This window comes from Terrihalobacillus insolitus (assembly GCF_028416575.1).
Lineage (GTDB): Bacteria > Bacillota > Bacilli > Bacillales > Amphibacillaceae > Terrihalobacillus > Terrihalobacillus insolitus.
In genome coordinates, this window is the sequence record NZ_JAMQKB010000003.1 from 1 (window position 1) to 57,671 (window position 57,671).

Genomic DNA, 57,671 nt, shown 5'->3' on the forward strand with positions numbered 1-57,671 from the left:
CCAAGAAAACAAATCAGCATAATTAACTACAATAATGTTCCATAAATTTTTAAAATGAACAATTTCATTTAAGGGGGGTGCTTTTTTGCGCCAAAATTCAGCATAACCCCCATTTTCGTATAAAAAGTCGGCAAATTAGAAGCAAGCAGGTCGAGGCGGCGCTGTTTTGAGTAACGGAGCGTATACTTTTAATACGTGAGTAACGGAAAAACAGCCATTTAAGGAATACAGGCTAAGACCGCCACGTCCTGTGGCAACGCCTGCATGACCCACATCGTGTGGGCCTGAGATGCGCCACTTATCATTTGGTGACTTTTTGAACAACCTCACAAAGGGGAAAATAAATGATGAATAATAAACCGTTAGCCTTTCGCATGAGACCAAAAGATATAGATGACATTATTGGGCAAGCCCACCTTATTGGACAAGGGAAAATGATCAGAAGAATGATAAATGCCAATCGACTTGCTTCCATGATTTTATTTGGCCCCCCTGGAACAGGGAAAACTTCAATGGCAATTGCTTTAGCAAAAAGCTTGAACCTACCATTTAAGTTGCTAAACGCTGTTGTTGACAAGAAAAAGGAAATGGAAATTGCTGTTGAAGAGGCTAAGTTTTCTGGCCAGCTCGTTTTAATAATGGATGAAGTGCACCGTCTTGACAAGGCCAAACAAGACTTTTTGCTTCCACACATTGAAAGCAATCAAGTTACGCTGATCGGCTGTACTACAAGTAATCCTTACCATTCGATAAACCCAGCAATACGGAGTAGATGTCACTTATTTGAGCTTTATTCTTTGACGCCAAAAGATGTAAAAGATGCCTTAAAACGAGCACTGGATGATAATCAAGATGGACTAGGTAACATGACGATCACATTAACAGATGAAGCACTTGAACATTTTTCGAGTTCTGCTAACGGTGATCTACGTGCTGCACTAAACGGATTAGAACTTGCTGCCTTTTCCACACCTGATACAGAAGGAGAAATTGTTATACCATTGGAAATTGCTGAGGAATGTATGCAGAAAAAAAGTTTTTCCCATGATCATAATGGGGATGCACATTATGACGTGCTCTCCGCATTTCAAAAATCAATTCGTGGTAGTGATGTTAATGCAGCATTACATTACTTAGGAAGATTAATGGAAGCTGGAGATTTAGATAGTATTGCAAGAAGGATGGTCGTTTGTGCCTATGAAGATATAGGACTTGCAAATCCACAGGCTGGGCCTAGGGCGTTAGCGGCAGTAGAAGCAGCAGAACGTGTCGGCTTCCCAGAAGCACGCATCCCACTTGCTGTTGCAATTGTTGAATTGTGCTTGTCTCCTAAATCAAACACGGCTTACACAGCTCTTGATGAAGCATTGTCAGACATAAGAAAAGGAAAATCAGGGGAAATTCCGCTTCATTTAAAAGATGCACACTATCAAGGAGCAAAGCACTTAGGAAGAGGTGTCGAGTATAAATATCCCCATCATTACAAGAATGGTTGGGTAAAACAACAATACCTGCCTGATTCTATCAAGAATAGAATGTATTATAAACCTAAAGATACGGGTAAATTCGAGAAATCACTTAAATTCGTTTATGAAAACATGTACAAAAAGAACGAAAATGATTTGTAATACGTATATTTCTTTTTCTATGAGGCAATACTAGGTGAAAATACCAAACTAGTTCTATGAAATTAGATTTAATAAAAAAAACGTTCATGGACAGACCTCAATCAGAAAAGGAGTGTAGCACTTTGGTTAAAATAAGACAGGATGCATGGTCACACGAAGATGACCTGTTATTGGCTGAAACAGTACTACGACATATTAGGGAAGGAAGTACGCAATTAAATGCTTTTGAGGAAGTTGGTGATAAACTAAACCGAACCTCTGCGGCATGTGGGTTTCGTTGGAATGCTGAAGTAAGAAGACGTTACGACCAAGCAGTTGCGATTGCAAAAAGACAAAGAAAAGAGAAAAAACGAGCCATGGCAGCAGAACAGAAATCCAACGAAAAGGTTTCGATTCCTGCTGCTCCAACTGCTTACACGGTTCCAGATTCAACGAATATAGTAGACCAAAAACCCGCTTCAACTACTAGTAGTACAAGCGATCACTCAGAAGGAAGCAATCAGTCTATCACATTAGATTCTGTTATTTACTATCTCACTACATTGAAGCAAGACTATCAAGACGCAAACGACCGAAAAAATAGTTTAGATTATTATCAAAGAGAAACCGAGAACTTACAAAAAGAAAATGAAGAATTAAAGAAAAAATTATCACTCGTACAAGAACAGCTAAATACCATCCAAGAAGACTACCAAGTTCTCATACAAATTATGGACAGAGCAAGAAAAATGATCGTATTTGATGAGGACGAGAGTATGTCTGCAAAAGCATTTCGAATGGAGAAAAACGGTAACTTAGAGCAAGTTGCACGATGATATTTCAAACAAAAAAAGCAAAGTTTTAAACTTTGCTTTTTTTATCTGATTTTATATGTAGTCCAATCCCGATTGTGCCGTCCTTTGTGAGTTTTGAACCCGCTCTCGGCAGGTGGGTGCCCTGTTCCATATTTTATGCTTCCTCTCATAAGTAAAATGAGGCTTGCACGCCATATAGAAACTTTCAGGCTCCCGTATTCATTAATGTTCGGTCAAAACGTAATGATAAGACGAACACATCAGGATTGGTATTGCAAGCAACTTTGGATAAGAAGCCTCCAATTGATTCTAAACAAATAATAGCATATTAAGGATCGTTTATCAAGGAGCTTACAATATCCAAAATATGAAAATTGTATTACGAACCTATTTCAATTTAATTACAAATTTAAGAGGATGTTCAAAAAGTCACCAAATGAAATTTACCGACTTTTTGTACACACACTTTAACCCTTTTTTTGTTTGTTAATTTGTAAATTTAGTTCCTCTAGCTGTGCTTCACCTACTTTGCCAGGAGCTTCAGTTAGTAAGCAAGATGCCGAAGCAGTTTTAGGGAAAAGAATCGTATCTCTAAGATTACTTCTACCCGATAGAAGCATAACGAAACGATCCACTCCAAGCGCAATTCCCCCATGTGGTGGTGCACCATACTCTAATGCTTCTAGAAGGAAACCGAACTGATCCTCTGCTTCTTCCTTGGAAAAGCCCAAAACTTTAAACATTTTATCTTGAATTTCTTTTTTATATATACGAAGGGAACCACCACCAAGCTCATATCCATTTAACACAAGGTCATAGGCTTGGGCTCGAACTTCTCCTGGATTTTCGTCCAGTTTATCAATGTCTTCCTCAACTGGCATCGTGAACGGGTGATGTGCTGCAGAATAGTCATTTAATTGTTCGTCGTATTCAAACAGAGGCCAATCGGTAATCCACAGAAAATCAAACTTTTCATTGTCAATCATACCGAGTTCCTTTCCAAGCTTAAGTCGTAACGCTCCTAAGCTCTCATGGACAACCTTTATCTTGTCTGCAACAAACAGTAATACATCGCCATCCTCTGCATGAAGGCGACTCTTTAATGAAGAAGAAACTTGTTCATTAAAGAATTTTGCTATTGGTCCTTTTAATTCACCATCTTCTACCTTTAACCATGCTAGACCTTTTGCACCGTATACCTTTGTAAAATCTGTTAATGTATCCAAGTCTTTACGCGAGAATTGTGAAGCCTTACCCTTTACGTTTATTGCACTTACTTTTCCACCATTCGAAATCGCATCACGGAACACTTTAAAGTCGGATTCATTTACAACGTCAGATACGGTCACCAACTCTAATCCAAATCTTGTATCTGGTTTATCAGAACCAAATCGTTCCATTGCCTCATCATATCGCATTCGTCTGAACGGTAGCTCGATTTTCATCCCTTTTACGTCTTTCATAACCTTTTGCATCATTTCTTCTGTCATTTCTATTATATCATCACTCGTCATAAAAGAAGTTTCGATATCAATTTGGGTAAATTCAGGCTGGCGATCGGCACGTAAATCCTCATCCCTAAAGCAACGAGCAAATTGATAGTACTTTTCAAAACCAGAGATCATTAACAGCTGCTTAAACAATTGTGGTGATTGTGGTAATGCATAAAATTCACCAGGGTGAACACGACTTGGAACTAAATAATCTCTTGCACCTTCAGGCGTGCTTTTTGTAAGCATTGGTGTTTCCATTTCTAAAAACTCTTCTTCATTTAGATAGTTTCGAATGGCTTGGGTTGTTTGATGGCGAAGTTTAAACGTTTGTTGTAACGGCTCCCTCCGCAAATCTAGGTAGCGATACTTTAACCGAATATCTTCGGCAACATCCGTATCGTCTTGAATCAAAAAAGGAGGATTTTTTGCTTCATTTAATATGTCAACCCTATCTACCTGTATTTCAATTTCACCTGTTTGCATGTTCGGATTTGTCGTGGATTTGTCTCTTTCCACAACCTCCCCTTCAATGTGAAGCACATACTCACTCCGTACCGATTCCGCAACTTTTAACGATTCTTCAGAAACTTTAGGGTTAAAAACAATTTGCACCACTCCAGAACGATCTCTTAAATCGATGAAGATTAAGCCACCTAGGTCACGGCGCCTTTGAACCCATCCCTTCAGTTCCACACGATGTTGGGCGTGCTCTTTATTTAACGCACCTATTTTCTGTCTCTTTCTAGTCATGTTCGTTTCCTCCCTGAAGCTCTTTGTTTAAGTAATCAACGAGCTGATTTACTGGAACTTCCTTTTGAATTCCTGATTTCATATGTTTTACATTTACAATTTTATCCTGAAGCTCCTCTTCTCCAAGTACGATGACATATTTAGCGTGTAATCTGTCCGCTGCTTTAAATTGTGCCTTGAATTTCCGATCCATATAGTCTTTGTCAACTTGGATACCCGCTTTTCTTAATTGATAGGTTAATCTTACAGCTTCTTTTTGAGCTTCCTCACCTAGAGCGACAAGGTAACAATCCAATTTCTGATCGATTGGTAATGTAATTCCCTCTGCTTCAAGGGCCATTAACAGTCGTTCTACACTCAGCGCAAATCCAATTCCTGGGGTTTCAGGTCCACCCAAGTCCGCTACAAGTCCATTATAGCGACCACCCCCAGAGAGTGTGGTAATAGCTCCGAATCCCTCTGCATCACTCATAATTTCGAATGCTGTGTGATTATAGTAATCCAAGCCTCTTACTAGATTTTTGTCGATAACATACGGTATGCCCATTTGATCTAAATAACCCTTCACTTCTTCAAAATAAGTACTAGAATAATCGTTCAGATAATCTAAGATTGACGGCGCATTTTTCATTGCAGGATGATTTCGATCGTCTTTGCAATCCAATACACGGAGTGGATTTTGGTTCAATCGAATTTGGCAATCGTTACAAAGCGCTGTTCGATATGGTTCAAAATGTTCCATTAGTGCATTACGATGTGCCTCCCTACTTGCATCATCACCCAAACTATTAATAACAAGCTTTAATGATTGTAAACCAAGTTGTTGATAACTGTTCATTGCAAGGGCCATCACCTCTGCATCAATAGCGGGGTCTGCACTACCCAATGCCTCTACACCAAATTGGACAAACTGTCTCATACGTCCTTGCTGTGGGCGTTCATAGCGAAACATCGGTCCAAAATAAAATAACTTTGATGGTTGCGTTGGCAAACCGTACAATTTGTTTTGCACATACGCCCGAACAACTGAAGCGGTTCCTTCAGGGCGCAAAGTTATACTCCTATCCCCTTTGTCTTTGAAGGTGTACATTTCCTTTTGGACGATATCTGTTGTATCACCAACACCTCTTTGGAAAAGCTCCGTATGTTCAAAAATCGGCGTGCGTATCTCCTTATAGTTAAATGTCCTACACAAATTGGTTAATACTTTCTCCACGTATTGCCATTTCTCCGATTCACTAGGCAGTATATCCTGTGTACCTCTAGGCGCTTTTACGTCCACTAAAATAACCCCCTTATTCATTTTTTTGCACAAAAAAAACCCTGTCCCCATGAAAAAGGGACGAGAGTTAACCCGCGTTGCCACCCTAGTTGAAGCCAAAATAATTGCTTCCACTTTAACAGTTAACGCCTGTATAACGTTTACACCTACTCGATTCAGTGTTAAACCTCCAGAATGTCTTTCAAAAGGGCACATGTTGAACTGCTCTCAGCCTCGGCACTTCTTCTCTTTACATGTGTGAACCTTCCTACTTTTCCCATCATCAGTCAATCTATATTCAAATTATTTCCATCCCTACACCAAGTCCATTATACCAGTTATTTTTAGAATTGTTTATTATCATAAGGTCTGATTACTAACTTGTCAAGCACGATCTAATTTATCTTTTAATTTTTTCACTTCACCGAGTGAGATTCCAAATTCTTGCGCAAGTTCCATTTGATTCGCATTCCCTTCCGCTTCCATGAATTTATGAAAATCTACCCCAAATTGATTTTGTAAGGTATGTGCATATTGCTGTCTTTCGTTATATCTCACCAATTGTTGCCTCCTCCTATTCTTGACGTATATGAATGTTATTTATTATTATTTAGTAGTAGAGATGAAAGATCATGAACACCTTTTTGAACACAAAAAGGAAGAACGATACTGATGGGGGAGTTATTGTGAAAAGAAAACAAATAAGCTTTTTCCTCGTTCTTGTTTTTTTTCTAGTATTGACCATAACAACAGTTGTCTATGCAAAAGATGCAATAATTAATGTTGATAATTTAAATGTTCGAAGCGGTCCTGGTCTTTCCTATGAAGTAATCGGACAAGTCAATCAGGATGAAACATATCCGATACTGGATCAGTACGAAGGGTGGGTACAAATTGAAACCGATGACTTCACTGGTTGGGTAACGAAAGAATTCCTCACTATACCTGAGGGAAAAAAGGAGGAAAACGAAACAACTATTACTTTACTATATAACAAGACAAATGTTAGAAGTGGTCCAACGACAGCCGATGAAATCATTGGATATGCTGATAAGGGAAGTCAATTTGAAGTTGTACGTGAAATTAGTGGATGGTATCAAATTAAATGGGAGGGAAAAACTGGCTACATTGCAGGGTGGTTAGTAGAAAAAGATGCTGAGACATTCCCGTATGAAGAGACCAGTCTAACTAAGAAAACGATTGTGATTGATGTTGGACACGGCGGGAGGGATGTTGGGGCAATAAATTTAAACAATGCTGTTGAAAAGGATTTTACAATGCGAACAGCAAAGGAATTGCAAAACCAGCTTCAATTGCTTGGGGTCGAGGTAATCATGACACGTAACACAGATACATACATATCGCTAAGCGGGAGAGCAAGTTTGTCTAACGTCGTACAACCCGATGCTTTTATCAGTATCCATTATAACAGTGCACCAGCATATCCGAGCGCCTCTGGTATAAGTACGTTTTATTTAAATCCAACGAATGAAACGTTAGCAAATGACATCCAGTCAGAATTAATCAAAGCTACTGGTAAAGACGATCGTGGCGTGCAACAAGAAGATTTTCAAGTATTACGTCAAACACACCAACCAGCTGTATTATTAGAGCTAGGTTTCATTTCAAATGAAGCATCAGAAAGAGATTTCCTTTCAAGGGGTTACCAAGAAAAACTCGCAAAAGGGGTCATTAACGGCCTAATGCGTTACTTTTCTAATTAACAATCGTGGTCAGGATTGTTTATCCAATCGGAAGGAATGTTGAAAAGGGCTAGCTTAAAAAATAGAAGTAATCACTATTCAGTACTTGAAATCAATAGAGGGACAAAAACCTTGGTCTTTGTCCCCCCTGTCAGCCTCTATTTTACTTGTAAGGTATATCCAGTTTGTTTCAAGATATGATCGCGAACTTCTGCAAGTTCAGCTTCTGTAAATTCATTGGTCACTTTGATCGAAACCTCAGCCTTATCCATATGAACGGATGGGTTTCCTTTCATACCCCAAGCTGGTGGTATGGATGCATTTGTGATCCGAATAATTTCATTTTGTTTGGGTTGTTTTGCAAATTGAACGGCTATTCCAATCTCCTTACTTAAGTTCAAAAGCATGTCTTGATACTGAACAGCAATCTCTGGAGAAATAAAATGTAACTCCATCAAAGGTTGTCCGTTTACCTTTTTCATGCTCGTTTTATAAATTTTAACGTTGTTTTTCTCGCCATATTGTTTCGCGATCGCAATGGCCTGATTATTTTCCATTGGTTCTTGATCAGAATTGGCCATAAAAGTCTCTGTGCTACTACTATTCAACCCAACTGAATCATGATCTTCAGCAAAACGCAGCGCGAATCCGGTAGTTTCATTAAATTTTCTGGAGATTTCCAAGCTGTTTTCTGGTTTCGGTTCTTTGGTCACCACAAGTGATTGGTTAATGTGAACGGACGGCATGTCAACATCACTCCCCAGTAATGAGGATAGCACCGGCTGGAAGGCCTCGTGTCTGACCGAATCAGAAAATACTGTGTCCCAGCCCGTCCGTTTTTTTATGTCTTTTATTACTCGCTTCCGTTCCGTATTGGTTATGCTTTGCGGAAAATCAAATGATAACAGAATATGCGGATTATCTGTCCCATTTTGTTGCACACCGCAACGCAAAAAATGCGAATGATCGGTAAAGTACGAACGAACATGATCCATCGCATGATTTGGATTCATCTTTATCGCCTGAATAGGCAAATCTAGATTGCTTAATTTAAATTTTACCTTTTTATCTAGTCTATATCCGACTCTTCCCTCCAAATCAACGTGCCGACATTCTTTAGGGATACTTTGTAGTGCTATGGCAATGGCAAACTGCTGTGCTTCATCTGTTACCTGCAGTGTTTGAAAGATCTCCTGCAAGGAAACGATATATTCCGGCAATAAGTCCCAATTTATTCCTTCTAAATATGGTCGACTAAACGTTAATACTTCAAATGCTACTGCTGTATATCGTTCAATCGATAAATTCCACGGACCAAGCGTTTCTGCTACACTGCTTGCTTCAACCTTGTCCACCTTTCCTTTAGGTGTTTCACAATAAAGGGTCGCTATTTTAGGATGCACTTTTTGGCATAGACCGAATTTGTAATTCTGATCCCCTTCTTTTTTATACAGAAGAACAGATCCAATATAATTTCTGAGCAGTTCCTGTTCCCGATTACGCTTATATCTTCTTCCAACGATCCCCTTTTTCTCTTTACGTTTTTCAAATGGATAGGTCTCTCCGTTCTCGGTGAGTACAGGCTGAAATCGCGGGTGGATTTTCTCTATAAGGCCAATCCTTGCTTCATCATCCCCATGTACCAGAAGTGTATAGGTTGGCTCAAGCGTTTCAATAAATCTGGTCATTTCACTAGCATCTGCATGTGCTGATAGTCCAAATTTATCAACACGGCACTTCACCTGATAGGTCGTGCCATCAATATCCAGCGTATTTTCTGTTCCTTCTGCAAGTGCGAGTAGCTTTTTGCCTGGACTTTCTTCATCCTGATAACCAGTTAGATAAACTGCATTCTTTTCATCTGTAACGAGATGCCTTGCATACCAAGCACTTGCTCCTCCTGTCAACATCCCAGATGAAGCAACAATACAGGCTGGGTTTCCTTGTACGATTGCATTCCTGTTTTTAGAGTCGACAGCGATACACCGTCCCTCCGTTAAAAAGGCATCGCCATTCGTACGAATACGATGGGCAACAGGGCCTTTTAAGTAATGTGGGTAATTTTTATAAACTCGACAAACTGGAGTAACAAGTCCATCCACATAGATTGGAAATGTCGGAATCAAACCTTTTTCCATATAAGCCTGTAGAATCAGCAGTATCTCCTGTGCTCGGCCAATCGCGAAGGCTGGAATTAAAGCAAATCCACCATTTTCAATTGTTGCCGCAACATTCTCTGCTAAACGTTTTTCTTCTGTATTACGATCCGTATGCAGGCGATTTCCGTATGTCGATTCCATGACGACAACATCTGGTCGGATATCGTCCGCAACCTTTGCACCAGGTATGGTTCTTCCACCGTTGAATGAAAGATCACCCGTAACCAAAATACGCTCACCGTTCCCCTCAATCAGAAACATAACAGCTCCGACAATATGCCCCGCACGATATGAGGTGATTTTGACACCAGCAATTTCTAAGACACCATTTGCTGGAAACACACGAATCTGCTGAAGGAAATTGTTCATTTGCTCTTCTGTATAAGGCACAAGCGATTCCGTCAAACGGCTTTGTTCAGTCAAAATTTTATAGGAATCCTTCATCATGATTTGCATTAAATCTGCTGTTGGTGGTGTCGAATAGACTGGCACATCTGGATACATTGCATGAATAACAGGCAATGCACCAATATGGTCAGCATGGGCATGCGTAATAATAACGATATCTGGTTTTGACAATTCGTCAAGCATCCCAAACATAGGCAAACTATTTTCTCCATGCATCCGCATCCCTGCATCGATTAAAATACTCACTTCTTCAAATTGAATATGTAAGCAAGAGGCACCAATTTCGTTTCCCCCACCTAATACAGTAACTTTCAAAAAGAAGCTCCTCTCTAATAAACGATTCATTTTCTCATAGTAAATAGTTCACGGCAACCACTTATTTCCCATTATCTCTTTTCTTTCTACTATCGATCATTAGTGTAACTGGGCCATCATTTGTTAGCTGTACGTCCATCATTTCGCCAAACACTCCAGTTTCAACATGAATGCCTTCTTGTTCTACAAAATGATTAAATGTTTCATACAATTGTTTTGCAGTATCGGCTTTAGCCGCTTCCATAAAATTAGGTCTTCTACCTTTAGTGCAATCACCATAAAGCGTAAACTGAGAAATGGAAAGGACGTCTCCACCAACATTTTTGACAGAAAAATTCATTTTCCCGTTCTCATCTTCAAAAATTCGGATATTTCCTATTTTATTTGCAAGATAAGATGCATCCTGGGGCGTATCATCATGCGTAACACCCAAGAGCACGACTAATCCACTATCTATTTTCCCTGTGACCTTTCCATTGACAGAAACATTCGCACTTCTAGCTCGTTGAATCACTGCCTTCACAGCAATGCGCTCCTTCACGTAGGTATTGTTTACTGCAGCATTCTAGTTACAGTGTATACATCCTTTATTTGTTTGATCCGATCCACAATTTTTCGCAAATGACTAATGTTATGAATTAGGATCGTAATGTGAATCAACGCCATCCTATTGCGATCCGATTTACCATTTACAGCTGTAATATTTGTTTTTGTTTCATTTACAGCCTGCAGAACTTCATTCAACAGACCACGGCGGTCATACCCTGATATTTCAAGATCTACATGGTATTGTTTACTTTGTGTAACTGAGTTTTCCCAATCCACCTGTAAAATGCGTTTTTTTGCTTCTTCCGTCTGAACATTCGGGCAGTCAACCCGATGCACAGACACCCCCCGACCTTTTGTTATATAACCGGTTATATTGTCACCAGGCACAGGGTTACAGCATTTAGATAGCCTTACAAGTAAGTTATCCACTCCTTCAACACGTACACCGGAGTCCTTTTTATAGGAGGGAGATGGTTTTTTTTCCGTTTTAATTCCTTCTAATGTTTGTTCTAAATGTTGTTCGTTATTTTGTTTTCGAATTTTCTCGGTTAGTCTTGTCGCAATTTGTGCAGCAGTAATTCCTTGGTATCCAACAGCAGCGAACATATCCTCTTCATTTGAAAAATTAAACTTTTCTGCTACACGTTTTAAATTTTCAGTTGTAAATACTTCCTTTAAATCAATATCTGCTGCTTTTACCTCTTTCTCAACTAAATCTCTGCCTTTCGCAACATTTTCATCCTTGCGTTGTTTTTTGAAAAACTGCTTTATTTTGTTCTTCGCTTGCGAAGTTTGTGTTAATTTAATCCAATCCTGTGAAGGGCCATAAGAGTGTTTAGAAGTCATAACTTCTACAATATCGCCTGTTTTAAGTACATAATCAAGTGGCTCCATCTTCCCATTAATCTTTGCTCCAATAGTATGATTGCCAACTTCTGTATGGATTCGATAAGCAAAATCAAGTGGTACAGAACCAGATGGAAGTTCGATTACGTCCCCTTTTGGTGTAAACACATATACCATGTCAGAAAACAAATCTACTTTTAACGATTCCATAAATTCTTCTGCATCATGTGTCTCATTTTGCCATTCTAAAATCTCTCTAAACCATGTTAACTTATCTTCAAATGAATTCTTTTGGTTGTTTAATTGTTTACCTTCTTTATACGCCCAATGTGCTGCAATCCCGAATTCAGCAATTTGATGCATTTCGTGTGTTCTGATTTGAACTTCTAGTGGATCTCCTTTTGGCCCAATGACTGTCGTATGCAAAGACTGATATAAATTCGGCTTTGGCATTGCAATATAATCTTTAAATCTTCCTGGCATCGGCTTCCAGCATGTATGAATGATTCCTAATACAGCATAACAATCCTTAATACTATTGACGACAATTCGAACAGCTAGCAAATCATAAATTTCGTTGAATTGCTTGTTTTGCAACACCATTTTTCGATAAATACTGTACAAATGCTTTGGTCTTCCAGACATCTCTGCTTTTATATTGACTTCTTTAAGCTGGGATTGCACTTCCGACATTACATCTTCTATATAAAATTCTCTTTCTTCCCGTTTTTGTTTCATAAGATGGACAATGCGATAATATTGCTGTGGATTCAAATACCTTAACGCCGTATCCTCTAACTCCCACTTTATCGTTGAAATACCAAGGCGATGTGCTAATGGTGAAAAAATCTCTAACGTCTCATTTGAGATTCTACGTTGCTTGTCAGGCGGAAGATGCTTTAGTGTACGCATATTGTGTAATCGATCGGCGAGCTTAATCAGAATTACACGAATATCCTTGGCCATGGCAACAAACATTTTACGGTGATTTGCCGCCTGTTGTGCTTCTTTTGATTTATATTTAATTTTGCCTAGCTTTGTTACACCATCCACTAGCATCGCAACTTCATGGCCAAACTCTGTTTCTAGTTTTTCGATCGTCACATTTGTATCCTCAACAACATCATGTAAGAAACCGCCCGCAACTGTCTCCGGATCTAATTCCAAGTGTACCAATATACTGGCAACTTGAACTGGATGAATGATATAGGCTTCTCCAGACTTCCTAAATTGTCCTTCATGAGCAGAATGTGCATACTCATATGCACGCCGAATAAAGGCTGTATCATCACTTGAGAGATATTTGCCAGCTTGTTCCATTACATCATCTGCTGTCAAAATTTGATCTTTCGACATTTCATCACCTTAATTTCTATTACTACCTCCACGAACGAACATGGTGGTTGTATTGTTATGCTCAGACGCTTGTCCAGATTAAAAAACTCGGGCATCCATTTCATTTAACATGAATCCCGCTACTTATTTCTTTATATTATCAAAAAATTCGTCAAAAATGTAAAGTAATACAACAATGATGTGTCCGAACAAAACTTTCTTTTTATAGAGGATGAGGAGTACTTACAAACAAGCACTCCTCACTCCGTTTAATATTCTGTTAATGTAAGTACATTATAACCATCTAGTTTTTCTCTGCCATTCAAGTAAGTGAGTTCAACTAAGAAAGCACAACCAACTACAATACCGCCAAGCTGTTCGACTAATTGAATTGTTGCTTCGATCGTCCCACCTGTTGCAAGTAAGTCATCTGTAATGAGCACACGTTGCCCAGGCTTAATCGCATCTTTATGGATGGTTAACACATTTTTACCATATTCAAGGCCGTATTCCACCTTTATTACTTCCCGTGGCAATTTGCCTTCTTTTCGAACCGGGGCAAAACCAACCTCTAGGGCATAGGATACTGGACAGCCTATGATAAACCCACGAGCTTCTGGTCCAACTACTAAATCAATGTCTTTTTCCTTTGAAAATTCTACAATTTCGTCGACCGCAGATTTAAATGCTTTTCCATCATCCATTAATGTCGTAATGTCTTTAAACTTGATTCCCTGCTTCGGCCAATCTTCAACTACTGTAATATATTTTTTATAATCCACTCATTACTTCCTCCTTCAATGATGCAGGTGCTTTCATGTTCTCTTGCAGCCAATTTTTTAATTGCGTATAGTTTGAATAGTAAAGGATTTCTTCCAAATCTAATTGTTGCAGTCTTTGTTGATATAATTCAGATTCGGTCAAATCCTTTTTTGTCGGTTTCGATATAGGATATAAAATACCATCTTCTATTTTAACAAACTCCAATTCAAAAAACACTTTTGAGATGAACTTTATTTTATCAACAGACCAACCTTTAAAAGCAGCCAGCTTGTCCAACTCTTTTTCAAAGTGAAACTGTTTTCTTTTTAACATCATTGCATAAAACCATTTAAATTCTTCCCTGGTTGGGATACCTTTTAAATAGGAACCTCCATCTAATTGATAACATGCAAATATTCTTTCTGGACGTATGTCTGCAACTATTTCGGATAGATCGTCTAATGTAGCAGGCATTTCTAATAAAATGAGATCCTTTACATGTGCGTTATTGATCCCTTGGTTCATCACTTCCTGATAGGACAGAACGGGAACACTTAGTTCGTGTAACCTAGGTGGATGTTCTTTAAGTTGAATAGCTAGTGCTGTTTCAGGTAATACATGTGCTACCTGCTTTTCGATAGAACGTACGCCGCGATAATCAAATAGTTGCCATTCTGGTATTTCAAAATCTTTTAACATGATTTGTACCTTTTGACGACCATTCCATTCATTAATTCCTAGTTCCCCAACTGCATGAATCATCGAACTTTTTGAAATTTGGTGGTACAGGTTACCCATACCAAAACCAACACCATCAAGCAGTGCTTGTCCATTGGCCATGGTGAGCTTTAAATGATTCTGTCTACTGCCGATTTGTCTTATTTCCTTTACGGATCCCTTTACAAAGAATAAAGGCTTTGGATTACCCATACCAAATGGTGCTAGTTTTTCTATTTCCGCAATACCCGAAATAGAAAGCGCATCTATATCTGTCGTTGCATCAATAGAAAGAACTGGTTTAAAATCCTCAGGAGACAGCTGTCGATCAGCAATAGCATGTAATTTGTTTCGTACGATATCAATACGATCGATCGGAAGGGTCATTCCCGCAGCCTGAGCATGACCTCCGAAACGGGTAAAATGTTCTCTTATTTCCATACAGCTTGAAAAAAGGTCAAAAGCATCAATACTGCGTGCAGATCCTTTAGCTTCCCCTTTTTGCGGGTGAATAGATAGAACGATTGCTGGGCGATCGAATTTCTTTACAAGCTTTGATGCGACAATTCCTAAAACGCCCTCATTCCATCCTTCTTTTGCGACAATAATGACATCTGCATCTCCTGCTGTTTCGTTTACCATTTGTTCTGCTTCTTTTGCAATTTCAGATACAATCACTTGACGCTCCTGGTTCACATCTTGTACAAAGGCGGCTAGTTCCACTGCTTGGTCCATATCTTTTGTCAGTAATAAATCAACGGCAGGATTTGCTTCTTGTAGACGACCAACTGCATTCATTCTCGGACCAATCATAAACCCTATCTGTTCTTCTGTGATCGGACCTTCTATGTTGCATACCTTTTTTAGAGCCTTAATACCTGGCCTGTTTGAATTCGAAATTGCTTTTAAACCAAAATGAGCAAGAACCCTATTCTCAGCAACCAAAGGAACCAAATCAGCAATCGTTCCAATCACTACTAAATCGAGTAACTGGGAAGGAAAATAACCTAATAGATGTTGTGCGAATTTAAAAGCAACTCCAACACCAGCTAGTTCTTTAAAAGGATACTCCTTTGAACACTTTGGATGTATGATTGCAAATGCTGTCGGGATGTCTTTCTGTGCCTCATGGTGATCTGTAATAATCAAATCAATCCCTAACTGTTTCGCAACTTCCGCCTCCTGAACCGCTGCAATTCCATTGTCAACAGTAATAATGAGCTGGAACCCTTGTTCTTTCGCTTCTTTAAATGCAACTTCATTCGGGCCATAGCCTTCTGTAAAACGATTTGGAATATAAAATTCACATATAGCACCAAGTTCTAAAAGCGCCTCCATCATCACCGCAGTGGAGCTCACCCCATCTGCATCATAATCACCATAAACAAGAATGTGTTCTTTGTTAGCAATTGCTTCTTTCACACGTAAACAAGCCTTATCTATATCATGCAATAAGCCTGGATCATGTAAGTGATTTAGATCAGGATGTAAAAAACGGGCTGCCTGATCTGCCGTTGTGATACCACGTTGCCACAACAATTGCTTCGTGAGGTCCGAATCGATCATTTGATCTAGTGGGCTTACATCGGCTTTTGTTTCATTATATGTATAATTCCAATTTGCTTGGCTTCGTAACATAAATTCACCCCTAACTCACTCATTATACTAGAGTGCGTTAGGGGGAAGCAAATAGATTCTTTCGTTTATCTTACTCTTGATCTCCTTGTGCTTGATCATTCTCCATTGGTTTTTGTTTGTCCTCTGCATCGGTCTCGGTAGGATTACCCTCTAATGTTTCCTTTAATCGTTTGTTTTCCTGCGTTAACGTTTTTATCTCACGCTGGAGCCGAATCAATTTCACTGCACCAACAGCTGCTGTAATCACTCCACCCATTAATACGGATATTAAAATAACGAGAACAAGAGGTGCCTCTCCATTGCCAAATAAATAGTTAACTTGCACTGGATCTACATTTATCACCGCAAAAATAGCGACAAACACAGCAAATACTAAGGCTAAAATAATATTCGTTTGTCCTCTCAAATGAATCCCTCCTCTTACACTTGGGGTCTATCCGTGTTTTTTTTCTGTCCATACACAATTGGCTTTTCTTTTATCTTTTTCCCGCGCCATACAAGCCATAATTGAGCTGCAATGAATAGTGAACTATAGGTTCCAGCAAACAACCCAATGACCAATGCAAGAGAAAACGTAAAGATCGATGTTGCACCAAATAACAAAAGTGCTAACGCTGCGATGATCGTTGTAATGGTCGTATTAATACTTCTTGTTAACGTCTGCATTAAACTTTTGTTTACAATTGCTGCGAGCTCTTTGAATGATTTAACACGTTTTTTCAGTTTTAGATTTTCCCTAATTCGATCAAACGTTACAATCGTATCGTTAATCGAATACCCGACGATCGTCAATACGGCGGCGATAATGGTAATGTCAAATTCCATTCTTGTAATACTAAATAACGCAAGAATGAAAAAGGCATCGTGTAATAGTGCAATAATTGCCGTTAATGCAAAATAAAACTCAAATCGAAGCGTAACATAAATAATAATTCCAATTGAAGCATAGATAACAGCCATGACGGCATTTTTCGCAAGCTCTTGGCCGACAATTGGTGATACGGTGCTTACGTTTGGTTCATTTCCATATTTATTGTCAAACGCTTCTTTTATTTCGGCGATTTTTCCCTTTGATAAAACCGTATCAAATCTAGCAACTGCTATTTCCTGTTCATCACCAGAAATAACTACTTTATTTGGAGTTGCTTCAAGAGCATCAAATTCTTGTTCGATCTCTTCACTCGTTAAGCTGTTTCCTGCCAACACTTCTACTCTTGATCCACTTGTAAAGTCAATTCCAGGATTCAATTGAAAAATAAGCATGGATAGGATTCCTGCTAGGATTAAAAAGCCAGAAACTGCAAAATATTTTTTTCGATTTTTTACAATATCAAACTGGCGCCCAAATACTTTTGGTTCAACTTCTGACTTATCGGCTATGTCCTGTATTTGATCTTGTTTTACACCAAACCAGCCTGGACGTTTATTTAGAAATTTACTTTTTATCCATAATCCAATAAAAAGTCTTGTCGCATACACTGACGTTAAAAAGCTAACTAAAATACTAATAATTAACATGGTAGCAAAACCTTTAACAGAGCTTGTCCCAAATACGAACAAGACAGCAGCAGCGAGCAATGTCGTTATATTTGCGTCTAGTATTGTCGCCAAAGAACGACTGTTTCCCGCTTTAAAGGCAGAGATCATTGTTTTTCCAGATTTTAATTCTTCCTTTATTCGTTCATATGTAATGATATTTGCATCAACAGCCATCCCTACACCTAAAATGAGAGCAGCTATTCCAGGGAGAGTGAGTACACCATTTAACAATTCAAACACAAGAAGAATAAGGTAAATATAAATGGCTAACGTAACAACAGAAATCGCACCTGGAAGTCGATAGTATCCAATCATGAATAGGAAGACAAGAATAATTCCAACAAATCCTGCAAACACTGTTTTATCCATTGCCTGAAGCCCAAACTGTGCACCTACAGATGTCGAATACATTTCCGTTAAGTTGACTGGCAACGAGCCAGCGTTAATAATATCAGCTAAACGTTGTGCTGATTCTACTGAAAAGTTTCCAGTAATCATGACATTAGACGTGTACAATGTCTCCGAAACACTAGGTGCCGAAATGTACTTCGGATCTTCTTTCGTTACTTCTTGTGCAAACGCATCCTCTTTTTCGTAATCCATCCAAATGACAAGTTTGTTATCAGCATATGGGGTTTCACTGTTACTCATTTTCGAAATAGTTTTCGTAACATCCGCAAATTTAGAAGCATCTTTTACTTTTAGCGTTACCATTGGTTCTTTCGTTGTAGGATGAAAGTCTTGTTTTGCACTCCCTTCTACTATGTCCGTACCATTTAAATATTCCTTATCATTTACATCTCTAAAAGATAGCCTGGCAGAAGTTGATAATAGTTCCCTTGCTTCGGTTTGATCTTGAATTCCAGCAAGCTGAACGCGGATCCGATTTTCCCCTTCTATGTCAATATTTGTTTCACTAATACCAAGCACATTTACACGTTCACTTAATGCTTGTGTGGTCGCTTCTAACATTTGTTGATTTAACTCTTGGTTTTCATCAACTGGTTCTACCTCATAGAGAATCTCAAATCCACCTTGCAAATCCAACCCTAAATTGATGTCTTTTGTAATTCCAGTAATCGTTGTTCCAATCGTTCCGGCAAACAATAATACGATTAGAAAAAAGGCAACGATTCTCCCTCTCTTTGTCATGTTGTATGTGCCTCCTTCTCTCCTGTTCCAATATATTCCTATGTATAACGTGATGAATACGCACTATTATAGAAAAAATTTACATCCTATGTCAATGATCACCCATTTTCATTCCAATCATCATTTTCTGTGAGTGCAGCGATCGAAGCTAATAAATCATCATCTTGGTAAGCTTCAACTGTTAAATAGCTCAAATAAATAGTTGACCCTAAATGTAAGATGTCCTCTGCTATTTGATGAAGACGTTTTTGTGGATCGCCTTTCCAAACTTTTTTCACCAAACATTTCCACACTTCTTCTTGTGAAGTACGGGAATAGCCCATTTGTTTCAATTCATCTACCTTACTGGAAAGGACAGGCTCCATCTGGTTCTTCCATTCACTTACACGTTTTATTTCCATTTACACTTTCCTCCTTATGTACCCGAAACTCCACTTCAAAAGAAATTTGTGAAAGCATGTCATGCTTGGCCCATCTATTCGCATATACATTCATTGTATATGAAAATTACTTTTTTGAGAAGGCAGGTCGTCATTATGACCAAGCAAAGTTTTTTACATGGTACCCTTATCCTAATTTTAGCTGGATTAATCACACGATTTTTAGGGTTCATAAATAGAATTGTAGTTGCAAGGCTAATGGGAGAAGAGGGAGTAGGACTATACATGATGGCACTCCCTACTTTATTTTTAATTATTACGTTGACCCAATTTGGACTACCTGTTGCTATTTCAAAACGTGTGGCAGAAGCAGAGGCCTATGGGAATATAAAAAAAATAAAACAAATTCTCGTCATTTCATTAATTATTACTGGGACGTTAAGTATTATTTTTACAATTGGCATGATACTTTTAGCCCCTTTTGTTGCAACTACCTTACTGACCGACGAAAGAACCCTATACCCGCTAATTGCGATAAGTCCGATCGTGCCGATTGTTGCGATTACATCCGTATTAAGAGGATATTTTCAAGGGCGACAAAACATGAAACCGCAAAGTATTGCGCTCGTTATTGAGCAAGTAGTACGGATATCTTGTGTTGCATTATTTGTTAAAATTTTTCTGCCATACGGTGTTGAATTTGCAGCAGCTGGTGCAATGTTTTCCGTTATTCTCGGAGAATTGTTTTCCTTATTATTCTTAATTTGGATGTTTCGTAATAGTAAGCGCATGAAATTAAGAAGATATTTTTTCAGCTATATGAAGTCTGGAAAGAGTACATTACAGGAATTAATGTCCATTGCATTGCCGAGTACAGGGAGTAGAATGGTCGGCTCTTTGTCTCATTTTTTTGAACCCATTCTCGTTTCCCAAAGCCTTGCAATTGCAGGTATTCAAACCGCAGTTGCTACCAAGCAATATGGAGAGTTAACTGGTTATGCAATGCCACTTCTCTTTTTACCGACATTTATTACAAATTCTCTATCGATTGCACTTGTTCCTTCTATTAGTGAAGCAGGTGCAAGAAATAATCCAAATCTTATTCATTATCGGATCCATCAGGCAATCCGGATTTCCTTTGCATCTGGTGCTCTTGCAACGATTGTCTTAACCCTTTATTCTGTTCCAATTCTTTCATTTATGTATGGGTCAACAAATGCAAATAAATTTCTCGTTCTAATGGCGCCTTTTTTTATTTTACTATATTTCCAAGCACCATTAAATGCTGCACTGCAAGCACTTGATTTGGCAAAACCGGCAATGTGGAATAGTTTAATTGGAGCTGTTGTGAAATTCATCGTATTAATTGCATTAGCCTCAAATGCTACATTTGGAATTATGGGGGTTGCCTTAGCTATAATTGTTGGAGTCGTTCTTGTCACCTTTCTTCATCTAGCAACACTGATTAAAGCTATTTCTTTCCGCATTCCCATGATAGACATCATGAAAATGGTGTTATTAATGGGGTCAACATGGTGGGCTGGAGATATGCTTAAGACGATTCTCCCTGGGTTTGAATCGTCCGTACTTACACTTGGCTTTTCCTTGACGATCCTAACTAGTTTATATATCATCTTGCTCTTTGTTTTCCAATTTATTACAAAAGAAGAACTGAAACAAATCCCTTATTTAAATCATTTACTATCCTAACACGCACTGTAAAAGCGCTTATCGATACATTGTCGATAAGCGTTTTATTACTTTTTTTCATTTTTTTCATCTATATACCAATTGTTGTTTTCGTCAATTGAACAAAACGATATGTCCTCGATGGATGGATAACCTTTTGCTTGCAATTGACTTGCAAGCCACTTTTTAGAGTGATTTATTTTATTCAATGCGTCTGTTTGTATTTTACCGTCCAAAATCAAGGGTACAACAAACCCTTTCGCATCCGAACTCGTGTCACTGGACTTTGTCGCCTTTTCAAAAATAGAAAGCTTTCCCGAAGGTTCCAGTATGGCAAATTCAACATCTTGTACACTCTTTGTACCGTTTTGTCGTAACTGCATTAGTAGATCATCGAAATTATACCGCTGTTTTTTCATCTCGTGCTCATCAATTTTACCTCTAGATACTATGATAGATGGTTTTCCTTCAAACCATTTTCTAAACAATTTACTTTTTAGTGAAATCCATGCGGTAAGCCGTTGTATTGCTAATAACACTAACATTGGTACGACAGATCGCATTACCGACTCTTTAGGATCCTCAATCGAAAATACTGCCATCTCTGCTACCATAATGAACACAACAAGATCAAGAATCCCTAATTCTCCTATTTCTCTCTTCCCCATCAATCGAAAAATGATAACAATCAAGATATATGTTCCGATCGTTCGTAAAATAATTTTACCTATCTCTAAATCCAAATGCTGCCCACTTCCCTTATTTCTTTTACGGTCATTATTCCCTTTTTTAAATGAAATATGTGATCATGTAAATGATTGGGAAAATGGTAATAAATATCGAATATAAATATAGATCATTGATAAGATAATGGAAACAAGAACTAGAGGAATCCCATATAGCAAAAAACGAACAAATGGTAAGCGTTGACCAGAGCCTTCAGCAAGGCCAGCTACTACAACGTTTGCTGATGCACCAATAAGCGTTCCATTACCACCGAGACATGCACCAAGAGCCAATGACCACCATAGTGGATTTAAATTAGCCATCCCATACGACTGGAACTCTTCGACAACAGGGATCATTGCGGCAACAAATGGAATATTGTCCACAATCCCTGAGAATATTCCAGCAGTCCACAAGATGAGAAAAGAGGTTTTAGTCAAGTCTCCTTCTGTTGCCCACATAATGCCTCTTGCTAATTCATCAATAACCCCGACTTTTTCTAGGCCACCTACTAACATGAACAGTCCAATAAAGAAAAATAATGTAACCCACTCAACTTCTTGAAAAACTTTTTCTGAACCAGCTTCCTTGTCGGTTAACAAAAGCAAAAGTAATGCACCAAAAGCCGCAACGGTAGTCAGTTCAATATGAATAATTGGATGTAATAAAAAACCAGAAATGGTAAGCAATAATACAGTTATAGACTGGTAAAGCATTGGTGTTTTTTTTAAATATTCCTCTGCATTCATTTGCATTAATTTTACGGTGTTATTTTCGTTTCTAATGAGCTGTCTCCGAAACAAAAATATGATAGATGTGATCATGATGACAAAGATCACAAAAACGATCGGAGCCAAATTCGTGATAAAAGATAAAAAGGTTAGATGTTCAACAGCTTGGCCAATCATAATGTTTGGTGGGTCTCCGATTAGGGTTGCTGTTCCCCCTATATTGGCACTAAAAATAATCGTCAATAGATATGGAAACGATGGTAATTGTAACAGCTTCGTTAAGGTTAACAAAATCGGTACAAATAATAAAACGGTTGTAACATTATCCAGAAGTGCTGAACCGATTGCCGTCAGAACCCCTGTTCCAAGTAGAAGAGGAATAGGTTCCCCTTTCACTTTTTGTGCAAAGCGGATCGCAATATATTCAAACAACCCCGTTTTTTTCGTTATCGAAACGAGTATCATCATAGAAAACAGTAATGTTACCGTATTCCAATCAATATAACTAGTGAAAGCCTGTTCCCATTCATACACCCCAGACAATAAAAGCAAAACGCCTCCGGAAAGGGAAACTAGAGCTCGGTTCATTTTTTCAGTCATTATAAAAAAATAACTTACAACAAAAATGGTGATCGCGATGGTGGCAGACATACGTTGTCCCCTTTCATTTACGACTTGTCAACATATAGCAAATCGCTGCGGATGTTCATGATTAGCGACTCACTTACTCAGATAAGACAAGTTACATATCCTTTTATATATGTATTCACGAACACCCAAAATATTTTATTCTAATTTCATTTCTTCAGAATAAAATGTAGCAAGTGGACAAACACGGGGAGGGATTAAATTGGTTAAATCACGTTTTACGGCACTTTTATATGGTTGGATTGTCATTTTTGCAGTTATGCTTGTAGCTAGCCTAATTCTTGCACTCTTACTACGGTTTACAACCATCGGATCTTCTACTTTAGACTGGGTGACACTAACAGTAAGTTTGATTGCCTTGTTTTCTGGTGGAGTTGCATCGGGAATAAAAGGAAAAGAAAAGGGATGGATATTAGGCGGGAGTACTGGGCTAGGCTTTATCCTATTCGTTTTATTGTATCAATATCTTGGATTTCAAAAAGGATTTAGCGCTGATCAGATGATTACGCAAGGTGGCTTTTTAATTGCTGCATTATTTGGTGGCATCTTAGGAGTAAATCTTAGCAATGAAAAAAAGGAACAAACATAGGAATAAGAAAGTGCGGGCCCCCGTTTTCAACACGGGCGGTTCGGTGTTGCTGCGCACATCAGATTTATGAGGACGCGTGCGCTTGGTTTTTGAACCCATATGCGTCTTCATCGCTCTTATGACGACGCATGCACTCGGTTTTTGAGCCCGTATGCGTCCTCATTGCTCTTATGACGACGCGTTCGAGCGGGTTTTGAGCCTGTATGTGTCTTCATTGCTCTTATGACGACGCGTTCGAGCGGGTTTTGAGCCTGTATGCGTCTTCATTGCTCTTATGACGACGCGTTCGAGCGGGTTTTGAGCCTGTATGTGTCTTCATTGCTCTTATGACGACGCGTTCGAGCGGGTTTTGAGCCTGTATGCGTCCTCATTGCTCTTATGACGACGCGTTCGAGCGGGTTTTGAGCCTGTATGTGTCTTCATTGCTCTTATGACGACGCGTTCGAGCGGGTTTTGAGCCTTTAAAGTCATTCATAGAATTACAATAAAAAATGCACAAGAGATTTCATAGAGGAATTCTCTTGTGCATTTCTATTGTTATTCTGTTGTTGGTTACCTTAAAGTGCGTGTTCAAAAAGTCGCCGTATTATTGAAGACGCAGATGTCAGCATTTAATCCTGATTTACAACTTCTCTAACTGCGGAACGGTCGTATGTAAGCTTCGTACCATCTTCCACTGTAAGTACAATGTTCCCTTCATTCACAGCATGAACAGTTCCATGCAACCCACCAATGGTCACGATCTTGTCACCCTTTTTAAGATCAGATTGCATCTCGCGGACTTTCTTTTGTTTTTTTTGTTGCGGACGTATAAGAAGGAAATAGAAAATCACAAACATTAAAATAATTGGTGATAACTGAACTAGTAAATCCAACTGTTTTCCCCCTTTCTATTTAAAAGTTTTTAGCATCTGGTTTATTAAAACCATATAGTTCAAAGAATTCATTTCTGAAATCTCCAAGTCGATCGTCTAAAATCGCTTGACGAACTTGCTTCATTAATTCTAACAGAAAATATAGATTATGATAAGTAGTTAATCGAAAACCAAATGTTTCATTGTTTTTGATGAGGTGTCGAATATAAGCACGCGTATAGTTTTTGCACACATGACAGTCACAGTTCTCATCAATTGGACTAAAGTCTCGTGCAAATTTAGCATTTCTTATTACTAGTCTTCCCATGGATGTCATACAGGTCCCATTTCTAGCAATCCGAGTTGGTAGAACACAATCAAACATATCAATTCCTCTAATCGCTCCATCGATAAGTGAATCAGGCGACCCAACCCCCATTAAATAGCGTGGCTTGTTTATTGGAAGTAGTGGTGTGGTAAATTCTAAAACTTTGTTCATAACATCTTTCGGTTCACCAACGGATAAGCCACCAATTGCATATCCTGGAAAATCTAAAGAAGTTAAATCCTTTGCGCTTAGCTTTCTTAAATCCTCGTATTCACCACCTTGTACAATGCCAAACAATCCTTGATCATTTGGTCTCGTATGTCCAGAAAGGCACCGCTCTGCCCACCTGCTTGTCCTTTCTACAGAACTCTTCATATATTCATATGTAGCAGGATATGGTGGACATTCATCAAATGCCATCATAATGTCGGACCCTAATGCATTTTGGATATGCATCGCTTTTTCTGGTGACAAAAAAAGCTTTTCGCCATTAATATGATTGCGAAAATGGACACCTTCCTCTTCAATATGTCTCAAATCACTGAGACTAAATACTTGAAAACCACCTGAGTCCGTCAAAATAGACCCATTCCAATTCATAAAGGAATGTAGCCCACCAGCCTCCTGAATGATGTCCTCACCAGGTCTCAACCAAAGGTGATAGGTATTAGAAAGAATAATCTTAGCCCCTATCTCTTCTAATTCCTCAGGACTCATTGTTTTTACTGTTGCTAATGTTCCAACAGGCATAAAAATTGGTGTCTCGAATGATCCATGGGGAGTGTGTACCTTGCCAAGTCTTGCCCCTGTTTGCTTACAGGTTTTTATTAATTCGTAGGTGATTGGTTGCATGTTATTTTCCCTTTCTCTTCTTCTACTAAGCTGCATTTAAGAGGTTGTTCAAAAAGTCACCAAATGATAAGCAGCGCATCTCAGGCCCACACGATGTGGGTCATGCAGGCGTTGCCACAGGACGTGGCGGTCTTAGCCTGTATTCCTTAAATGGCTTGTTTTTCCGTTACTCACATATTAAAAGCATACGCTGCGCTACTCAAAACTACGACGCCTCGACCTGCTTGCTTCTTATTTGCCGACTTTTTGAACACGTATTTAAAGAATCAACATGGCGTCGCCGAAACTAAAAAATCGATAACGTTTCGCAACTGCTTCCCGATAAGCCGTTAACACAAAATTCCTTCCAGCAAATGCACTGACAAGCATGATGAGCGTTGATTTTGGTAAATGAAAGTTCGTTATTAAGCCATCTACAGCTTTAAATTGATATGGTGGATAAATAAATATATTTGTCCATCCACTATCTTCCTTAAACACGCCATTATGATCTCTCGCAATCGTTTCTAGCGTTCTGGTTGATGTTGTACCAACAGAAATAATTCGCCCTTTATTCTTTTTTATTCGATTAAGCTGTTCCGCTGTTTCCTTTGACATTTGATAAAATTCTGCATGCATTGTATGTTCTTCGATAGCGTCAACACTTACTGGCCGAAATGTGCCAAGACCTACATGTAACGTAATATAGGCGATCTCTATCCCTTTTTTCTCCATATCATTTAATAATTCCTTTGTAAAATGAAGGCCTGCTGTTGGGGCAGCTGCTGACCCTTCTTCTTTAGCATAAACTGTTTGATATCTTTCTCGATCAGGCAGTTGTTCCTTAATATAGGGAGGAAGTGGCATTTCTCCTAACTGATCAAGAACCTCCATAAAAATACCCTCATATTCAAACCGAAGCACGCGGCCGCCGTGCTCCATTTCCTCTACACAAGTTGCTCGTAACTTTCCATTACCGAAAGAGAGAGTTGTATTTTCTTTTACCTTTTTGGCAGGTTTTACAAGCACTTCCCAATCATCCTGTTGCAGTTGCTTCAACAGTAATACTTCTACCTTTGCACCCGTATCCTCTTTTAGTCCATATAGCCTAGCAGGAAAGACTCGTGTATCATTTAACACAATACAGTCCCCTTCATCCAGATAATCCAGGATATCAAAAAAATGCCTGTGCTCGATTTCAGCCTTATCCCGCTGCATCACAAGCATTCGTGATGTTTCCCTGTTGAGTAAAGGTGTTTGAGCGATTAGTTCTTCTGGTAGATCAAAATCAAAATCGTCAATATTCATATGCACCGATCTCCTTACGCATTTTAACGGAATTTTCCGATCACATAAAATAGTAGTGAAAGAATGATACTAACAACAATAGATGTCATAATCGGAAAATAGAATGTGAAATTACCTTTTTTAATGCTAATATCACCTGGAAGTTTACCAATAATACCCCAGATCAGGCCAATGATAATAAACACAACCCCTATTAAGATAAAGATTTTTCCGAATCCGGTCAACCTTTTGGCACCTCCCGTTTAAAATGTTTATATGCTTTAGGTGTGAGCATTCTACCTCTTGGTGTACGTTGAATAAAACCAATTTGTAATAAAAAAGGTTCATAAACATCTTCAATGGTTTGCGATTCCTCACCAATGGTGGCTGCAATCGTGTCTAAGCCAACAGGACCTCCATTAAAGCCATCCATTATGTTTAGTAATAGCTTATGATCAATATGATCCAGACCTGCCGCATCAACCTGAAGCATTTGTAGTGCCTGTTGGGTGGTTTCTTTTGAAATTTCACTTTCTCCCTTAACCTGTGAAATGTCCCGAACACGCTTTAACAAACGATTTGCAATTCTAGGTGTCCCCCTTGATCTTCGGGCAATCTCTATTGCAGCATCCTTTTGAATAGGAGCCGCAAAAATCTCAGCAGTTCTTTCGACAATGGAACAAAGATCTTCCACTTGATAAAACTCCAGTCTGCTCAACACACCAAACCTATCCCTTAGTGGCGCTGACAAAAGCCCTGCCCTTGTTGTTGCACCAACTAATGTAAATGGAGGAAGATCTAGCCGAACCGAGCGTGCACTTGGTCCAGATCCAATCACAATATCAAGAAAAAAGTCCTCCATCGCAGGATATAGTACTTCTTCAACGGTCCTAGGAAGACGATGAATCTCATCAATAAATAAAACATCTCCAGCCTCTAAAGAAGAAAGGATGGCTGCTAAATCGCCAGCACGTTCGATAGCTGGTCCAGAAGTGGAACGAAATTGAACCCCAAGCTCATTTGCGATAATGGAAGCTAACGTCGTTTTCCCAAGACCTGGAGGCCCATATAACAAGACATGATCCAATGGTTCGTTTCTCATTTTTGCCGCTTCAATAAAAATGCTTAAATTTTCCTTTACTTTTTGTTGTCCAATGTATTGTTTTAATGATGTTGGACGAAGACTGTACTCAACTGTTTGATCTTCTTCCTGAACATCACTAGAAATCATTCGCTCCTCCACGCGATCACCTCTTTACCCCTTTTGCATCATTAGTGCAAGTCCTTTGCGTACAAATTCATCGGTATTGGCATGCTGCTCTTTTTTCAGTATCGGCAAAATTGGCTTCAGTTCCTTGTCTGAATAACCAAGAGCTTTCATTGCTTCCACCGCATCTTCTATTGCAACACTTTTGTCTAATTCTAATGGATGCGTCTCTTCATTTCCCTCAACAATGCTTTCAGTTGTATCAACGAAAGGTAGCTTACCTTTTAAATCTAACATCATTTGGCGTGCTGTTTTTTTTCCGACCCCAGAAAAGCTTGTTAAATATTGTTCATCTTCTCGTTCAATCGCTGCAACAAAATCTCCAACCTTTGCTGTGCTTAATATGGACAAAGCACCTTTTGGACCAATACCTGATACATTTAGTATTTTTGAAAATAAGGCTTTTTCTTCCGTTTTCTTAAATCCATACAATATTTGTGCATCTTCTCGTACATAATGAAAGGTATATATTTTTACTTCGCTTCCAATTTCCCCTTGAAACACAAATGGATTTGGACAAAATATTTGATAACCAATCCCATGTGATTCTACAATCACCGCTTGGTCTTCGATATGAATTAACGTCCCTTTTATGTATGCTATCATACGATTTCTCCTCTATCACGTTTTTCCTATTTTTCATTCTACCACACAATCGTATGTTCGTGTAGAAAGAAGAGAAACTCTACGTGCTTAAAGTACAAAAAAAGCCTCAATTCATATGAGGCTTTTTGTTAACTAGTAACAGATCTTGAAGGTGACATCCCCCTAAAGGCTTCGAGCACATATTGATAGACATCTTTAGAGTCAATTTTAATACCATTATTTAACTGTTGCAATTGATAAGTCTCTAATTTTTTTGTATCAATATGATAAAATGTCTGAATTACTTGTTCGTCCATTGGTCGCCCTTCAAAAATGGTAAGCTGTCCGTTTTGCAAACCAAAGTAGCCATTTTCCTTTAAATAAGGGGAAATATCACGAATTTCTTTTCGGAAAGTAACTTCACCTTTCCCTTGATTCACTACTTCCCAACCATCATAAAACGCCCAAAAATCCTGCATTGCCCAAATTGTCTCCGTATGGGAAGTTTCCTCTATCTTTCCATCAATATATTGCTTTTGAAGGATGACACTAAGTTTTAATGGATCCTTTAATACAGCCTCCTCTTTAGCGGCTAATTCTTTATCCGTACTTCCACCTTCTATTGGATAAGCAAGCCCTACCATTCCTACAAAACCTACTCCCAGTATAAATGTAAAAGTAAACAGTATTAACTTACGCTTCATTTAGTTTCCCACCTTTTGTAAATACAATTATTCCTATTTTAGTTATCACCAGAAACAGGAATTTTATCCATTCTTCATTTATTTTTTAGGTGGGAGAAAATACGCATTTAAAGAGGTTGTTCAAAAAGTCACCAAATGATAAGCGGCGCATCTCTTCGTTGGCTTGTTTTTCCGTTACTCACGTATTAAAAGCATACGCTCCGTTACTCAAAACAGCGCCGCCTCGACCTGCTTGCTTCTAATTTGCCGACTTTTTGAATACGTATTTAAAGCTGATCTAATAATTCGTCATCAACGTCCATATTATGGTAAACATCCTGAACATCTTCTATATTTTCTAGCATTTCCACTAGGTTAAGCATACTTTTTGCTTCTTCTTCATTTAATTGTGTGTATGTTTCTGGAATCATCGTTACCTCGGCTGTTTCTAACACATAGCCGTTTTCCTCTAGTTGTTTTCTTACCTCATTAAACTTTTCTGGTTCCGTATAAATTTCATATGCTTCATTCGAAGTCTCCATTTCTTCAGCGCCAGCCTCGATTGCCTCAAGCATGATTTCATCTTCATCTGCTGCAGTTTGAACCCGATCTATGACGATGTACCCTTTTCGGCTAAACATAAATGCTACACAACCATTTTCACCAAGGTTTCCACCGTTTTTACTAAAAGCATGCCGAACTTCCGCTGCTGCACGGTTTTTATTATCGGTTACAATCTGAACCATGACAGCCGTTCCTCCTGGGCCATATCCTTCATAGATCAATTCCTCATAACTAACACCGTCAAGGTTACCAGTTGCTTTTTTAATTGCTCGATCTATGTTTTCATTAGGCATATTATTTATTTTCGCTTTATCTACTGCAAGTCGTAAAGAAGGGTTCATATCGGGATCCCCTCCACCTTCCTTTGCAGCAATGAAAATATCTTTGGCAAGCTTCATAAAAATTTTACCGCGTTTCGAATCTTGTGCATTCTTTCGTCTCTGAATGTTTTTCCACTTAGAATGGCCAGCCATTGGACATTCTCCTCTCTCCATTTTTACGTTTACTATATCATAAAAAGGAACATAAGTAGAAGAAATCCCCAAAACACGTTCAATGTGTGATGGGGATTTCTACTTGTTACTTACCTGTACCAAATAATTTGTCTATATTCGTTTGGGTCTTAGCGGTGTGTCTGCTTGTTTTACCGAGAATTTAGGTTTCGGATCTTGTTCCAATAAACGTCTTCCGTGAAAACCTCGATTTCTCTGTTTGGCACTATTTTCTCCACTATGCTCTTAATCTCATCTTCTACATCAAGGTTGCCTTCTTGGTGTAACATGACTGCCACTATCACTTTTTCATCTGTCACGAATGCCTGTGTCAACTTGACTTCTTCTAATTTGTTAATTTCTCGAATAACAGCTGCAGACTCTTCATTATAAAAACGGTCTTCATAATCTTGGCCATCTGGCTTGTCGATATCCTTTAAATAGCCATCCAAGTCTCCGCCTCTTTCATAATCATCGTCTTTCTTCGTAGCCTTTTCTTGATCATCATCCGCTACCTGTTGCTGATCGTAACGAATCATTTCCGTTAAATCTTCTTGCTGCTGATTTTGTTGCGGTTGTGCTTCTTCAGCATCATTACATCCGACCATAAACAAAGATAGGGATGTGAAAATAGGAAAGAGCCATTTTTTTCTCATTAAAAAAACCTCCCCTTACCCATTAGAATGAGTAAGGGAAGGTTTTTTATACTATTGGAAAGTGTTTCTATCAAGGAATCCTAGAAGAAAATCTAACGCTGTCTTCCTGGATTTTATCATTACTCGACATTTCTAAAATTTTGGCGGACCAGAAGCAATCTGTCTTTTGTGCTCTGAATTCTGGTGCATACGTTCAATAATTTCACGATCCTTTTGCGGTATTTCTCCGCCTCTTAGAAAAGTGTCGATTGTATTATACGTTGTTCCCATTTCATTTTCATCGGTTTGGCCTTCCCATAGACCAGCACTGGGCTTTTTCTGAATAATTTGTAACGGGACGCCCAAATATTCCGCCATTTCTCGTACTTCACCTTTTGTTTGGTGGACAAGCGGAACTAAGTCAACCCCTCCATCCCCATATTTTGTAAAATAACCCGTGTAAAATTCTGCTGCATTATCTGTGCCAACAACAAGATATTGGTGATTAGCTGCAATTGCATAAAGTGTACTCATTCTTAACCTAGCCCTCAAGTTTGCGTCTGCAAGCTTTAGTTGATCATCATTTAACCTTCCACTTTCTATTAATTGGTGGCGAATCGTTGAAAACATAATATCATGCGTTTCTGTTAAGTCCACTGTTAATTTATCGATACCACAGCTTTCTACCACACTTTCGGCATCTTTTTTATCATCTGGATTACTTTTGCATGGCATAATTACACCTAAAGATGCATCAGGTGCAGAACGTTTTATCAAATGCGCAACAACAGCAGAGTCAATTCCACCACTAATACCAACAATGAAACCTTTCATGCCTGTTTCCTTAAGTTTTTCCCTTAGCCATTGGACAAGTTGATCCACTTTTTCCTGCATTGCTGTATCGTCACCTTCCATTTTATTAATAATTATCATCATAGCACAGAGTTTACATCATCGACAAATATCTTCCGCTTTTCCCATGTTTTCTGTAATTTCATTAAGTATTGTTCGATTTTTTTATGATGGTTCTGCTGCAAAAAATGCCACCATTCACGAATGATGTCTGATGGAATGGCAATACCAAGTAACCATGCATCTTTAGGGATATTTATTTCCGAAAAATAAGCTTCTAATCGGTCTAGCTTCCAATCAAGAAATGGTAAAAACCTTTGTCCCAATTGGATCCAGTCATATAAATGCGGGGATAATGATAGTAAGTCAAAATCGATCAAACGGATCATGTTATTTGCATCCCGCCTAAAATTGTGGGAAGCAACATCACCATGTGTCCACATCCATTGATCAATAGCATTCTGCTCAATTTTGTTCCAATTCAGTTTTGTAAATCGATCAAGCAGCAATTCATATAACACATTGAGCTCAGAATATAGATGATCATATCCATATTTCTCAAAAATTCTTTTGGTTCGTTTCCATTTTTGCAGTCGATGTTCTAACTTTTCATATAACGGTTGTTTTAATAATGGAGAATATATGGAGATTCCCTTTGTTTCTGTATGAAATTTATCCAGATACTGAACAGCATCCCTTCGATCTTTTTCATCTGAAAAGGTCAAAGATTTCCCTGGTACATATGGAGCGAGTGTCCAGTAATAATGGTCGCCATATAATATCCGCCCCTGATTAGGGAACGAAGTAAAAGGTACGATGGTAGTGGTACTAATTTCATCAAATAGCTTCCACTGTTGTTCAATTATAGCTAATGACTTATATTGTTTTAGGATATAAGCTGCCCCATTTCGTTGTTTTACATAGTAAACGCCCTTTTTGATACTATCAATTTGCTCTACCTGTAGTCCTCCGTGCGTATATAAAAAGGAAGAGAGACGACCCACATTGGTACCGTCTCTTAATCCACCTTTATTCACTTCCTTCTCCACTCTCATCACTACGATTAAAGCCTGGATTATTATACCCATAACCTCCTGAAACAGGTGGAATAGGATAGCCTGGATAGGCTTGGTTTGGTGCAACTGGCTGATTTGGAGTACCACCTGGATAGCCTGGATAGGCTTGGTTTGGTACAACCGGTTGATTAGGAGTGCCACCTGGATAGCCTGGATAGGCCTGGTTTGGTGCAACTGGCTGATTTGGAGTGCCACCTTGATAGCCTGGATAGGCTTGGTTTGGTACAACCGGCTGATTAAGAGTGCCACCTGGATAGCCTGGATATGCCGGCTTTGGTGCAACTGGCTGGTTAGGGACACCACCTTGAGGTCTAGGAACAAATGTTTGATATCCTGGTTGACCATACGGTGAAACAGCTCCATATGGCGGATAAGTTACATTATTTCCAGATCCACAACCACAGTTTTGTTTCTTAGGTGTGCCGGCTAAGTGATATGGCAACTGTGGTATTTCAACAGAAGAAGAGGATTCCATCCAGTTTTCTCCATATTCTTCATGTACCGGTTGATGATAGGATTGCTGTGGTGATACGTGCTGTGGAGGTAAAGGTGCATGTGATCCAACACCATATTGCCCTACTGGTTGAGCTGGATATCCAGCTGGTTCACCTTGCACCCATGGCATCCCATTTGGTACACCTTGAAAAGGAGTTGGAGCTCCACCATACGGAGCAGGCACCTGATGATGTGTTGCATTTTCAGGACCAAAGCTCATTTTTTTATCTCCATATCCTTTTTTATCCATTGGAAATCCAGGCATTGTGGGAGCCTTCCAATTGTCTTTTGCATTCCCTGGCTCCTGATCGAATTTTTGATCATTTATGCCTTTTAATGGATCCACTGGAATTTTATTATTTAATGGTTTTACTGTGTCATCTTCTTTCATAACAGGCATGGCTTTTGGAGATGTATCCTTATATGGATGTTCTGTTGGATACTGTATTATTTCTTTTGGCATTGGCACCTCTTTAGGTTCTTCCTTTTTCTTCATAGGAGCAGTAGCTGACTCTTTCCTTACTTGCTTTGAACTTGATGGAATTCTTATTTTCATCCCCGGCATGATCATGTCTGGATTGGAAAGATGCGTATTCATTTCTTTTAATTCATCAAAAACAACATCGTGCCTCTGTGCAATTTCCTGCAATGTTTCACCTTTTTGAGCGACATGAATCTTCAATACTGAAACTCCCTTCTATAGATAAACTTTTCTAAGCTTAGAACAGGTCAATTCCATAACAACATATGCGATTGCCCCAAAAAGGTTGAATAAAATTTTTATTTTAAGTGGATGTTCAAACTGAAAAATAAAGATAATTATACGCATCTCTATCATTGGTGTACGGATTCACACCATAAAAATTCTACACAAAAAAACAACCCCTATAAAAAATAACGGGTTCCTTTTAAGGGTGCAAAACAGTAAATAACGATATAAATAGGATACGAAATCACATACGATTTCCCACCCTTATTTTTGTTGAATATATCAATATCAATATTTTTGGCATTTTGGCGATTAAAATAGCACGATAAATAGCAATGTTTTTAGCAGAGTGAGAGTGAATATTCTCAATCTGTTATTTAATATGATAAAGCGCCAGTTATTTACAAGTAAAAATCAAAAAAGACTCAGTTCTGTTTTTTAGAACCAAGCCTCATTTAATTTAGTTATTCCATATGTCGAATCTTTAACAAAAGCCCCCGTTAGCTTAAGTGTAAACCTTCACAAACCATCATCTTTTACAAATAGTTGACAATAAATTTTCATAAGAAAAGACCATAACTAATTGTAACGGTCAAATGAGTTCATGTATAAGGTTTATTTAGTTTTCACCTGGAAAAAGGATAGCTAAAATAACAACATCATTCTCAATCAACTTATAATAAACTCTAAACCTTTTAATAACTACCCTAGTAACCTTTTTATATTTGCCGAATTCTTCAGTGTATGTTTTTCCAATTATACGATTCTTTAATAGATTTTCGGTTTCGATGATAAACTGAGAGATAAAATCGAGAGTCTCTTCAGGTGTAAACCTTTCACTCCTAAACAGAGTAAGTTTTTCCTTAACAACAGGGGACCAAATAACATTTCGGTCATACATTACATAAAGTCCTTTTTAGACAGAGAATTTAATAATTCTGAAGTAGACATTCCACGTCCATTTTCATACTGCTCCTGACTTTCTTTTAACATACGTTTAAGTTCAGGATTTCCATCAGCTTCAAACTGTATAGATTTTTCATCATCTTCTTCTTGTAAAACAAGTGTAAATTTTCCTTTGCCAGGAATCGAAAACTGGAATACAGAGTTATCACTATTCATATTCTCAATATATTTCATAAGCTCTTCTGAAGATTGAATTTTTCCCATACTAATTAATCACCACCGATATCCTTTATCTTATAATATCATAACAAATCATATATGTAATGAATCAAAAATACTTATTGTAGTTATGCCACCCTTTACTTTAAGAGGAAACTAAACCGAATAACCTTAAAACAGAATACAAAGTAAATCCAACACCTACAAATATAATGATAAATCGTATCAACCAAGGGAATTTACGAGGTGGGAGGTGGGAAAAATGCTATAATACCAACTGCTAAAAACAAAAACCCAATAATAAAACTAATTAAAATCTCCAACAAACTCACTTCCCTAATAAATCTTATATTTATTTACGATTACCAATTCAAATCCCTTTCCAATTATCCTGCGCCGTTAATGAAAAAGCGTTCCTGCCTTATTACAGAAACGTCAGCAATAGGTAAGCATTTGAAGTTATCTCCAGCTTTTGCCCTGCTCCACACGGAATGTGACAGTTTCCCGTCGTTCCGCGTTCCATCTAACGCTATGTACTTTAGACTATAAGTTCCTCGTTACCCTTAAACAAGATGGTGCCTACCACTCTACTTGTTAAGAGCTCGCACTGCGAAAAACCTCGCATTCCTACCCGATCGGTGCGATGAACGCTTGGAAAATAATCATTCCATTTCGCTAGACTTGGGGCTGTTCATTTTCCTCCAAATCACTGATGCAATCAGAAGTATCACACCAACCGAAGCCCCAATAATTTGGTCTAATAGAAGTTCACCCGTTCTGAAATAACGAATAGTAAAAGTTCCTCCAAAAATAGCTATTGTAGTAATTGCTAATTGAATAAGATATGAGTTAATTTTCATCGAATACCTCCAATCTATATAATCCCATCTTAACATTTCATACTACACTTTTTATTTTTCACTTTATTAAATTATCCTGCCACGTTAGTTCAATAAGAATAGGTTTTGTTGAAGAAAACATTTATTTAGCTGTCTCATCTACTCCATCTGTGGAAAAATCTTTACCAAAGTTTCTTATGAAATCCGAGTAAATAACCTTTTCTTTCTCATTAAGTAAGTTAACTTTTACAGAATCATTTTGCTCTATTGTTTCCTTTAATTTAATTTCTTCTATCTCTCCAGCAATTCTATAAGTATGCCCTGCTTGAAACTCTGAATTAGCTTCTATCGAGTACAAAGCACCTAATTTATCAACCCCCATACTTTCACCTACGATAAATTTATTCTTCTCTACAATGGAGCTTAGCCACTCATCTTCTATCTCAAATTCTACATAAAATGGAACCGATTCTTTATTAGAATTGTTCTCCATTATTACTGCAAATGTAAGTGCTTTTCCTCCTTCTCCATCAGGAATAAGAGCAATTTTGCTGTTATCAGATATCGAAATAGTTCTTGAAGTTGAACACCCTGAAACAAATAAAATAGTAGCTAGGCCTATTAAACACACTAATTTCTTAACGTTCACAAACTCCCTCCTCAATTACTATTCAACTATCTATCTCCCCTAATATTACTAATTTCTTATGAATAAACCTGCCCGTTTAGTTAAAGAGTGATAATTTCAATGTCTTAAATAAAAAATCTTGTATAAATAAAAATAATATCCATCCACCTATACCATATCCTATGGATATAAACAATGGAATTGAATTCTTTAATAAAATATATACAATTAAAAGCAATATAGCAGTGGCAGGAAATCCCCATAGGACACCTAACGCAAACTTACTTAAAGTGTTACTTTGTTCACCCTGAAAATATAGCCAGATTATGCTGAGCAAACTTACTAATGGTAAAGCTGCAACTACACCACCATATGTCGGAAACCTCCTAGCTACTTCCGTCACAATTCCTATTACAATTGCGGAGATAACTATTTTCATTATTACATACATTTCTTAACACCTTCACTTAATGTTCTAAAACCTTGTTCTATCATTTGTCTATCTTTTGAGCTAAATTGATTTAATACTTTTTTTAACTTTTCTTCATCAAGACTGGTGTTACGATATAGAACATCCTTCCCCGTATCTGTCAAACAAAGGATAACCTTCCTTTCATCTGATAAATCTCTTTGCTTTTGAAGATAACCTTTTTGTATTATTCTTTTCACATTTTCTGATGCAGTGTTATGAGAAACATTCAGATAGGTAGCCACTTCACCAATGCCTATACCGTTATTTTTTTCTATATGTTGAAGTATCCTAATAACCTGGTGAGTAATTTTTTCCTTATGAGGCAAATGTAAATGGTAATAAATTTCTGTCCAATAATAATTTATTTCTGATACGTTATACATAATTAACCTCCATTATATCCAACCACAAGATTATATCTATATATACGATACATATTACATAGTAAATTCTACTTTTCAAGTACGGAGTAGTATTTACTATTATTATTTATTTTGTTTAAGCACCCTTTAGTTTAATTTCCTTCTAATTCTTCATAAAATTGTTCTACTTCGTTTAGAGAGTTTGACTGTATTTCAATACCATTTTTCGAAACTACAAGATAGAAAGGATAACTTTCTGCATCAAAAGTTTCCAAGTAATTTGCCTTATATTCACCATCAATAGCTCGAAAAATTTGTGTACCCGTCCAATTCTCATATTTATTATAATTCCAAAGAACATCAACTTCTTTTGGAATTGGGTTCTTTTCAATAAAAACGTGAATTCTATAACCCTCTCCTGCAAATTTCTTAAAATCATTCAAATATTCTTCTTTTGAAACTTCGTGGGTTTTATATTGGGAACACCCTACTAACACAATAATGGTTAAAACAGTTAATAAAACAATACTTATTTTTTTTGCAAAAAATCCCCCCCTCTTCCTATTTTACCTTACCATAAAAACCCATTTTATTGTTGCACTATCCTGCCATGTTAGTTAAATAACGAACATAATTCATCTATTTATACTATACAATCACTTGTTGGATATTCCAAGAAATCTTCTATTCACAACAAAAATAGCAGAAGCTAATTCTACTACGAATTGCCCTGCTATTTTTGTTGTGAATCTTTCTGTGATTTGCATTGTTTTCCTCTTATTTGCACCTCAAAAGAAAACCCGTTACTATAAAAAGAGATTGTCTTGTCTTAAGATGGGTTAACATGATAGGTTGGATAAGTTCCGAGTATTTCCACCTTACACCCTAGTGCCTCCATCTCCGCCTGTACCCCTGGAAAGAGAACATGATCATAAGGTTGATTCACATCAATAATGAAAAAATAATTACCAAGTCCCGTTTTCATTGGCCGCGATTCAATTTTAGAAAGGTTCATTTTTCTCCAGGCAAATGCCGAAAGCACTTGATGCAACGCACCTGCATAATCGCTAGGCAATGTAATCATTAATGATGTTTTGTACGCTTCTTCGGGTAAAGTTACGCTAATTGGTTCTGTTCTTTTCGATAGTACTGCAAAGCGAGTATGATTATTAGCGTAATCATGAATACTTTCCTCATAAATGTTTAAGTCATATGTTTTTGCTGCGAGGTGGTTACCAATTGCTGCAATATTAGCAGACGAGGCGGCAACCACTTCGGCAGCTCTTCCTGTTGATGATTCAAAGTGGATTCCCGCATTGGGCATGTTTTTGTGTATGTATTGGTGACATTGCGCAATCGCATGACTATGCGAATGAATCTGTTCAATGTCTTCTAACGTACCCGTAAAATCCTTTCGAACTAATAAATGCTGCTTAATTGGTACTACAATTTCTGCAACAATTGGTAGTCTAACTTGGTGTATTAAATAATCGATCGTTAAATGAACCGTTCCTTCAATTGCATTTTCAAGTGGAACCACTCCAATTTGAATTTCATCGGCAGCAACAGCATCAATACACTCAGGTATCGTACTAAAGCTGCGTTTGTCTCCTCCATTAAATAGTCCATCAACCGCCATTTTTGTGAATGTTCCTTTTGGACCTAAATATCCTATTGTTTTTGTTTGTGACACGCTGTCACTTCCCCCTATCTATGCACCTGAACTTAATATTTCTACTCGATCAACAAAGTCTAATCGTTTTAGTTGCTGAATTAATAACTCAATGTCTTGCTTCATGGCAGAGGTGTTGAGAGAAATGGTCACATTCGCTTTTCCATGAAGTGGAATGGTTTGGTGTATCGTTAAAATATTTCCTCCTGCCTTAGCCACAATAGCTAGCAAATTGGATAGTGTACCTGATCGATCCTCTAAATGAAAAAATAAAGTGATGATCCTTTCCTTTACCATCGCTTGAAAAGGGAAAACCGCATCACGGTATTTATAAAAAGCACTTCTTGATAAGTCAACTTGCTTTACCGCATCATAGACCGAATTCACCTTCCCTCTTTCAATTAAAGCTTTAACCTCTATCGTTTTTTTCATCGCTTCAGGCAAAATATCGGATCGAACCAAATAAAATTTGTCCTCTTCATAGACCATCACCCCATCCCCCTCTCCATAATCTTTTTGCACTTCCTCTTTATTCAACAAATTCGAATTCATATTCTAAAAGACGTACAGTATCTCCATCTTTTGCCCCTCTTTTTCTTAACTCATCGTCAACACCCATACCTCGAAGTTGCCGGGAAAACCGACGAACCGATTCATCGTGGTTGAAGTCTGTCATTTTGAACAGTTTCTCTATTTTATCACCTGACAGAACGAAACTTCCATCAGACTCTCTTGTAACTGTGAATGCATCCTCTTCTCCCACAAACCGGTACATGACGTGCTTTTGTTCACTATCTTCAATGGACGTTGTTTCTTTCGGAATGGAGTCTAATAAGTCTGATATGGCAAAAAGCAATGGCTTTAATCCATCTTTTGTAAATGCGGAAATTGGGAAAATGGGATAATCGTCATTCACCTTTTTTTGGAACGCATCTAGATTTTCCGCCGCTCCTGGCATGTCCATCTTATTGGCTACAATGATTTGCGGACGCTTTTCTAGTGAAAGATCGTATGCTTTTAGTTCCGTATTTATCGTAACGTAGTCTTGATAAGGATCGCGCCCTTCTGTTGCAGCCATATCAATCACATGCACAATGATACGGGTTCGCTCCACATGGCGTAAAAACTGATGTCCTAAACCAATCCCCTCATGCGCTCCTTCAATTAGCCCTGGTAAGTCAGCCATGACAAATGCGCGTTGATCTCCAGTCTCTACTACACCTAAATTAGGGGCAATTGTGGTAAAATGATAATCTGCAATTTTAGGCTTTGCAGCACTAACGACCGATAATAACGTGGATTTCCCAACACTAGGAAAACCGACAAGCCCTACATCGGCAATCAGTTTTAATTCAACCTGTATGTAACGCTCGCGCCCAGGTTCTCCATTCTCTGAAATTTCAGGGGCAGGATTACGTGCTGTGGCAAACCGAATATTCCCTCGTCCCCCTCTTCCTCCATTAGCAATTATAGCTTGCTGTTTATGTGCAACAAGATCTGCAATGACCTCGCCCGTATCGTCATCCTTTACTGTCGTACCTGGTGGAACCCTTACAACAAGCGGATCAGCGTTTTTTCCATGCTGCCCTTTACTCATACCGTGTTCGCCACGCTTCGCCTTAAAGTGCCTTTTGTAACGGAAATCCATCAACGTGTTAAGACCCTCGTCCACTTCAAAAACGATATCTCCACCATTCCCACCATCACCACCAGCTGGTCCTCCCATCGGTTCATATATTTCTCTTCTGAAAGCAACAATTCCATTACCTCCATCGCCTGCTTTCACATATACCTTCACTTGATCGACAAACACATCGGCCACCTCTTTACTTGCACTGTATCGACATCGAACAGCGTATTTTTTTATCGACTTCTTTATATGTAACATGATGCAAAAAGGACATACCGCTCAATTCCTCCACCATCTCATCCTTATTCGAAAAAATTCCCATAATTAAAAAGTCCAACCACACATTATTTTGATTGTCTTGTCTTATCGTTATATTACCATTATACATTTCCATTTGGTCACTGTACCATTCTACCGTTTCTACTGTTCGAACACAATGACGGTACACTTCATCATCTACATCAGAAAGAGGTAATTGAATGTCCTTTACTTGATAGTCAAACCGCATGTTCGTATGTAACGAATTGAAGCGAATTATCCAAAGTGCTGTTTTAGGTATATGTAAGTTAGAAAGTTTTCTTTCTTCATGTGCCAAAGCAACGATTTCATTCAACTTTTGTTGAACCTTATCTGTTTTTCCCATCATCACATACCCTTGAATCAGTTGGAGCTGATTCAAATAATCGTGACGATAATGGCTTAGGATATCTATTACCTCATTTTCTTTCATAATCTGTCACCCCTTTTGAAAATTATAACAAAAATTTTGCAAGAATTCTTGTAGAACATAGAAGCCAGACAAATCACAAAAAGAAAAAGATCCTAACCATACATATGGCTAGGATCTTAAATAAGTTGGCTTATGCCTCCTGAGCTTTCGGGTATACGCTCACCTTTTTACGGTCACGGCCGTAACGCTCAAATTTCACAACACCATCTACTTTTGCGAAAAGGGTGTCATCACCACCACGGCCAACGTTATTTCCAGGATAAATCTTTGTACCGCGTTGACGATATAAAATCGATCCACCAGATACAAGCTGTCCATCAGCACGTTTCGCACCTAAACGCTTTGCTTCTGAGTCACGACCGTTTCTAGTACTACCTTGACCTTTTTTTGTAGAGAAAAATTGTAAATCTAGACGTAGCATTTCGATTGCACCTCCTTATTTTTCAGAGATGGAAATATATTGACCATAATCACGTTCAATTGTTTGAAGGGATACCATCATACCCTCTAGCAGCCATTCTGCTTTTGAACGAATGTCATCTGTAATGTGTTCGGGTAATTCCATGCGTAAGTAGCCGCCTTCATTACCTGCCTGGTTAATGATTGGTTCGAATTGGCACAGCTTGATCACAGCATTGATTCCACCAAAGGACACTGCCGATACCCCAGCACATACTAGATCATGCCCCGCTGGTCCACTACTTGCATGACCGCTTAGCTCGAACGCATACATTTTTCCACTTTTACGATAAGCCGTTACCTTAATCACTTTTATAGCCCTACGCGTTGATTTTCTCAATCGTAAGCTTCGTGTATGGCTGACGGTGACCTTGTTTACGCTTGTAATTCTTCTTTGGCTTATACTTGAATACGGTGATTTTCTTCTGACGGCCTTGTTTTTCAACCTTGGCTGTCACAGAAGCACCATCAACGTAAGGGGAACCGACTTTAACATCGTCACCACCAACTACAAGTACTTTATCAATAGTGACCGAGTTACCTGTTTCCGCATCGACCTTTTCCACGTAGATCGCTTGTCCCTCTTCCACTTTCACTTGCTTACCACCAGTTTCAATAATAGCGTACATACTGTGTTGCACCTCCCTATAGACTAAGACTCGCCATACAGGTGTCAAAAGACTTTAACTATACCTGTTCTGTGCGGTTGTAGCAATCGGTGCTGCTACTCACTATAACGTATAAATGTTACCACATATTAAAAAACCTTGTCAATAGGGTAAGAGGTTTCCTTTACTTGTTGTTCTATTACACTTTGACTCCCAGCATGTTTGACTTGAAAAGAATCTATATACTCATTTTGAATCATGTACACATCAAGTGTCACATCTTTCATGTTGTCTCTAATGTTATGTAAAAATCGTTCATATACGTTTGGATGTAGCTCAATGATGAGCACCTCGACCTGCTTCATTTGATAGGATACAATTTCTCTCTCAAGTATATATGCTGTCGTTTCATGTGAGAACGGATGAATGGCGTTTGCCTGACTCCCTAATAAAAGATAGGGTAAATCGGGAGTTTCTCTTTTTCTTGTCATTTCAAGTAATCCAAGCTTAGTAAATCCATACACTTCCGTTCGAACAGGGTCTTTTGCTAATTCTTGTTCAAGTGTGTATCGAACTTTTTCTCGATCCCCTTCTGTTGACATTCGAATAAAATCAATGATAATCATCCCCGAAAGATTTCTTAATCGAATTTGTTTCGCCGCTTCAATCGCAGCATTCATATTTGTTCGAATCATCGTTTGGTTTTTGGATAAATGCTTTGTAAAAGAGGATGAGTTTACATCGATAACTGTTAACGCCTCTGCTTGATCAATGTGAAGATTCGCCCCACCACTAACCTGTACTTTTTTTCGAACAAGATATTCGTACAGTTGAGGAATGGTATATGGAAGAAGTGCTTCTGTTTCCTTTTTCCACTTAATCCGTTTGGACAAAACAGGATGTCGTTTTCTTAAATCATTCGCTAAAGAGCTATCATCAACATAGACTACTTCGATGGAAGAAGGAGAAAATCTTCGCAAGAGTTTATCAGGTATTAAATGGTCTTCAAATAAGCGAGTAGGTGTAGTAACTTGTTTTGCAACTGACACTATTTGTTGCCATCTTTGTTTCAGTAGTCCATATTCACTCTCGATTTCGGTCAGGGCAGACTCAGGGGCTGAAGTACGTACTATTGCGCCTTCCTCCCCCTGCTTTATCGCTTTTAACTGATTCACAATAGGCGTACGACTTGTTTCTGGTAATTTTTTCGATGCTGCAATATAAGCACCGAACGGTAAAAAAACGAGGTTAACACCCGGAATGGTAATGTTTGCTGTTAACATTGCGCCTTTTTCACCAAATGGATCCTTTATTATTTGAACGAGGATCTTTTCTCCCTCTGTTATTACATTCTCGATGGAATATGTCGGGTTTTGCCTACCCTTTGGTAACTCCCTTAGCTGCAAAAAGCCGAGTCGATCTAGCCCTACATCTACAAAAGCGGCTTGTAAACCTTTCTCAATATTTCGGACTCTTCCTACATAAATATTTCCGACTAGACTGTTTGCAGTAGGTCGGTCAAGAAAAACTTCCCGAATGTCGTTCTGTTCCATAACTACCCCAACTTGTTCGGTAGTTCTAGAATGTATGTACAATGATCGCATCTTTATCAACTTCCTTAGCCATTTTGGTCAAGCATCTCTCTAGCTGTTATTGTATAGTTTTTATCCATAAAAAAGGTATCTAAGCACTTTTGTTCGTCCATTGTCCCTTGCTGTTCTTTTGGATCTGAAGATATCTGAATATAATGCCGGTAGTTTCGTCTAAAAAGCGAAAAAATTTGGATTATTGTCGTTTCAGGCTTAACAATAATAGGGCTTATTCTGCCGATTTTACAATTGTTCTTATGTCTCTTCATTAAAAATCGTAAAAACACATAATAACGTTGTTTCCATTCTAGACGATTTTCCCATAATATAAAACTAATAAGTAAAACAGCACTTAATGTAAAGGAAGGATTCATAAAATACAAGATAACTCCGCTAACACAAATAATGATCGAACATACAATCGTTAAACTGTGCGCTTTTCGGTATGGCAAAAGTAGAGATAACCAAAGCAAACACATTTTTCCACCATCTAGTGGCCAAATCGGTAGTAAATTAAAAATAAGAATCGTTGTATTGTAATCAAATGCAAGATCAAGCAGAGATGGTGGGATAGAGGTAAAAGAAGAAGCAAAAAAAATCAATCCATACATCCAAATATGTTGCATTGGTCCGGCTAGTACAACAAGCAATTCCTCTTTTATCGGTCTACCCCCATGTTCATCCGTATCCATTACGCCACCAAATACCCAGAGCATGATCTTGTTCACTCTCCATTTAAAGTGTTTCGCCATAACGAAATGCCCGAGCTCGTGGATAAGAACGATGCTAAAAATAACCATCCATTCCACGAAGGTACCTGTTAAAATAGCAATCCCTGTAAATGCCCAAAAAACAGGATGTAGATGAACAGGAGGTAGATGCTTAAGGACGTTCGTCAACTTTCATCACCTGAACGGGATCCAAAAATGTATTGTCTTTTTCAATGGCAAAGTATACTTGTTGAGCATTTTCTTGGGATGGATCAAATTCACCAATTACATCATTCGTTCCGACAAACTCGTATTGAAAAACATTAATCGATGTTAAATTACCGTATATACTGTACGTACCGTCCGCATGCTGGATCTTGATCGTTTTACCTGTCTCTCGGTCATTTCCAGCAAATGTAACCATACCCCCCTTCATGGAAAGAACTTTTGATACGTTTTCTGTTGTAATCATAATTCCTTTTCCATTTGATTGAAACGTTTGGCTAACCGTGCCATTCACAGGAAGTGCATTGGCCGTTTCACTGCTTTGGTCTTTTTTTTGAGGTGTTAAGGCTAATGGATAACCAAATTTGTTCTGATACCATTGGTTAACACTAGCGAACGGGAATTCCTCTGTAAGCATTTGTGATGTAAGTTGTTTAGGCTTGTCCGACCAACTAACGTCGATACGATAAAGAATTGCTACACCAAAAAATAATATCGCTGCCATAATGGTTTTCGTAAAGAAAGATGTAACAAAAGTATCTCTCATCCTTCCATTCTCTTCTGTCCCTTGTGCAAAAGGAAAATAACCGTGTTTCTCTTCATCCTGTAGAAAGGTAGGGCGAAAAGATGTACCACTCTTGGCTTTTGGGTCGATCTGTTTCATTTTTTTTCTTCTTGCAATGCTTTTTCTGACTTGACTGACCTCTTTTTTCATATACAGTTCCCTTTCCTTCACGTCATATTTGTACAAGTCTATGAAAAAAGGTAAAGAGATATGCAAGAAGTAGGTTATTGGTGTTATTGAGTTTTGAGAGGATGTTCATTAAATTGGAGAAACTGCGCATAACAATAGACTTTGAAAATAGTCATCATGCAAAAACCCCTTGTCTAAAGCGACAAGAGGTTTTTCAAAAAAGAGATTCTAGTTAACCTAAGAACGCATTCCAAAAAACTTTTTCATTTTTGAAAACATGCCTTTTTCGTCTTCTAAAGATAACAATGGTACGGATTCTCCTAATATTCTTCGCGCAATGTTCCGGTAAGCAATGGAAGCTTTCGTGTTTGGCTGGAATGCAACGGGTTCACCGTGATTCGAAGCTTTGATAACCTCATCATCATCGGCCACAATCCCTAGAAGGTCAATAGACAAAATCTGGACAATTTCATCGACATCAAGCATATCCCCGTTTTTCACCATGTGATTCCGAATTCGATTCACGATTAAGTGTGGTGGCTCAATGTCCTCTTTCTCTAACAATCCAATAATCCTATCAGCATCCCGAACACTTGACTTCTCGGGTGTGGTTACAACGATTGCTTTATCAGCTCCAGCAACCGCATTTTTATAGCCTTGCTCAATACCAGCAGGACAGTCTATTAAAATATAATCATAGTCTTGCTTCAGATTGTCTACTATATCCTCCATGCCTTCAGGTGTTAAGTCCGATTTGTCACTTGTCTGTGCTGCTGGAAGGAGGAACAGGCATTCAAAACGTTTGTCCTTTATCAATGCTTGATTTAATTTACACTTTCCTTTCATCACATCTACAATATCGTAGATGATACGATTTTCTAGACCCATCACAACATCTAAATTACGAAGACCAATGTCCGTGTCAATTAAGCAGACCTTTTTTTCCATTAATGCAAGCGCAGTTCCTAAATTAGCAGTAGTGGTAGTCTTGCCTACACCACCTTTTCCAGAAGTAATTACGATCGCTTCACCCATTTAACATTCTCCTTTCAAATCCGCTTAAATCTGGTCGCTTATGCATAAGAACCTGAAGACGATCAATCACAATCTTTGCTCTCGTCTCGTCCACTAAACCACATTCCATATAAACTCCGTCAGATTCATAGTCAGGTGATCTACTTATATAGTCCGCAATTCTTAATTGACTCGGTCTCATGTAGGAGGCCACAATCACGGCCTCGCGATTCCCATTGACCCCTGCATGTGCTACTCCTAGTAAACTCCCTATAACAAAAATATTTCCCTTCGCCACAACTTTGCCACCAGGATTAACATCGCCAATTAATAACAAATCACCTTTTACTTCGACCACTTGACCTGAACGCACGATACGATTGATCGCTTTAATTTCACTATCTTCCTTCCACTCTAATGCTTTTTTCTTGGGAACTACATTGGAATGAATGGATTGAACCACTAACTTTTTTTTATTTCTTATCAGGTCTCGAAGCTGTTCCTCTTGTTCTTTATGTAAATAACGGTTACCCAGTTGGATCATAACCGTTATCATCGGCTCATCTTCATCTAAATAATTTGTAGAGAGCTTGTCCTCTAATTCTTTTAACAATTCGTCAAAAGAGCACGAGTCATCTAAATGTAGAGTAAGACCATCTCGAGTCCCTTTTATCGTTACTACTTGCTTGTTGCCTATCACGATAGGTTCACCTCAAACTATTATTTTGACCCTTTGGATAGATAGTATTTATACTATCTTCTTTTTGTTTAATTGTAATTCTGACCACTGTTCTAATTTTCCTTTAAATAAAGGATAAATAACGATTAGAAAAAGTAGATTTGCCACCACAGTCGGAATAAGTCGTGACATCGCATAATCCTGCCACGTAACATCCGCGATACCAATGAAGTTATAGGTAACGTATAAACCGACATCCGCTAAAGTTACACCTAATGCCACAAGCAACAGAGCAATAAACAGGTTGGAATGAAGTACTAATTTTAATCCATGAATAAAATAATTCACAACACCATAAAAAAACATATATACACCTAAGACATCGGTATACACTACATCAATAATAAACCCAAAAATAACACCATATAAAACGGCATAGAATGTATGATCAAGATCATAGAAAATAGTGATCATAATGGAAAATACTAAAACCCAATGTGGAATAATATACAATTTCCCATTGATTAAATCCCTCGGCAAGATCTCAGGGGCTACCCCCTCAAGAACGAGGAAAAGTAACAATAGAAGTGGAAGAAAAAAACGCTTCATTGTTCACCCTCCTCATCCACTTCAAGATCCTCCTCTGGCTGTTCCGAAAGTCTTTTGACCACAATAACATGGTCTACATCATAAAGGTCGGCAGCTGATGTAACATACGCTGTTTGAGTAAGTCCATATTGTCCAGGTGATACTTCTTCGACTGTGCCAATAACTAGATTTTCTGGAAATATGCCACCTAATCCAGAAGATACGACCGAATCACCTACTTCGATTGACGTGTCTTGTATACCTTCTAAAATAAGCGTCTCTTTTTCTTTGTCAAAGCCACTGATCAAACCTGGTTGTCCTTTTTCATCTCCCTCTTGCCCATATACCGTCACAGAAATTCTGTTTAAACGATCAAATCCACTTAGAAGCTGGACAGTTGAAGTGAATTTAGAAGTACTATTCACTTTCCCAATCATTCCCTCACCGGTTATGACAGCCATATTGGGTTGGACACCATCCTGCATTCCTTTATTTATTGTAACCTGTTCAAACCAGCGCTCTGGGCTCTGGGCAATTACGGAAGCCTGAATGGACTGATAATCGGTAAGTGCTTCTGTTTTATTTAAAACACTTCGGAGTTCCTGATTATCTTCTTTCAGTTTTTGAACATCGACTAAAAGATTTTTATATTGCTCTAAACGGTCTTTCAACAAACGATTTTCTTCGTACGTATTTTTAATATCTTCTATGTTTGCAAAAATATCTGTTGTATACTTTACAGGTTTATAAACAACACTTTGCAACCAACCGACGGAATCATTTAGGAACTGCTCAGCGGTTGAGAGTTCCTGTCTGTCACGACTCGAAAAACCAATGAATGCGACAAGAACAATAATTCCAATCAAAATAACAAACAAACGTTTTCTTCTGAAAAATGGCATTTAAACACCTACTTAATCCATTGTCGAACGTGAAGATATGCTAGGTTGGGACCGAAAATGGTGCATATATTCTAAAGATTTTCCTGTTCCGACTGCAACACTGTCCAGTGGATCTTCGGCTACAAAAACAGGCATTTTTGTTTCATCACTGATTACTTGATCAAGATTTTTCAACAAAGCTCCTCCACCAGACAACACAATCCCTCGATCCATAATATCTGCTGCTAATTCAGGTGGGGTTTTTTCTAATGTATTCTTTACCGCATCCATAATAGCAACTACAGTATCCTTTAAAGAAAGAGCAATTTCTTCAGCAGAAATAGAAATTGTCTTTGGTAAACCTGTTAATAAATCTCTTCCTCTAATATCCATTTCTTCATTGACAACAGGTTTTCCTGCTGATCCAATATCCATCTTAATTGATTCAGCTGATCGTTCCCCAATCATTAAATTATAATGTTTTCTAATATATTGAATGATGGAATCATCCATATCGTCTCCAGCAACTCGAATCGATTGGCTTGTTACAATTCCTCCCAGCGAGATAATGGCCACTTCTGTTGTTCCGCCACCAATATCCACAATCATACTACCTGTTGGCTCCCAAACAGGAAGTCCAGCGCCAATTGCTGCTGCAAAAGGTTCAGCAATAGGAAAAGCTTCTTTTGCACCCGCTTGTTTGGTTGCATCGATAACAGCACGTTCCTCTACCATCGTAATACCAGAAGGCACACATACCATTACATTTGGTTTTTTGGCAAAGGTAGAACGATTCTTCTGTGCCTGTTTAATGTAATATTTCATCATAACAGCAGTTGTATCATAATCTGCAATGACCCCATCTTTCATTGGTCGGATTACAGTAATATTTCCTGGGGTTCTCCCGATCATATTTCTTGCCGAACTTCCAACAGCCTCTATTTCGCCTGTTTCATTATTTTTTGCTACAACAGATGGTTCTCGTACAACAACACCTTTACCTTTAACAAAAACCAACGTATTCGCTGTCCCTAAATCTATACCTAAATCTTGTGAAAAATTAAATTTACCCAAATAAATCTCCCTTTCCTGATGTTCTCTAAAAAAATTATACGTTTCGAAAGCAAAGTAGTTTATGATTGCTGAAAACAACTTATTATATATGTAGTTTTACATTATCGATCACTCAAGAAACATGCAATATATCCCATGCAGTGAATGATAAGGATTTTCTGACAATCGTCGACATTCTTTAAAGAGAATAAGCGCCAATACAAGAAAAACCTTGAAAATGGCGCTGTTCTCAAATGTCTATATTAATTATACGAAAAAAAATCAAAAATAGATAGTACTTATACACACATTTCACTATGCGATATTTAGCATATCGGTCAAAATCTGCATTTCTTATAGATAACCCTTTTCTTTTAACGAAATGAACTTTCGATCACCAATAACTAAATGGTCTAACAACTCTATCCCAATCATTTTACCACATTCGGAAAGCCTCTTCGTAACATGGATATCTTCCTGTGATGGTGCTGGATCGTAGGGTAGGGAGTGTGCGCCTTACTAATTTGTTTTAGCAGGTTTCTTCATCCCCCCCTCAGAACCGTACGTACACCTTTAAGCGTATACGGCTCATCAGTTGATTAATCGGAATTTCTCACTAAAGGTTAAGGACAGATAAAACGGCTTCCATTTACATGTTTATATTTTGGCAAATCCTTTAGCTTCACAAACTGTTGTATTTTTTCATTGCCCTGTTTATCTGTCCCAACTAAGCATAATGATCCTTGTTTATGCTTCTTCATATTAGAAAAAACCTTGCTAGATGTACTTCTCCGTTTATTAGCAATTGTTTTAATAAAACTGCTTTGGGCTAAATAAAACAATGAATTAAGCTGATGATAGTTATTTGCCAGTTTGTAGTAATTTGCAATTGCTCTTAATTCCGTGTTGTAAGTATTAAGTATCTCTAATTCGGAATTGTTAACCAATTTTTTCCGATGTACTATTTTAAAATTATCTACATTACCATATCCTTTTTCATTCGCAAATTTCACGATCTTTGTTTTCGGAATTTCTAACTGTATGGTGCTTTTGTGTGTTCGAATCCTATTGTATTTGCGGAACTCATATCCGAGAAATGGAACTGGACGATTCAGATGGGTTATGTGCGTTGTTTCATCGTTTAAGTTAAGATTAAGACTTTCATGAAGAAAGCACATGATATCATTCTTTTTCTCATAAGTCATTTGTTTCGAACCAACAATACCTACTACAAAAGAGCCTGTATAACGAACGTACTTTATCCTTTGCGTATTGTCCATGAACAGATCAAGTTCATGAAGATAAATATTTGCAAGAACAGACGAGAGCATGCAGCTTTGTGGTGTGCACGAGAATGTTTTTTGTCTCATCCTAGTTTTCAGTACGCCACATGTAAGCGCATTTTGAATAATAAGCAAGAAACGTCGGTCATTGATTTTCTTTGAAATAAGTTTAAGCAACACTGTATGATCCATCTGCTCGTAAAAAGACTCCAAATTAACTGCCATACACCAAGTGATACCGTGCCATGTGTTCTTGATTTGAGAAAGTGCAGTATGACAGCAGCTGCCTTCTCTTAAGCCGTGAGAGTTGTTCGAGAAGATTGGTTCGAATACATTTTCCAAAATTATTTTTATCACTTCCTGTACAAGCGTATCTTTGAAATTCGGAGCTTGTACAATTTGCTGTTTCCCATTTATTTTTGGAAAGTGCGCCCTGCTTACAGATTCAAAATAAAATGTCCCAGCTTTCAACTGTTCAATAATGTCGTCTATTCCCTTTAAAACGGGACCATGTAAAGATGCAGCTTTTGTTCGCTTTGCTAACATATTCCTGGCATTTGGATATAGTTCTGTATAGGCTTTAAACCACAATTTTTTGTTATACATTAGACGGTAACAATCTGTAATGATTTTTCCCTTAAGAGAAGCATTCCTTATAACATCCAATTGTTGAAATGGATCCTTTGCCATATTCATGACTCCTTTCAAGATTGGCGTTAACATCAACCTGTTCCCCTTCCCCCTGCTAAACTCATTACAAGCAAACGTTGGGTAATACGGAAACTCCGTTACCATATGCACTGCTATTGTTTATCAAAATGAGCGATTGCACTTAGGTAATCCCTGCATTATGCCATAATTTTAGTTGCGTAATGGTTAGGTATCCCTTTCGACGGTTTCCTCCATTCCGAGGATTGTAGGACAAACCTTACTATGGCTAGGAAAGTGTTACTTCCCAACAAACGTTCCGGAGATACGTCTCCATTTTGTCCTCATTGCTTGTTAGCTATCGTAAACAATGGCGCATCCATCGCTCATTCGTCTAGGATTCAAGCAGTTTAGCTTTTACCGTACATCACTTGGTCTGAAGAACTGACTCGAGGTAGATAGCTTCCTCGTCTTTTCTCCTTTTCACATCATGCTTTGTTCCCTACATTGGGTTTCCCCACAAGGTAAGATGTTGACCATAGAACATTGTAAGGAGTTCTAGATTTTTATGAAATCACTAAAATCATGCACCGTGCAGGCGCACTCCAGAAGGATGATTGTGGGCACAAATAATTGAGGCTGCAGAACGTTTTACTGCTTCGCGGTAGTAGGGTAAGAACCCAGCGCCTTGCTTAGTTTCCCTAGCAGGTTTCTAAGAACTCCCCGCCAAACCGTACGTACTCCTCTCAGAGTATACGGCTTTCCATTTATCGATCTAACTTACCGTTGCATTGGAAGTTAGACTGTTTAATACTACTTTTGGGATTTCTCATAGAGTTCTCGCTCCTTCCCAATTTGGTATTATTAAACTCGATAAACTACTCTCCTTCGCCATGTAATAGGCTTTCCCTATCTCAGACTACTACGAGAGTTCCGTTACCATATTGGATATTCAGACACAACTGCCATAGCCTTGTATGGCGTTCCAACTTAGGCAATCCCCATTTAGACATTTAAAAACATGGCCCTTCATAGTGTCGGATGTGACTTTCGCTCGTTTCTTCGAATAGAAGCTAGACGAAGTAGTATCACCTCATGTTCCTCGAAGTTTATAAGGAGCATGCATACTTCATTCAACGTTCATCGTTACCTCACGTTGAAGGCCCCGTAGTCCTCCTTGAGCTATCATTCAGGCAATTCAGCTTTCATCCTTATCTATGCATTTTTCATCTTGCCATTCAGTCGTGCCTTGGTAACTAGGCAACTTATGGCTTTAACCAACATGCTACACTCCCCGCTTTCGTTTCCTTTGCGGATAAGATGGCTGATGATAGGATATAAATTGTGATATTTCCCTACTGCTTTGCCAAGGCAGGTTTTTTAAATGCCCTTATGGGCGCACAACTTCCCTGGGATGGACAATTGAAGCATTAAGGCTACCTATAAAAATAGTCTGTCGGTGAATAATTTGATTCTTTGTGTTCAAAAATAAACATACGAAATGTTCTTGATTCAAATTTCTCATTTCTTCCATTACATAATCTGCACCATCCTCAGGACTGCGAATAACATACTTTTCGAGAGGTCTAAATTGATGCATTCTGCTACCAAGTTCAATAGCCGCTAAAATTAATACACCTTTGGCTGTTCCTATTCCCTTAATAGCTGTTAGTTCCTCTATTGTTGAATCTCTAAGCAACTTTAACCCTTCAAAATGCATGAGAATACGCTGGGCAAGCGTTACAACAGACTCATTTCTCGTTCCCGTACCGAGTAGGATCGCCACAAGTTCTTGATTCGATAAATGCTTAGGACCAAGTTGGAGAAGTCGTTCCCTCGGGCGATCTTGTACCGGTACATTCTTAATCATTACGGCTGGTTCTGACAATAATTTTTCCCCTCCTACATTCTTGTATTAAAATTGTTGGTAATATAGCAACCCTCCTTCGTTTCTATCCTCTAAAACGGTTTTATTTTATCCGCTTTAGTATTCTTATCATACCCGCTTCGAGTTCGTGCAACAAATCAACAAAATTTAAAAATGGATGTTTATTTTTAAGTCAAATCCAACATTCCGTACTGACTATTCAAGAAAATAGCCGAGTAAACAGGAAGAAAAAATTCATTATTCTGTTACGTTAAACTCTTTACCCATAAAAAAACAGCATTCACTATTTTTTGGAATGCTGGATTTCTTATTAATTCTCCGAAACTAAAAACCTTATTTACTTTAAATTAGCAAGGTAAGATTCGTAAGTCGACAACGTGGAAAGTAATCCAATTTGAGCTTGGTTAGTTGACTCATTATCCGTTAGTGCTTGTACAAGTTGGGTAACGGAATCTTTCATTTTAGCCAATTGCTCTGACCCATTTTCAGGATATTCGTCCAACCATGATTGCCATTCGCTTACGTTCACATTTCCAGCCGTTTCCGACGTTAAGGATTGGAGTGCATTATCAAATAAGGTTGGATATTGTTCCACCCATACTTGATCAGATTCTGGAATTTCCACATTTGTCCCAGTAACTTCCCAAGATCTAGCATACGTTTCTATTCCCTGTTCTTCAAATGTACTTTTTAACGAATCTACACCACTTTCGGAGGAACTTGCACCGATAAATAATCGGTATTCTCCACCTCGTTCCCAAATAACAGAAGGATAACCTGTTTGATCAAGCTGCTGTTGCACTTCTTGAGCCATTTCTTTTGTTGAATATACACCTTCTTGCACAACATTTACGGCCAAAGTTGGGGATGAATAGGATACTGTATTTACTTCCCCCTCTTCACCACCTGTTATATTATCTTTTTCTGTTGTATTTGTTTGGATTATATCAGAAGGTTGTCCAGCTGCACTTGTGTTAGCGTCAATTCCCGCAAACATTTTAAGCATGACAAACCCTAATATAATTCCTATTGCAGTAGCAGAAAAAGCTGCTATGAAGAATAGTTTAAAAATGCGAGGTACTTTTCTTTTTGTTGAACGTACAGGAAAAAAATCTTCATCAGGTTTAGGTTGTATTTCATATTCCGGTATATTGTTTTGGTCAACAGCAGCTTGCTCCACATACGACTGCTTCCATGGAGTGCTTTTGTATTCATTGTTTTTTCCAATAGATGTTTCTTTTCCGTTCATTCGTACTGAAATTGTTTTATGGTTATCCACATCATTCCCCTACCTCTACTAGAGTTTGTTCTACTCTAGCATAATAGAAGTAAAAAGTAAGACGAGTTTTGTCATCTATCACGTAAGAATTTTCGTCATAATCAGGCAAAAATTTTCTTGCGTATTTTTAGAGTGTAAAAGTAAGAAATGTTCTAACATACCATGTAATGATCATCTCTCCATAAAAATATGCTGTTAGCGCACCCATTACTAAGTATGGACCAAATGGAATCGGTTTTTTCCGCCCCTGTTTGTTAACTATCCATTGCAAACCGTGAAAGCATGTTCCATAAATACATGCAAGAAAAAAGGCAAGAAGGACACCTTTTACCCCTAAAACAAGTCCAAATAAACCAACCAATTTCATATCCCCACCACCCATTCCACCCCGACTAATCACGATGACACTAGCAAGCATTAAGAGACCAATACTTGCTCCAAGAAAAGCAGACCACCACGGTTCTAATGGAACTAGGATGCGTAGAAAAAGAAAGATGGGAAGAAAAAAGAATAGGATGCGATCAGGAATAAGCATGTACGTTATATCTGTTACGAATACAATAGACATAAGGGAGACGAATGTTAACGCAACAGCCAATTCTGGTCGAAATCCGAAAATATAAAAACTATAAACAAAAAAGAAGCCTGTAAACAACTCAATAAATGGATAGATGCGAGAAATAGATTGATCACAATGACGACAGCTTCCTCTTTGGATCAGAAAAGACAGAACTGGAATGAGCTCATACCACGATAATGAATGGAAACAGTTCGGGCATATGGATCGTTTATTTTTCAGAAAAGTGGATACCGGTACGCGTAGTCCAACAACATTGTAAAACGAGCCTAACCCGAGTCCTAAAACAAAAAAGTAGAAAAGAAAAACGAGATTCATCTTTATTACTCCTATTCTTCTTGCATTGTATCTGTGTTGGTTAATTTTTCATAAATCGCTACTTTATTCCTACCTTTTTGCTTAGCACCGACATACATTGCACGATCCGCATAACGGATCAATTCTACTGGATCCTCACAGTTATCAGGATACGTTGCAATCCCTAGACTAGCTGTGATGTGAATTTCCAACTGATTTTGTCCAGGCAATATATGCTTATTTAGCAAAAATGGATCTCGGGCAATGGCACCCCTTATCGCTTCAGCAATATAGAGACAATGGGATTGAATCGTTTCAGGAAGTAATACAACAAATTCTTCCCCGCCATATCGAGCAACAATGCCTTTATCTCCAATCACATCGGTTAATCTTTTGGCAATCTGACGCAGCACTTCATTGCCGCTTTCATGACCATATTGGTCGTTAATCGATTTAAAGTGATCCAAATCAATTAATATGAGTGAAATGTGTTCACGAATCCGTTTCTTCTTCATCATTGTAAAATAATTCTGTAAATAGTTCTCAAAAAAACGATAGTTGTATAAATGGGTTAGTGGGCATCTTTCACTTTTACTTCTTGTTTCTTCATAGTTTTTGGCATTTTCAATTGCGACTGCTAAGTAATTCGTTAAAATATCCAATATCATGTATTGATATTTTTCATAGGCTCTTTTTTTCCTAGATATTACCGTAATGACACCAACAACCGCACCATTTCTTTCCATCGGCAGAGAGATGAGACTATTGACAACTGGAGGCAGTTGGTGAAACCCTTTTTCATTCCATTGATTTCCATTTGTATAGTAAACCCCTTGCTGTTGCGCCCATACTTTACCACTTACTCCTTCATTTTTTCTAAGCTTTGTTTTACTAGGAAATTCTAACAATTTTTCTTGATCATAAAATCGGACAAGCTGCATTGTATTACGATCATCCACCACTTCATACACATATACATAATCAATATGTAACAAGGATGTAATTCGCTCTATGAAAAGATCGATCACTTCTTTAACATCTAATTGACCTGTTAATTCATGACCAATTTCACTTGTTTTTTGAAGATAATGATTGATCAGCTGGCTAGAATGATAAAGCATCAAAATAAACGATATGCTAACAAAAGGTATACCGACATAGTAAACGGCTTGTACTTGAATTTCTGTGTATAAGAGATACAAGATAAATCCAACAGGAAGTACTAGCAAGGTAGTAGAAGTCTCCCAAATAAACCCTTTGTCGAAGAGTTTG

At 38.2% G+C, this 57,671-nt stretch carries 56 protein-coding genes, 1 other RNA gene, 3 pseudogenes and 2 other annotated features (1 of these 62 running past the window's edge); of the genes and pseudogenes, 5 read left to right on the forward strand and 55 right to left on the reverse strand.

The window, feature by feature from the left end:
* The first annotated feature begins 347 nt into the window (after positions 1–347).
* Positions 348–1,628: a replication-associated recombination protein A gene (locus tag NC797_RS04865; protein WP_272435830.1), complete on the forward strand. Its 1,281-nt coding sequence runs from the start codon at positions 348–350 to the stop codon at positions 1,626–1,628.
* Between the two features lie 122 nt (positions 1,629–1,750).
* The gene (locus tag NC797_RS04870; protein WP_272435617.1) at positions 1,751–2,443 is read left to right on the forward strand and encodes an RsfA family transcriptional regulator; all 693 of its coding nucleotides are present in this window, start codon (positions 1,751–1,753) and stop codon (positions 2,441–2,443) included.
* Between the two features lie 61 nt (positions 2,444–2,504).
* Here NC797_RS04870 and ssrS read toward each other — a convergent pair.
* The 4 genes from ssrS to NC797_RS04890 all read right to left on the reverse strand — a co-directional run bounded on the left by ssrS (position 2,505) and on the right by NC797_RS04890 (position 6,484).
* Positions 2,505–2,692: non-coding RNA, 6S RNA (gene ssrS / locus NC797_RS04875), on the reverse strand.
* A 197-nt stretch (positions 2,693–2,889) separates the two neighbouring features.
* Positions 2,890–4,665, reverse strand: a complete 1,776-nt coding sequence (gene aspS / locus NC797_RS04880; RefSeq protein WP_272435618.1) for an aspartate--tRNA ligase — start codon at positions 4,663–4,665, stop codon at positions 2,890–2,892.
* Entirely contained in the window at positions 4,658–5,947 is a 1,290-nt protein-coding gene (gene hisS / locus NC797_RS04885; protein WP_272435619.1) for a histidine--tRNA ligase, read from the reverse strand. Before hisS ends, aspS begins: the two co-directional genes overlap by 8 nt.
* A 53-nt stretch (positions 5,948–6,000) precedes the next feature.
* Positions 6,001–6,219, reverse strand: a binding site (T-box leader).
* A gap of 91 nt (positions 6,220–6,310) precedes the next feature.
* Positions 6,311–6,484 (reverse strand): hypothetical protein, encoded by a 174-nt coding sequence (locus tag NC797_RS04890; RefSeq protein WP_272435620.1) that lies wholly within the window; start codon positions 6,482–6,484, stop codon positions 6,311–6,313.
* A gap of 128 nt (positions 6,485–6,612) precedes the next feature.
* Here NC797_RS04890 and NC797_RS04895 point away from each other — a divergent pair, with 128 nt between their 5' ends.
* Positions 6,613–7,650 carry an N-acetylmuramoyl-L-alanine amidase gene (locus NC797_RS04895; RefSeq protein WP_272435622.1) on the forward strand — a complete coding sequence of 346 codons (1,038 nt, stop codon included), beginning with the start codon at positions 6,613–6,615 and terminating at the stop codon, positions 7,648–7,650.
* A gap of 137 nt (positions 7,651–7,787) precedes the next feature.
* Here NC797_RS04895 and NC797_RS04900 read toward each other — a convergent pair whose 3' ends face one another.
* The 8 genes from NC797_RS04900 to NC797_RS04935 form a co-directional block, all read right to left on the reverse strand.
* Complete coding sequence (locus tag NC797_RS04900; protein WP_272435623.1) at positions 7,788–10,511, reverse strand: MBL fold metallo-hydrolase; 2,724 nt, start codon at positions 10,509–10,511, stop codon at positions 7,788–7,790.
* 61 nt (positions 10,512–10,572) lie between these two features.
* Entirely contained in the window at positions 10,573–11,034 is a 462-nt protein-coding gene (gene dtd, locus NC797_RS04905; RefSeq protein ID WP_272435624.1) for a D-aminoacyl-tRNA deacylase, read from the reverse strand.
* A gap of 29 nt (positions 11,035–11,063) precedes the next feature.
* Positions 11,064–13,262 (reverse strand): RelA/SpoT family protein, encoded by a 2,199-nt coding sequence (locus tag NC797_RS04910; RefSeq protein ID WP_272435625.1) that lies wholly within the window; start codon positions 13,260–13,262, stop codon positions 11,064–11,066.
* A gap of 248 nt (positions 13,263–13,510) precedes the next feature.
* The gene (locus NC797_RS04915; protein ID WP_272435626.1) at positions 13,511–14,023 is read right to left on the reverse strand and encodes an adenine phosphoribosyltransferase; all 513 of its coding nucleotides are present in this window, start codon (positions 14,021–14,023) and stop codon (positions 13,511–13,513) included.
* On the reverse strand, positions 14,013–16,358 hold the full coding sequence (gene recJ / locus NC797_RS04920) for a single-stranded-DNA-specific exonuclease RecJ (RefSeq protein ID WP_272435627.1): 2,346 nt from the start codon (positions 16,356–16,358) through the stop codon (positions 14,013–14,015). Before recJ ends, NC797_RS04915 begins: the two co-directional genes overlap by 11 nt.
* Before the next feature lie 70 nt (positions 16,359–16,428).
* A complete protein-coding gene (locus NC797_RS04925) occupies positions 16,429–16,764 on the reverse strand; it encodes a LapA family protein (RefSeq protein WP_272435628.1) in 336 nt (111 codons plus the stop codon).
* Between the two features lie 14 nt (positions 16,765–16,778).
* A complete protein-coding gene (gene secDF, locus NC797_RS04930) occupies positions 16,779–19,049 on the reverse strand; it encodes a protein translocase subunit SecDF (RefSeq protein ID WP_272435629.1) in 2,271 nt (756 codons plus the stop codon).
* A 98-nt stretch (positions 19,050–19,147) separates the two neighbouring features.
* Positions 19,148–19,450 carry a post-transcriptional regulator gene (locus tag NC797_RS04935; RefSeq protein ID WP_272435630.1) on the reverse strand — a complete coding sequence of 101 codons (303 nt, stop codon included), beginning with the start codon at positions 19,448–19,450 and terminating at the stop codon, positions 19,148–19,150.
* A 135-nt stretch (positions 19,451–19,585) separates the two neighbouring features.
* Between NC797_RS04935 and spoVB the strand changes: the two genes are divergently transcribed.
* Entirely contained in the window at positions 19,586–21,139 is a 1,554-nt protein-coding gene (spoVB, locus tag NC797_RS04940) for a stage V sporulation protein B (RefSeq protein ID WP_272435631.1), read from the forward strand.
* A gap of 47 nt (positions 21,140–21,186) precedes the next feature.
* On the opposite strand, the gene NC797_RS04945 is transcribed toward spoVB, so the two are convergent.
* Positions 21,187–21,861: a DUF421 domain-containing protein gene (locus NC797_RS04945; RefSeq protein WP_272435632.1), complete on the reverse strand. Its 675-nt coding sequence runs from the start codon at positions 21,859–21,861 to the stop codon at positions 21,187–21,189.
* A gap of 63 nt (positions 21,862–21,924) precedes the next feature.
* Positions 21,925–23,226, reverse strand: coding sequence for an ArsB/NhaD family transporter (locus NC797_RS04950; RefSeq protein WP_272435634.1), 1,302 nt, complete (start codon positions 23,224–23,226; stop codon positions 21,925–21,927).
* Between the two features lie 199 nt (positions 23,227–23,425).
* Here NC797_RS04950 and NC797_RS04955 point away from each other — a divergent pair, with 199 nt between their 5' ends.
* Positions 23,426–23,812: a TIGR04086 family membrane protein gene (locus NC797_RS04955; RefSeq protein WP_272435635.1), complete on the forward strand. Its 387-nt coding sequence runs from the start codon at positions 23,426–23,428 to the stop codon at positions 23,810–23,812.
* Between the two features lie 611 nt (positions 23,813–24,423).
* On the opposite strand, the gene yajC is transcribed toward NC797_RS04955, so the two are convergent.
* From yajC to NC797_RS05160, 41 genes and pseudogenes are all read right to left on the reverse strand, one after another.
* Positions 24,424–24,687, reverse strand: a complete 264-nt coding sequence (yajC, locus tag NC797_RS04960; RefSeq protein WP_272435636.1) for a preprotein translocase subunit YajC — start codon at positions 24,685–24,687, stop codon at positions 24,424–24,426.
* A gap of 19 nt (positions 24,688–24,706) precedes the next feature.
* Positions 24,707–25,846 carry a tRNA guanosine(34) transglycosylase Tgt gene (tgt, locus tag NC797_RS04965; RefSeq protein ID WP_272435637.1) on the reverse strand — a complete coding sequence of 380 codons (1,140 nt, stop codon included), beginning with the start codon at positions 25,844–25,846 and terminating at the stop codon, positions 24,707–24,709.
* A 258-nt stretch (positions 25,847–26,104) separates the two neighbouring features.
* Entirely contained in the window at positions 26,105–27,133 is a 1,029-nt protein-coding gene (gene queA / locus NC797_RS04970) for a tRNA preQ1(34) S-adenosylmethionine ribosyltransferase-isomerase QueA (protein ID WP_272435638.1), read from the reverse strand.
* 23 nt (positions 27,134–27,156) lie between these two features.
* Positions 27,157–27,357, reverse strand: coding sequence for a DUF2905 domain-containing protein (locus tag NC797_RS04975; protein WP_272435639.1), 201 nt, complete (start codon positions 27,355–27,357; stop codon positions 27,157–27,159).
* The gene (gene ruvB / locus NC797_RS04980; RefSeq protein ID WP_272435641.1) at positions 27,354–28,355 is read right to left on the reverse strand and encodes a Holliday junction branch migration DNA helicase RuvB; all 1,002 of its coding nucleotides are present in this window, start codon (positions 28,353–28,355) and stop codon (positions 27,354–27,356) included. The genes NC797_RS04975 and ruvB overlap by 4 nt, the downstream gene beginning before the upstream one ends.
* A gap of 12 nt (positions 28,356–28,367) precedes the next feature.
* The gene (ruvA, locus tag NC797_RS04985; protein ID WP_272435642.1) at positions 28,368–28,985 is read right to left on the reverse strand and encodes a Holliday junction branch migration protein RuvA; all 618 of its coding nucleotides are present in this window, start codon (positions 28,983–28,985) and stop codon (positions 28,368–28,370) included.
* A gap of 128 nt (positions 28,986–29,113) precedes the next feature.
* A complete protein-coding gene (locus tag NC797_RS04990; RefSeq protein WP_272435643.1) occupies positions 29,114–29,668 on the reverse strand; it encodes a BofC C-terminal domain-containing protein in 555 nt (184 codons plus the stop codon).
* Between the two features lie 266 nt (positions 29,669–29,934).
* A complete protein-coding gene (locus NC797_RS04995) occupies positions 29,935–30,684 on the reverse strand; it encodes a YebC/PmpR family DNA-binding transcriptional regulator (protein ID WP_272435644.1) in 750 nt (249 codons plus the stop codon).
* A gap of 170 nt (positions 30,685–30,854) precedes the next feature.
* Positions 30,855–31,358: a YhcN/YlaJ family sporulation lipoprotein gene (locus NC797_RS05000; RefSeq protein WP_272435646.1), complete on the reverse strand. Its 504-nt coding sequence runs from the start codon at positions 31,356–31,358 to the stop codon at positions 30,855–30,857.
* A 132-nt stretch (positions 31,359–31,490) separates the two neighbouring features.
* Positions 31,491–32,231 (reverse strand): NAD(+) synthase, encoded by a 741-nt coding sequence (gene nadE, locus NC797_RS05005; RefSeq protein ID WP_272435831.1) that lies wholly within the window; start codon positions 32,229–32,231, stop codon positions 31,491–31,493.
* 38 nt (positions 32,232–32,269) lie between these two features.
* On the reverse strand, positions 32,270–33,277 hold the full coding sequence (locus tag NC797_RS05010; protein ID WP_272435647.1) for a phosphotransferase: 1,008 nt from the start codon (positions 33,275–33,277) through the stop codon (positions 32,270–32,272).
* Positions 33,219–34,442: a LysM peptidoglycan-binding domain-containing protein gene (locus tag NC797_RS05015; RefSeq protein ID WP_272435649.1), complete on the reverse strand. Its 1,224-nt coding sequence runs from the start codon at positions 34,440–34,442 to the stop codon at positions 33,219–33,221. Before NC797_RS05015 ends, NC797_RS05010 begins: the two co-directional genes overlap by 59 nt.
* A gap of 646 nt (positions 34,443–35,088) precedes the next feature.
* Positions 35,089–35,370: a type II toxin-antitoxin system RelE/ParE family toxin gene (locus NC797_RS05020; protein ID WP_272435650.1), complete on the reverse strand. Its 282-nt coding sequence runs from the start codon at positions 35,368–35,370 to the stop codon at positions 35,089–35,091.
* The gene (locus NC797_RS05025; RefSeq protein WP_272435651.1) at positions 35,370–35,639 is read right to left on the reverse strand and encodes a hypothetical protein; all 270 of its coding nucleotides are present in this window, start codon (positions 35,637–35,639) and stop codon (positions 35,370–35,372) included. Before NC797_RS05025 ends, NC797_RS05020 begins: the two co-directional genes overlap by 1 nt.
* A 617-nt stretch (positions 35,640–36,256) precedes the next feature.
* Positions 36,257–36,454 carry a hypothetical protein gene (locus NC797_RS05030; RefSeq protein WP_272435652.1) on the reverse strand — a complete coding sequence of 66 codons (198 nt, stop codon included), beginning with the start codon at positions 36,452–36,454 and terminating at the stop codon, positions 36,257–36,259.
* Positions 36,455–36,575: 121 nt separating this feature from the next.
* Entirely contained in the window at positions 36,576–37,082 is a 507-nt protein-coding gene (locus tag NC797_RS05035) for a hypothetical protein (protein WP_272435653.1), read from the reverse strand.
* A 76-nt stretch (positions 37,083–37,158) separates the two neighbouring features.
* Positions 37,159–37,512: a DUF3147 family protein gene (locus NC797_RS05040; protein ID WP_272435654.1), complete on the reverse strand. Its 354-nt coding sequence runs from the start codon at positions 37,510–37,512 to the stop codon at positions 37,159–37,161.
* Entirely contained in the window at positions 37,503–37,916 is a 414-nt protein-coding gene (locus NC797_RS05045) for a MarR family winged helix-turn-helix transcriptional regulator (RefSeq protein WP_272435655.1), read from the reverse strand. The genes NC797_RS05040 and NC797_RS05045 overlap by 10 nt, the downstream gene beginning before the upstream one ends.
* Positions 37,917–38,047: 131 nt before the next feature.
* Entirely contained in the window at positions 38,048–38,338 is a 291-nt protein-coding gene (locus NC797_RS05050; protein WP_272435656.1) for a hypothetical protein, read from the reverse strand.
* A gap of 386 nt (positions 38,339–38,724) precedes the next feature.
* Positions 38,725–39,588, reverse strand: a complete 864-nt coding sequence (gene pheA, locus NC797_RS05055; RefSeq protein ID WP_272435657.1) for a prephenate dehydratase — start codon at positions 39,586–39,588, stop codon at positions 38,725–38,727.
* An 18-nt stretch (positions 39,589–39,606) separates the two neighbouring features.
* Positions 39,607–40,056 carry an ACT domain-containing protein gene (locus NC797_RS05060; protein WP_272435658.1) on the reverse strand — a complete coding sequence of 150 codons (450 nt, stop codon included), beginning with the start codon at positions 40,054–40,056 and terminating at the stop codon, positions 39,607–39,609.
* Positions 40,057–40,096: 40 nt separating this feature from the next.
* A complete protein-coding gene (gene obgE, locus NC797_RS05065) occupies positions 40,097–41,380 on the reverse strand; it encodes a GTPase ObgE (protein WP_272435659.1) in 1,284 nt (427 codons plus the stop codon).
* Positions 41,381–41,393: 13 nt separating this feature from the next.
* Positions 41,394–41,927, reverse strand: a complete 534-nt coding sequence (locus NC797_RS05070) for a Spo0B domain-containing protein (protein ID WP_272435660.1) — start codon at positions 41,925–41,927, stop codon at positions 41,394–41,396.
* A gap of 130 nt (positions 41,928–42,057) precedes the next feature.
* Positions 42,058–42,348 carry a 50S ribosomal protein L27 gene (gene rpmA, locus NC797_RS05075; protein ID WP_272435661.1) on the reverse strand — a complete coding sequence of 97 codons (291 nt, stop codon included), beginning with the start codon at positions 42,346–42,348 and terminating at the stop codon, positions 42,058–42,060.
* A 15-nt stretch (positions 42,349–42,363) separates the two neighbouring features.
* A complete protein-coding gene (locus tag NC797_RS05080; RefSeq protein WP_272435662.1) occupies positions 42,364–42,696 on the reverse strand; it encodes a ribosomal-processing cysteine protease Prp in 333 nt (110 codons plus the stop codon).
* Positions 42,697–42,706: 10 nt separating this feature from the next.
* On the reverse strand, positions 42,707–43,015 hold the full coding sequence (gene rplU, locus NC797_RS05085) for a 50S ribosomal protein L21 (RefSeq protein WP_272435663.1): 309 nt from the start codon (positions 43,013–43,015) through the stop codon (positions 42,707–42,709).
* Positions 43,016–43,031: 16 nt separating this feature from the next.
* Positions 43,032–43,104: a sequence feature (ribosomal protein L21 leader region), on the reverse strand.
* A gap of 39 nt (positions 43,105–43,143) precedes the next feature.
* Entirely contained in the window at positions 43,144–44,598 is a 1,455-nt protein-coding gene (locus tag NC797_RS05090) for a ribonuclease E/G (RefSeq protein WP_272435664.1), read from the reverse strand.
* A gap of 14 nt (positions 44,599–44,612) precedes the next feature.
* A complete protein-coding gene (locus NC797_RS05095) occupies positions 44,613–45,482 on the reverse strand; it encodes a M50 family metallopeptidase (RefSeq protein WP_272435665.1) in 870 nt (289 codons plus the stop codon).
* On the reverse strand, positions 45,466–46,233 hold the full coding sequence (locus tag NC797_RS05100; RefSeq protein WP_272435667.1) for a M23 family metallopeptidase: 768 nt from the start codon (positions 46,231–46,233) through the stop codon (positions 45,466–45,468). Before NC797_RS05100 ends, NC797_RS05095 begins: the two co-directional genes overlap by 17 nt.
* A 216-nt stretch (positions 46,234–46,449) precedes the next feature.
* Positions 46,450–47,247, reverse strand: a complete 798-nt coding sequence (minD, locus tag NC797_RS05105) for a septum site-determining protein MinD (protein WP_272435668.1) — start codon at positions 47,245–47,247, stop codon at positions 46,450–46,452.
* Complete coding sequence (minC, locus tag NC797_RS05110) at positions 47,240–47,926, reverse strand: septum site-determining protein MinC (RefSeq protein ID WP_272435670.1); 687 nt, start codon at positions 47,924–47,926, stop codon at positions 47,240–47,242. Before minC ends, minD begins: the two co-directional genes overlap by 8 nt.
* A 48-nt stretch (positions 47,927–47,974) precedes the next feature.
* Positions 47,975–48,514 carry a rod shape-determining protein MreD gene (mreD, locus tag NC797_RS05115; RefSeq protein WP_272435671.1) on the reverse strand — a complete coding sequence of 180 codons (540 nt, stop codon included), beginning with the start codon at positions 48,512–48,514 and terminating at the stop codon, positions 47,975–47,977.
* Positions 48,511–49,395 (reverse strand): rod shape-determining protein MreC, encoded by an 885-nt coding sequence (gene mreC, locus NC797_RS05120; protein ID WP_272435672.1) that lies wholly within the window; start codon positions 49,393–49,395, stop codon positions 48,511–48,513. The genes mreD and mreC overlap by 4 nt, the downstream gene beginning before the upstream one ends.
* Before the next feature lie 12 nt (positions 49,396–49,407).
* Positions 49,408–50,448, reverse strand: coding sequence for a rod shape-determining protein (locus NC797_RS05125; protein WP_272435673.1), 1,041 nt, complete (start codon positions 50,446–50,448; stop codon positions 49,408–49,410).
* 333 nt (positions 50,449–50,781) lie between these two features.
* Positions 50,782–50,940: pseudogene (locus tag NC797_RS05130) on the reverse strand (JAB domain-containing protein); the annotation flags it as partial.
* Between the two features lie 110 nt (positions 50,941–51,050).
* Positions 51,051–52,433, reverse strand: coding sequence for a reverse transcriptase/maturase family protein (locus NC797_RS05135; RefSeq protein ID WP_272435674.1), 1,383 nt, complete (start codon positions 52,431–52,433; stop codon positions 51,051–51,053).
* Between the two features lie 508 nt (positions 52,434–52,941).
* Positions 52,942–53,025 (reverse strand): annotated as a pseudogene (locus tag NC797_RS05140) (JAB domain-containing protein); the annotation flags it as partial.
* A gap of 729 nt (positions 53,026–53,754) precedes the next feature.
* Positions 53,755–54,228: pseudogene (radC, locus tag NC797_RS05145) on the reverse strand (RadC family protein); the annotation flags it as partial.
* A gap of 355 nt (positions 54,229–54,583) precedes the next feature.
* Positions 54,584–55,525 (reverse strand): SPOR domain-containing protein, encoded by a 942-nt coding sequence (locus NC797_RS05150; RefSeq protein ID WP_272435675.1) that lies wholly within the window; start codon positions 55,523–55,525, stop codon positions 54,584–54,586.
* Positions 55,526–55,652: 127 nt separating this feature from the next.
* The gene (locus tag NC797_RS05155) at positions 55,653–56,420 is read right to left on the reverse strand and encodes a prepilin peptidase (protein ID WP_272435676.1); all 768 of its coding nucleotides are present in this window, start codon (positions 56,418–56,420) and stop codon (positions 55,653–55,655) included.
* An 11-nt stretch (positions 56,421–56,431) separates the two neighbouring features.
* Positions 56,432–57,671: the 3' portion of a sensor domain-containing diguanylate cyclase gene (locus tag NC797_RS05160; RefSeq protein ID WP_272435677.1), read on the reverse strand. It continues 518 nt past the right edge of the window; 1,240 of the gene's 1,758 nt are visible here — the last part of the coding sequence; the start codon falls outside the window, past its right edge; its stop codon occupies positions 56,432–56,434.

Excerpts from the sequence above, each read along its gene's own strand:
- aspS (WP_272435618.1), bottom strand. The coding sequence starts at position 4,665 with ATGACTAGAAAGAGACAGAAAATAGGTGCGTTAAATAAAGAGCACGCC.
- NC797_RS04910 (WP_272435625.1), bottom strand. The coding sequence starts at position 13,262 with ATGTCGAAAGATCAAATTTTGACAGCAGATGATGTAATGGAACAAGCT.
- ruvA (WP_272435642.1), bottom strand. The coding sequence starts at position 28,985 with ATGATAGCATACATAAAAGGGACGTTAATTCATATCGAAGACCAAGCG.
- NC797_RS05155 (WP_272435676.1), bottom strand. The coding sequence starts at position 56,420 with ATGAATCTCGTTTTTCTTTTCTACTTTTTTGTTTTAGGACTCGGGTTA.
- NC797_RS04935 (WP_272435630.1), bottom strand. The coding sequence starts at position 19,450 with ATGGAAATAAAACGTGTAAGTGAATGGAAGAACCAGATGGAGCCTGTC.
- mreD (WP_272435671.1), bottom strand. The coding sequence starts at position 48,514 with ATGAAGCGTTTTTTTCTTCCACTTCTATTGTTACTTTTCCTCGTTCTT.
- NC797_RS05030 (WP_272435652.1), bottom strand. The coding sequence starts at position 36,454 with ATGAAAATTAACTCATATCTTATTCAATTAGCAATTACTACAATAGCT.
- mreC (WP_272435672.1), bottom strand. The coding sequence starts at position 49,395 with ATGCCATTTTTCAGAAGAAAACGTTTGTTTGTTATTTTGATTGGAATT.
- NC797_RS04990 (WP_272435643.1), bottom strand. The coding sequence starts at position 29,668 with ATGAAGCGTAAGTTAATACTGTTTACTTTTACATTTATACTGGGAGTA.
- NC797_RS05060 (WP_272435658.1), bottom strand. The coding sequence starts at position 40,056 with ATGGTCTATGAAGAGGACAAATTTTATTTGGTTCGATCCGATATTTTG.
- NC797_RS05070 (WP_272435660.1), bottom strand. The coding sequence starts at position 41,927 with ATGAAAGAAAATGAGGTAATAGATATCCTAAGCCATTATCGTCACGAT.
- NC797_RS04995 (WP_272435644.1), bottom strand. The coding sequence starts at position 30,684 with ATGGCTGGCCATTCTAAGTGGAAAAACATTCAGAGACGAAAGAATGCA.
- NC797_RS05040 (WP_272435654.1), bottom strand. The coding sequence starts at position 37,512 with ATGTATGTAATAATGAAAATAGTTATCTCCGCAATTGTAATAGGAATT.
- NC797_RS04950 (WP_272435634.1), bottom strand. The coding sequence starts at position 23,226 with ATGTCTGCCACCATCGCGATCACCATTTTTGTTGTAAGTTATTTTTTT.
- NC797_RS05045 (WP_272435655.1), bottom strand. The coding sequence starts at position 37,916 with ATGTATAACGTATCAGAAATAAATTATTATTGGACAGAAATTTATTAC.
- nadE (WP_272435831.1), bottom strand. The coding sequence starts at position 32,231 with ATGCAGGAAAAAGTGGATCAACTTGTCCAATGGCTAAGGGAAAAACTT.
- NC797_RS05090 (WP_272435664.1), bottom strand. The coding sequence starts at position 44,598 with ATGCGATCATTGTACATACATTCTAGAACTACCGAACAAGTTGGGGTA.
- minD (WP_272435668.1), bottom strand. The coding sequence starts at position 47,247 with ATGGGTGAAGCGATCGTAATTACTTCTGGAAAAGGTGGTGTAGGCAAG.
- NC797_RS05000 (WP_272435646.1), bottom strand. The coding sequence starts at position 31,358 with ATGAGAAAAAAATGGCTCTTTCCTATTTTCACATCCCTATCTTTGTTT.
- queA (WP_272435638.1), bottom strand. The coding sequence starts at position 27,133 with ATGAATATTGACGATTTTGATTTTGATCTACCAGAAGAACTAATCGCT.
- NC797_RS05020 (WP_272435650.1), bottom strand. The coding sequence starts at position 35,370 with ATGTATGACCGAAATGTTATTTGGTCCCCTGTTGTTAAGGAAAAACTT.
- NC797_RS05135 (WP_272435674.1), bottom strand. The coding sequence starts at position 52,433 with ATGTTAACGCCAATCTTGAAAGGAGTCATGAATATGGCAAAGGATCCA.
- tgt (WP_272435637.1), bottom strand. The coding sequence starts at position 25,846 with ATGCAACCAATCACCTACGAATTAATAAAAACCTGTAAGCAAACAGGG.
- rpmA (WP_272435661.1), bottom strand. The coding sequence starts at position 42,348 with ATGCTACGTCTAGATTTACAATTTTTCTCTACAAAAAAAGGTCAAGGT.
- NC797_RS04865 (WP_272435830.1), top strand. The coding sequence starts at position 348 with ATGAATAATAAACCGTTAGCCTTTCGCATGAGACCAAAAGATATAGAT.
- secDF (WP_272435629.1), bottom strand. The coding sequence starts at position 19,049 with ATGACAAAGAGAGGGAGAATCGTTGCCTTTTTTCTAATCGTATTATTG.
- spoVB (WP_272435631.1), top strand. The coding sequence starts at position 19,586 with ATGACCAAGCAAAGTTTTTTACATGGTACCCTTATCCTAATTTTAGCT.
- NC797_RS05010 (WP_272435647.1), bottom strand. The coding sequence starts at position 33,277 with ATGGGTATAATAATCCAGGCTTTAATCGTAGTGATGAGAGTGGAGAAG.
- NC797_RS05025 (WP_272435651.1), bottom strand. The coding sequence starts at position 35,639 with ATGGGAAAAATTCAATCTTCAGAAGAGCTTATGAAATATATTGAGAAT.
- NC797_RS05100 (WP_272435667.1), bottom strand. The coding sequence starts at position 46,233 with ATGAAAAAAGAGGTCAGTCAAGTCAGAAAAAGCATTGCAAGAAGAAAA.
- recJ (WP_272435627.1), bottom strand. The coding sequence starts at position 16,358 with ATGTTACGAAGCCAAGCAAATTGGAATTATACATATAATGAAACAAAA.
- rplU (WP_272435663.1), bottom strand. The coding sequence starts at position 43,015 with ATGTACGCTATTATTGAAACTGGTGGTAAGCAAGTGAAAGTGGAAGAG.